The sequence below is a fragment of the Vibrio sp. ZF57 genome, assembly GCF_001691235.1.
Taxonomy (GTDB): Bacteria; Pseudomonadota; Gammaproteobacteria; order Enterobacterales; family Vibrionaceae; genus Vibrio; species Vibrio crassostreae_C.
Map to the genome: position 1 here is coordinate 57,672 of NZ_MAKD01000019.1, position 57,671 is coordinate 115,342.

41 protein-coding genes and 1 pseudogene (2 of these 42 cut by a window edge) are annotated in these 57,671 nt (G+C 45.2%); 20 read left to right on the forward strand and 22 right to left on the reverse strand.

The window, feature by feature from the left end; translation table 11 throughout:
• The 6 genes from A6D97_RS02545 to A6D97_RS02570 all read left to right on the forward strand — a co-directional run.
• Positions 1-1,704: the 3' portion of a PTS ascorbate-specific subunit IIBC gene (locus tag A6D97_RS02545; protein ID WP_065583764.1), read on the forward strand. The gene continues 135 nt to the left of window position 1, outside the view; only the last 1,704 of its 1,839 coding nucleotides appear in the window; its start codon lies off the left edge, out of view; it ends in the stop codon at positions 1,702-1,704.
• Between the two features lie 66 nt (positions 1,705-1,770).
• A complete protein-coding gene (locus tag A6D97_RS02550) occupies positions 1,771-2,238 on the forward strand; it encodes a PTS sugar transporter subunit IIA (protein ID WP_017069724.1) in 468 nt (155 codons plus the stop codon).
• Positions 2,239-2,248: 10 nt separating this feature from the next.
• On the forward strand, positions 2,249-2,947 hold the full coding sequence (locus tag A6D97_RS02555; protein ID WP_017064003.1) for an L-ribulose-5-phosphate 4-epimerase: 699 nt from the start codon (positions 2,249-2,251) through the stop codon (positions 2,945-2,947).
• An 87-nt stretch (positions 2,948-3,034) separates the two neighbouring features.
• Entirely contained in the window at positions 3,035-3,856 is an 822-nt protein-coding gene (locus A6D97_RS02560) for a pyridoxal phosphatase (protein WP_017064002.1), read from the forward strand.
• Between the two features lie 4 nt (positions 3,857-3,860).
• The gene (locus A6D97_RS02565; RefSeq protein WP_017064001.1) at positions 3,861-4,508 is read left to right on the forward strand and encodes a 3-keto-L-gulonate-6-phosphate decarboxylase UlaD; all 648 of its coding nucleotides are present in this window, start codon (positions 3,861-3,863) and stop codon (positions 4,506-4,508) included.
• An 8-nt stretch (positions 4,509-4,516) separates the two neighbouring features.
• Positions 4,517-5,398, forward strand: a complete 882-nt coding sequence (locus A6D97_RS02570) for an L-ribulose-5-phosphate 3-epimerase (RefSeq protein WP_065583765.1) — start codon at positions 4,517-4,519, stop codon at positions 5,396-5,398.
• Between the two features lie 163 nt (positions 5,399-5,561).
• On the opposite strand, the gene A6D97_RS02575 is transcribed toward A6D97_RS02570, so the two are convergent.
• Positions 5,562-5,771 (reverse strand): hypothetical protein, encoded by a 210-nt coding sequence (locus A6D97_RS02575; RefSeq protein ID WP_065583766.1) that lies wholly within the window; start codon positions 5,769-5,771, stop codon positions 5,562-5,564.
• Between the two features lie 386 nt (positions 5,772-6,157).
• On the opposite strand from A6D97_RS02575, the gene A6D97_RS02580 reads away from it, so the two are divergent.
• Entirely contained in the window at positions 6,158-7,609 is a 1,452-nt protein-coding gene (locus A6D97_RS02580) for a catalase (RefSeq protein WP_017066332.1), read from the forward strand.
• A gap of 217 nt (positions 7,610-7,826) precedes the next feature.
• The gene (locus A6D97_RS02585; protein WP_065583767.1) at positions 7,827-8,699 is read left to right on the forward strand and encodes a patatin family protein; all 873 of its coding nucleotides are present in this window, start codon (positions 7,827-7,829) and stop codon (positions 8,697-8,699) included.
• Positions 8,700-8,819: 120 nt separating this feature from the next.
• Here A6D97_RS02585 and A6D97_RS02590 read toward each other — a convergent pair whose 3' ends face one another.
• Both A6D97_RS02590 and A6D97_RS02595 read right to left on the reverse strand, forming a co-directional pair.
• Positions 8,820-9,812, reverse strand: a complete 993-nt coding sequence (locus tag A6D97_RS02590; protein ID WP_065583768.1) for a 2-hydroxyacid dehydrogenase — start codon at positions 9,810-9,812, stop codon at positions 8,820-8,822.
• A 612-nt stretch (positions 9,813-10,424) separates the two neighbouring features.
• A complete protein-coding gene (locus A6D97_RS02595; protein WP_065583769.1) occupies positions 10,425-11,225 on the reverse strand; it encodes a ferredoxin--NADP reductase in 801 nt (266 codons plus the stop codon).
• 332 nt (positions 11,226-11,557) lie between these two features.
• Between A6D97_RS02595 and A6D97_RS02600 the strand changes: the two genes are divergently transcribed.
• A complete protein-coding gene (locus A6D97_RS02600) occupies positions 11,558-12,502 on the forward strand; it encodes an acyltransferase (protein ID WP_017063993.1) in 945 nt (314 codons plus the stop codon).
• Between the two features lie 105 nt (positions 12,503-12,607).
• On the opposite strand, the gene A6D97_RS02605 is transcribed toward A6D97_RS02600, so the two are convergent.
• The 3 genes from A6D97_RS02605 to glgX form a co-directional block, all read right to left on the reverse strand.
• A complete protein-coding gene (locus A6D97_RS02605; RefSeq protein ID WP_065583770.1) occupies positions 12,608-13,336 on the reverse strand; it encodes a tRNA (adenine(22)-N(1))-methyltransferase TrmK in 729 nt (242 codons plus the stop codon).
• Positions 13,337-13,467: 131 nt separating this feature from the next.
• Entirely contained in the window at positions 13,468-15,210 is a 1,743-nt protein-coding gene (locus tag A6D97_RS02610) for a diguanylate cyclase (protein ID WP_065583771.1), read from the reverse strand.
• Positions 15,211-15,441: 231 nt separating this feature from the next.
• The gene (glgX, locus tag A6D97_RS02615; RefSeq protein WP_065583772.1) at positions 15,442-17,436 is read right to left on the reverse strand and encodes a glycogen debranching protein GlgX; all 1,995 of its coding nucleotides are present in this window, start codon (positions 17,434-17,436) and stop codon (positions 15,442-15,444) included.
• A gap of 434 nt (positions 17,437-17,870) precedes the next feature.
• On the opposite strand from glgX, the gene lamB reads away from it, so the two are divergent.
• Together lamB and A6D97_RS02625 are read left to right on the forward strand one after the other, a co-directional pair.
• Positions 17,871-19,094, forward strand: a complete 1,224-nt coding sequence (gene lamB / locus A6D97_RS02620; RefSeq protein WP_065583773.1) for a maltoporin LamB — start codon at positions 17,871-17,873, stop codon at positions 19,092-19,094.
• A 163-nt stretch (positions 19,095-19,257) separates the two neighbouring features.
• Positions 19,258-20,085 carry a MalM family protein gene (locus A6D97_RS02625; protein ID WP_065583774.1) on the forward strand — a complete coding sequence of 276 codons (828 nt, stop codon included), beginning with the start codon at positions 19,258-19,260 and terminating at the stop codon, positions 20,083-20,085.
• Between the two features lie 110 nt (positions 20,086-20,195).
• Here A6D97_RS02625 and A6D97_RS02630 read toward each other — a convergent pair whose 3' ends face one another.
• From A6D97_RS02630 to A6D97_RS02640, 3 genes and pseudogenes are all read right to left on the reverse strand, one after another.
• A complete protein-coding gene (locus tag A6D97_RS02630; protein WP_065583775.1) occupies positions 20,196-20,564 on the reverse strand; it encodes a hypothetical protein in 369 nt (122 codons plus the stop codon).
• Positions 20,565-20,999: 435 nt separating this feature from the next.
• Positions 21,000-24,704 (reverse strand): pullulanase-type alpha-1,6-glucosidase, encoded by a 3,705-nt coding sequence (pulA, locus tag A6D97_RS02635; RefSeq protein ID WP_065583776.1) that lies wholly within the window; start codon positions 24,702-24,704, stop codon positions 21,000-21,002.
• A 353-nt stretch (positions 24,705-25,057) separates the two neighbouring features.
• A pseudogene (locus A6D97_RS02640) lies at positions 25,058-26,830 on the reverse strand (alpha-amylase family glycosyl hydrolase).
• A gap of 156 nt (positions 26,831-26,986) precedes the next feature.
• Here A6D97_RS02640 and A6D97_RS02645 point away from each other — a divergent pair.
• A complete protein-coding gene (locus A6D97_RS02645; protein WP_017064222.1) occupies positions 26,987-27,376 on the forward strand; it encodes a DUF1294 domain-containing protein in 390 nt (129 codons plus the stop codon).
• Positions 27,377-27,431: 55 nt separating this feature from the next.
• Here A6D97_RS02645 and A6D97_RS02650 read toward each other — a convergent pair whose 3' ends face one another.
• Positions 27,432-28,016 carry a LysE family translocator gene (locus A6D97_RS02650; protein WP_017058847.1) on the reverse strand — a complete coding sequence of 195 codons (585 nt, stop codon included), beginning with the start codon at positions 28,014-28,016 and terminating at the stop codon, positions 27,432-27,434.
• 140 nt (positions 28,017-28,156) lie between these two features.
• Here A6D97_RS02650 and A6D97_RS02655 point away from each other — a divergent pair, with 140 nt between their 5' ends.
• Positions 28,157-28,597, forward strand: a complete 441-nt coding sequence (locus A6D97_RS02655; protein WP_065583777.1) for an Lrp/AsnC family transcriptional regulator — start codon at positions 28,157-28,159, stop codon at positions 28,595-28,597.
• Between the two features lie 26 nt (positions 28,598-28,623).
• Complete coding sequence (locus tag A6D97_RS02660; RefSeq protein ID WP_065583778.1) at positions 28,624-29,553, forward strand: LysR family transcriptional regulator; 930 nt, start codon at positions 28,624-28,626, stop codon at positions 29,551-29,553.
• A 142-nt stretch (positions 29,554-29,695) separates the two neighbouring features.
• Here the strand turns inward: A6D97_RS02660 and A6D97_RS02665 are convergent, their stop codons facing one another.
• From A6D97_RS02665 to dsrO, 5 genes are all read right to left on the reverse strand, one after another.
• Positions 29,696-30,757: a c-type cytochrome gene (locus A6D97_RS02665; RefSeq protein ID WP_065583779.1), complete on the reverse strand. Its 1,062-nt coding sequence runs from the start codon at positions 30,755-30,757 to the stop codon at positions 29,696-29,698.
• A gap of 9 nt (positions 30,758-30,766) precedes the next feature.
• Complete coding sequence (locus A6D97_RS02670) at positions 30,767-31,408, reverse strand: c-type cytochrome (RefSeq protein WP_048610546.1); 642 nt, start codon at positions 31,406-31,408, stop codon at positions 30,767-30,769.
• Positions 31,409-31,934: 526 nt separating this feature from the next.
• Positions 31,935-35,027, reverse strand: a complete 3,093-nt coding sequence (locus tag A6D97_RS02675) for a tetrathionate reductase subunit A (protein ID WP_065583780.1) — start codon at positions 35,025-35,027, stop codon at positions 31,935-31,937.
• Positions 35,028-35,041: 14 nt separating this feature from the next.
• Positions 35,042-36,190 carry an NrfD/PsrC family molybdoenzyme membrane anchor subunit gene (nrfD, locus tag A6D97_RS02680; RefSeq protein WP_065583781.1) on the reverse strand — a complete coding sequence of 383 codons (1,149 nt, stop codon included), beginning with the start codon at positions 36,188-36,190 and terminating at the stop codon, positions 35,042-35,044.
• A complete protein-coding gene (gene dsrO / locus A6D97_RS02685) occupies positions 36,187-37,023 on the reverse strand; it encodes a sulfate reduction electron transfer complex DsrMKJOP subunit DsrO (protein WP_017070609.1) in 837 nt (278 codons plus the stop codon). Before dsrO ends, nrfD begins: the two co-directional genes overlap by 4 nt.
• A gap of 257 nt (positions 37,024-37,280) precedes the next feature.
• Here dsrO and A6D97_RS02690 point away from each other — a divergent pair, with 257 nt between their 5' ends.
• From A6D97_RS02690 to A6D97_RS02700, 3 genes are all read left to right on the forward strand, one after another.
• Entirely contained in the window at positions 37,281-39,149 is a 1,869-nt protein-coding gene (locus tag A6D97_RS02690; protein WP_065583782.1) for a sensor histidine kinase, read from the forward strand.
• Positions 39,150-39,163: 14 nt separating this feature from the next.
• Positions 39,164-39,766: a response regulator gene (locus A6D97_RS02695; protein WP_065583783.1), complete on the forward strand. Its 603-nt coding sequence runs from the start codon at positions 39,164-39,166 to the stop codon at positions 39,764-39,766.
• A gap of 313 nt (positions 39,767-40,079) precedes the next feature.
• Positions 40,080-41,300, forward strand: a complete 1,221-nt coding sequence (locus A6D97_RS02700; protein ID WP_083190205.1) for a tetratricopeptide repeat protein — start codon at positions 40,080-40,082, stop codon at positions 41,298-41,300.
• A gap of 205 nt (positions 41,301-41,505) precedes the next feature.
• On the opposite strand, the gene sstT is transcribed toward A6D97_RS02700, so the two are convergent.
• From sstT to malT, 7 genes are all read right to left on the reverse strand, one after another.
• Positions 41,506-42,720 (reverse strand): serine/threonine transporter SstT, encoded by a 1,215-nt coding sequence (sstT, locus tag A6D97_RS02705; protein ID WP_004732110.1) that lies wholly within the window; start codon positions 42,718-42,720, stop codon positions 41,506-41,508.
• Positions 42,721-43,111: 391 nt separating this feature from the next.
• Positions 43,112-44,176 (reverse strand): ribosome small subunit-dependent GTPase A, encoded by a 1,065-nt coding sequence (rsgA, locus tag A6D97_RS02710; protein ID WP_065583785.1) that lies wholly within the window; start codon positions 44,174-44,176, stop codon positions 43,112-43,114.
• A gap of 469 nt (positions 44,177-44,645) precedes the next feature.
• The gene (locus tag A6D97_RS02715) at positions 44,646-45,104 is read right to left on the reverse strand and encodes a copper chaperone PCu(A)C (protein ID WP_065583786.1); all 459 of its coding nucleotides are present in this window, start codon (positions 45,102-45,104) and stop codon (positions 44,646-44,648) included.
• Positions 45,105-45,189: 85 nt separating this feature from the next.
• Positions 45,190-45,786 (reverse strand): SCO family protein, encoded by a 597-nt coding sequence (locus A6D97_RS02720; protein WP_065583787.1) that lies wholly within the window; start codon positions 45,784-45,786, stop codon positions 45,190-45,192.
• On the reverse strand, positions 45,783-46,223 hold the full coding sequence (locus A6D97_RS02725) for a hypothetical protein (RefSeq protein WP_017064235.1): 441 nt from the start codon (positions 46,221-46,223) through the stop codon (positions 45,783-45,785). The genes A6D97_RS02720 and A6D97_RS02725 overlap by 4 nt, the downstream gene beginning before the upstream one ends.
• A 203-nt stretch (positions 46,224-46,426) precedes the next feature.
• Positions 46,427-47,347 carry a DUF368 domain-containing protein gene (locus A6D97_RS02730; RefSeq protein ID WP_065583788.1) on the reverse strand — a complete coding sequence of 307 codons (921 nt, stop codon included), beginning with the start codon at positions 47,345-47,347 and terminating at the stop codon, positions 46,427-46,429.
• A gap of 559 nt (positions 47,348-47,906) precedes the next feature.
• The gene (malT, locus tag A6D97_RS02735) at positions 47,907-50,615 is read right to left on the reverse strand and encodes an HTH-type transcriptional regulator MalT (protein WP_017067440.1); all 2,709 of its coding nucleotides are present in this window, start codon (positions 50,613-50,615) and stop codon (positions 47,907-47,909) included.
• 567 nt (positions 50,616-51,182) lie between these two features.
• Between malT and A6D97_RS02740 the strand changes: the two genes are divergently transcribed.
• The 3 genes from A6D97_RS02740 to glgB all read left to right on the forward strand — a co-directional run.
• On the forward strand, positions 51,183-53,636 hold the full coding sequence (locus tag A6D97_RS02740; RefSeq protein ID WP_065583789.1) for a glycogen/starch/alpha-glucan phosphorylase: 2,454 nt from the start codon (positions 51,183-51,185) through the stop codon (positions 53,634-53,636).
• Positions 53,637-53,821: 185 nt separating this feature from the next.
• Complete coding sequence (gene malQ / locus A6D97_RS02745) at positions 53,822-56,002, forward strand: 4-alpha-glucanotransferase (RefSeq protein WP_017067441.1); 2,181 nt, start codon at positions 53,822-53,824, stop codon at positions 56,000-56,002.
• A 174-nt stretch (positions 56,003-56,176) separates the two neighbouring features.
• Positions 56,177-57,671, forward strand: partial view of a 1,4-alpha-glucan branching protein GlgB gene (gene glgB / locus A6D97_RS02750; RefSeq protein ID WP_065583790.1) — the 5' portion only. The gene runs 686 nt beyond the window's last position; the window shows 1,495 of its 2,181 coding nt (coding positions 1-1,495); it begins with the start codon at positions 56,177-56,179; the stop codon falls past the right edge of the window.

Here is a 57,671-nt window from a genome sequence, read left to right on the forward strand (position 1 = left end):
ATTAAAACCATCGTTGGTTTCATGATAGTGCAGGTAGGTGCAGGAACATTGGTAGCGGGTTTTAAACCGGTTATTGAAAAAATGAGTGAAATACATGGATTAACGGGATCGGTAATTGACCCGTACACCTCCATGATGTCCACCATGGAAACCATGGGCGACAACTACTCTTGGGTTGGGTATGCAGTATTACTGGCTCTTGGGCTAAACATTCTACTTGTTGCCTTCCGACGTATTACGGGTATCAGAACCATCATGCTGACTGGGCATATCATGTTCCAGCAAGCTGGCCTCATTGCTGTTTTCTACTTCGTGCTTGGTGCAGGTATGTGGGAAACCATTATTTATTCAGCAATATTGATGGCGTTGTACTGGGGTATCTCCTCAAACATCATGTTCAAGCCGACTCAAGAAGTCACTGGTGGTGCGGGTTTCTCGATTGGTCACCAACAACAGTTTGCTTCATGGGTAGCCACCAAGGTTGCACCGAAGCTTGGCGACAAGAACGACAGTGTTGACCACATCAAACTGCCTAAGTGGTTACACATTTTCCACGACAGTATCGCTGCAACAACGTTAGTAATGACTGGCTTCTTCGGCATTATTCTTCTTTCGTTCGGTCTTGATAACCTTCAGGACATGGCAGGTAAAACGCACTGGTTTATCTACATTTTTGAAACTGGTTTGAAATTCGCTGTTGCCATTCAAGTCATCGTTACTGGTGTTCGCATGTTCGTTGCGGAACTGTCCGAGGCATTTAACGGTATTTCTCAACGCCTTATTCCTAACGCTGTTTTAGCAATCGATTGTGCTGCTATTTACGCCTACTCTCCTAACGCAATGGTATTTGGTTTCATGTGGGGCGCAGTGGGTCAATTCACCGCTGTTCTTGCAATGCTAGCGTTTGACGCACCAATCATGATCATTCCTGGCTTTATCCCAATGTTCTTCTCGAACGCCACTATCGGTGTGTTTGCTAACCACTTTGGTGGCTGGAAAGCGGTGATGAAGATCTGTTTCGTGATGGGCATCATCGAAGTGGTTGGCTCTGCGTGGGCAATCCATATCTTCGCTCAATCAGGTACTGAGTTTAATGGCTGGATGGGCATGGCTGACTGGGCTCTGGTATTCCCACCAATCATGCAAGGTATCTCAAGCTCTAGCATGTTCTTCTTTGTGATTTTGGCTTTGGCTGGCATCTACATGTACTTCGCTTCTAAGCAACTACGAGCTGAAGAAGACGCAGAAGCTGCTGCTGAAACAATGACCGCAGTAACGCCTGAAGGTATTGAGGTTGAAGTCGCGGTTCCACAACAATCGACAGCAACCGCTGAAGCACCATCTGTTTCAACAACGGCAGCTTCTACAACATCAGAAACTCGAATCTCACCAGCCGCTGACCAGAAACCGGTTCGTGTCTTAGTGTGCTGTGGCTCAGGACAAGGTTCTTCAATGATGTGCTCTAAGAAAATCAAAGAGTATTTGGACAAGAAAGGCATCCCAAGCTCGGCCTTTAACAGCGCCATCACTGATTACAAATCACACCTTGGTTCATTCGACATCATCGTTACTTCGGTTGCTCTTGCAGCGAAGATCACGGGTCTGCCGGAAGGTAAGCAACAGTTAGCGGTTAAGAACATGATTATGGTGAAAACTTTCGGCGACGAACTTGTTTCCATCATCGAGAACAACTTCCATAAATAATTAAAAACGGCTCAGTGGTGTCGCACTGCTGAGCCAATAAAAACAATTATATAAGTGAGCAATAACATGAACTTAAAAGAATCTCTTATCAAGAATAACTCTATCCTACTGAACGCAAAAGCAGCTGACTGGAAAGCGGCGATTAAGCTAGGTACTGACGCATTGGTGAAAGCGGGCGTGGCTGAAGAGCGTTACTACGACGCGATTACTAAAGCGATTGGCGAAGAAGGCCCTTATATCTGTATTCACGATGCGTTCGCACTGCCTCATTGCCGCCCTGAAGACGGTGTTATTCGTACTGGGTTTGCGCTAACCGTGCTTGAAACGCCAATTACGTTTGAAGGTGTTGATGAGCCTGTAGATGTGCTGATAACACTAGCGGGTAAGGACTCAGAAGAGCACATCGAAGGCACCATGCAAGTGGCGAACTTGATTGAATTCGATGAAGACTTCTCAAAACTTCGCGCGTGCAAAAGCCCAGAAGAAGTGGCGCGTTTAATTGATGCTGCATTGCTTCAAGCGGAAGCGGCGTAAGGAGGCAACGATGTCTAAATATAGCCAATTGAAACAACGTGTTTTAGAAGCCAATTTGCAACTTCCGAAATACGGTTTGGTGACATTTACTTGGGGTAATGTCTCTGAGTTTGACCGTGTTAACGGAGTGATAGCGATTAAACCATCAGGTGTCGAATACAGTGATATGACGGCTGAAGACATGGTGGTCGTCGATCTCGAAGGCAAGGTTGTTGAAGGGAAACTCAATCCTTCAAGCGATACCGCAACGCACTTAGAGCTCTATAAAGCTTTCCCTGAAGTGAGTGGCATTGTTCACACGCATTCACGCAGTGCCACCATTTGGGCACAAGCGGGTATCGACATCCCAGCCTTAGGCACCACTCACGCTGATTATTTCTACGGTGACATCCCATGTACACGTCGATTGTCTCACTCTGAAATTTCTGAAGAGTACGAGAAAAATACTGGCTTGGTGATTATTGAAGAGTTCAAGCAACGTCGAATCGATCCAATGGCCGTTCCAAGTGTGATTGTTGCAGGACATGCGCCGTTCTCTTGGGGCAAAGATGCCAACGACGCCGTTCATAACGCGGTGGTATTAGAAGAAGTGTCGGCAATGGCGTTGGCAACGCGCACCTTGAATAGCGGCATCAAAATTCAGCCAGAACTATCCGACAAACACTACTTACGTAAGCACGGTGAAAATGCTTATTACGGCCAACAGTAAATCGGATTTCGTTTAAGTAAGTCGTTTCTATTCGAAGTAGCTTCAATATTGATTAGGCCCGACTTCAGGGAATAAGTAGAGGACTCTATGTATAAAGTGCTGGCGTTAGATCTCGATGGAACCGTGTTAAAGGATGATCACACGATTCATCCAGAAGTAAAAAAGGCGATTCAAGAAGCCAAACAAAGTTGTCACGTCATGATTGTTACTGGCCGACACCACACAGCAGCACGACCTTACTATTACGAATTGGGGCTAGATACTCCAATCATCTGCTGTAACGGCACTTATGTTTATGACTATCAAACTGAAACGGTATTGACTCAAAACGCCATAGAGAAAGATAAGGCACTTACTTTCATTAACATGGCTGACGAGTTTCAGCTCAAGATGGTGATGTATATAACTCATGCCATGACGTACTCACAGTACAACCCATTTGCCTACATGTTGGCATTGGAAAGCTGGGCTGAAACGGCACCAGAGCAACATCGCCCACAAATTTACCAAGTGGAATCATTCATAGAAACAGCTCAACAAGCTGAACACGTTTGGAAGTTTGTGGTAGAGGGGAGCCAAGATTCCGTCGACCGTTTAATGCAACACCCATGGATAGGAGAGAACTTCAACGGTGAGCGTTCTTGGTCAAACCGAATCGACTTTGCTGCAAAAGGTAACAGTAAGGGCCTACGCCTTGCTGAATACATCGCAGAACTCGGTTATCACGCCGATGACGTCATTGCCGTCGGTGATAACCACAACGACATATCCATGATTAAGTACGCCGGATTCGGTGTAGCGATGCTCAATGCTGATGACATCGTCAAATCACACGTTCAACGCGTGTGCTCAACAGATAACAACCATGATGGCTTAGCCCGTCTAATACGTGAACAAATTAAAGGATAACAACATGACTAAACCAATGATTCAGATCGCCCTAGACCAAACAAATCTTCCTGCCGCAATTGAAGTGGCAAACAACGTTGAAAGCTTTGTTGATGTGATTGAAGTGGGCACTATTTTGGCTTTTGCTGAAGGTATGACAGCGGTTTCTACCCTTCGTAAAAACCACCCAGACCATATCCTTGTGTGCGATATGAAAACCACCGATGGCGGCGCAATTTTGGCTCGAATGGCATTCGAAGCGGGTGCTGATTGGATAACCGTTTCTGCGGCTGCACACATCGCAACCATTGGTGCGTGTAAGAAAGTCGCTGACGAATTTAACGGTGAAATACAAATCGAAATTTACGGCAATTGGACAATGGACGATGCTCAATCTTGGGTCGACCTAGGTATCTCTCAAGCTATCTATCACCGTTCTCGTGACGCTGAATTAGCTGGTGTGGGCTGGACTGAAGAAGATCTTGTGAAGATGCGTGCATTGTCTGAAATGGGCATCGAGCTTTCTATCACAGGTGGCATCGTGCCTGAAGACCTTTACCTATTTGAAGGCATTAAAGCGAAAACCTTTATTGCAGGTCGCGCACTTGCGGGTGAAAAAGGTAAAGAAACAGCAGAAGCACTAAAAGCTCAGATCGACCGTTACTGGAATTAGGAGGCGTTATGTACCAAAACTTATTACGCCACCGAGTAGGGCTTTATGAGAAGGCCCTACCTAACGAACTCAGCTGGGAAGACAAACTGGCAACAACCAAAGAGCTCGGCTTTGATTTTCTTGAGATATCGGTAGATGAATCAGACGAGCGCCGTAGCCGTTTGGATTGGAATGACGATGAAGTGTATGTCTTACGTCGCCTGTGTGAAAAGCATGGTGTACCGCTGCAATCCATGTGTTTAAGCGCGCATCGCAAGTTCCCATTTGGATCTGCAGATCCGGTGATTCGTGAACAAGCGGCTATCCATATGGAAAAAGCGATCTCACTCGCTTACAAATTGGGTATTCGTACCATCCAATTGGCTGGGTATGACGTTTACTACGAGCCTGCGGATAAGGTGACTCACCAGAGGTTCATTGAAGGCATGAAGCTTTCTGCGCAGTTGGCGGAAAGGTCGGGCGTTATGCTCGCTGTGGAGATCATGGATACCGATTACTTGAACTCTTTGAGCAAGTTTGAAGTGCTGAGTCGTGAAGTCAATTCACCGTATTTCACGGCGTATCCAGATGTGGGTAATATCTCCGGTTGGAATTACGACATAGTGACGGAACTAAAGTTGAGCAAGCCTCATATCACTCAGATCCACCTCAAAGACACTTATAAAGTGACTGACGAATACAAAGGTCAATTTCGAGACTTAGTGATTGGTGATGGTGAAGTCGACTTTAATGCCATTTTTGAAACGTTGAAAGAGACTGAGTGCGTCGTACCACTCGTGATTGAGATGTGGGCTCAAGATGAGCGTTGGAAAGAGAATATTCTGACGGCACAAAAGCGTTTGAACGAGGTATGTGTGCAAACGGGTGTTCCGATGTTGTTTGACCACTAGCTCTACTTAGAATGATTAACCCGTTTCTCTTTGCGTTCTCAATGCTCCTAACGAAAAGAGAAAATGCAGCATATTGCCCCCCAATATGCTGCATTTTTATATCAACATGTCGCTCTAAACTGTTGAAGCTGAGGTTATGTCAATTTCGAAATAGTGGCTGTTCTTAAACAGCAATAGTCACATGATCACGGCCTACTTCAGCCATCTTAATTAGGTAGTCCGTATGGTATTTCTTCTTGATGACGATTTGGCTACCGATTTCAGCAACAATCTTCACGACCTCTAACGCATCAGAAGGATGCAATGAAGAATCTTTTGAAATTTCGATATTAACGCCCAAATTTGCCAGTTTCATAATGTCGCTAGAGTGCATGATAATATCCAATATATTTTATTATGGTGGACTATATCATCATCGATTAATTCAACGCCACTCTGCTAAGCCCAAAGTTTTGAACGATGCCCTCAAACTATGATTTCAATATGCAAGTAGTGAAATTTGATCGCAAACTGATACCATGGTCTTTCTTATGGGATTATGCCAACTTTGGCGGGGATGTTGTTGTTCAGTCTCGTGTGAAGAAATGAACAGTCAACTTGATAGGTTTTATCTATAACAAAGATAAATAGAAACGATTATGTTTATTTTTAATGCCGACCTATTCTTTATCCACACTAATTCAATGGTTTAAATGCTGGGTCTACTTAAATTTACGGTGTCACAACGATTGTGCACATTTACCCTCTAAGGAATCGATCATGAGTAAAAAACTAACTACAGCAGCAGGTTGTCCTGTCGCTCATAACCAGAATGTTCAAACGGCGGGCAAACGTGGTCCACAACTTCTTCAAGACGTTTGGTTTTTGGAGAAATTGGCCCATTTTGATCGTGAAGTGATTCCAGAGCGTCGTATGCACGCGAAAGGCTCAGGTGCTTACGGCACATTTACCGTTACACACGACATCACAAAATACACCAAGGCAAAATTGTTCTCTGAAATAGGTAAAAAAACCGACTTGTTTGCACGTTTCACAACAGTTGCGGGTGAGCGCGGTGCTGCCGATGCTGAACGTGATATTCGTGGCTTTGCATTGAAGTTTTATACTGAAGAAGGCAACTGGGATATGGTGGGCAACAACACGCCAGTATTCTTCCTTCGTGATCCTCTTAAGTTCCCTGACTTAAACCACGCGGTGAAACGTGACCCACGCACCAACATGCGTAGCGCGAAAAACAACTGGGATTTCTGGACTTCTTTGCCGGAAGCTCTGCACCAAATTACTATCGTAATGAGTGACCGTGGTATCCCTGCGACTTACCGTCACATGCACGGCTTTGGTAGCCACACGTTCAGCTTCATCAACGCTGATAACGAACGTTTCTGGGTGAAATTCCACTTCAAATCTCAGCAAGGTATTAAGAACCTTTCTGATGCAGAAGCGGCACAAGTGATCGGTGATGATCGCGAAAGCCACCAACGTGATTTGCTAGACAGCATCGATAACCAAGATTTCCCGAAATGGACGTTGAAAGTACAAGTGATGCCAGAAGCGGATGCAGCGAAGGTTCCATACAACCCGTTCGATTTGACTAAGATCTGGCCTCATGCAGATTACCCGTTGATCGAAGTGGGCGAATTTGAGCTAAATCGTAACCCGCAAAACTTCTTCGCAGAAGTAGAGCAGTCAGCATTCAACCCAGCGAACGTAGTTCCAGGTATCAGCTTCTCGCCAGACAAGATGCTGCAAGGTCGTCTGTTTGCTTACGGTGATGCACAACGTTACCGTTTGGGTGTAAACCATCAGCACATTCCAGTGAATGCGCCTCGTTGCCCAGTACACAGCTACCACCGTGATGGCGCGATGCGTGTCGATGGTAACTTCGGTGGCACATTAGGTTATGAGCCAAACAACGAAGGTCAATGGGCTGAGCAACCAGATTTCGCTGAACCAGCACTGAACCTAGATGGCGCAGCAGCACACTGGGATCACCGCGAAGATGAAGATTACTTCTCGCAACCCGGTGACTTGTTCCGCCTAATGACACCAGAGAAGCAAGCGATTCTTTTTGATAACACTGCTCGCAACCTAGGCGGCGTGCCAAAAGAGATTCAATTGCGTCACCTAAGACACTGTTACAAAGCTGACCCTGCATACGGTGAAGGCATTGGTAAACTGCTTGAAATCGATGTGAGCGAATTTAAGTCGTAATCAATCATCTTGATTCGTTAATTGAAAGGCCGTTGAGTGAACTACTCGATGGCCTTTTTTGATCTCGCTGAATATCAAGCAACCCTAAGTCATTGAAAAATCTAACAATCCACATTAATAGTTTTTACCTATCGAATTGATAAATCTATCCCATTATCTTTGTAAGAGTGATGGGATTATTCTACGACTATCAGTTTATAAAGTAGAAGAGTTTGAGATGAATAAGAGCGCATTAATCGTTGAAGGTGGAGCAATGAGAGGTATTTTTGCTGCTGGAGTTTTAGACGCCTTCATGCAAGACGATTTCCGTCCTTATGATTTTGCCATCGGCGTATCTGCAGGTGTGTCGAATCTGGTTGGCTACTTATCTCATGCACCAAAACGCAGTTATGATGTGATCACCACGATGGCGACGGATAAAACTTTCTTTAATCCTGCTCGCTTTGCCAAAGGCGGTAACTTGGTAGATGTTAAATGGTTATGGAACGAATCCAATCAACGTTATCCGCTCGATTGTGGTGAGTTGTTTTCAAGTATCCCACTCATTGCTGCTGTCACAAATGTCGATACGGGCAGTGCAGACTACTACCATATTAAGCCAGAAAACCTTTCTAATGTTGTTGAAGCAACAACGGCTTTACCTATCGCTTACCGTGAAACTCCGTGTTTCTCTGGTGGCTGTTATACCGATGGCGGTGTAGCCGATTCGATTCCGGTTCGTGAAGCATATCGCCGTGGCGCACGCGATATTACCGTGATTCTGTCTCACCCATTGAGCTACCGAATGAAGCCTCAAAAGCACCAATGGATGCTGAAGAAACTATTAAAGAAATTCCCGAATATTGCTGAGTCGATGGCGGTACGTGCTGAAAACTACAACCAGTCTCTGGAGTTCATTCGTAACCCACCCAAAGATGCGACTATTAAAGTGATAGCGCCACCTGAAGCCTTCGCGGTTAAGCGTTTAACTATGGATCAAAGTACTCTTAATACAGGTTACGAGATGGGCGTCAAAGCCGGTGAAGAGCACCTTGCTATTAGAAAAGGCGTTTATGGTTTAGACACTGAAGATTGTCATTTCTGCGTCTAGGAACGGTTTTAGAATACTGAATAAACGACGAAGCCACGCTGTTCACTTCAGAATAGCGTGGCTTTGTATCTGTAGACCTAGTTTGTTTTTAACTCAGCCTGCTGTTAACTCAATCTGTTATTAAACGAGTTCGTTGCCGCTGGTGTTGCCAGCAAAGAAAGCATCAACACTGGTGAGTGTTGTGTTCGCGATATTGAACAGAGCATCTTTGGTTAAGAAAGCTTGGTGACCTGTGAACAGCACGTTGTGACAAGCAGATAGACGGCGGAACACATCATCGACAATCACGTCATTTGATTTGTCTTGGAAGAACAGCTCTTTCTCGTTGTCATACACATCAAGACCAAGTGCGCCAATCTTACTCTGTTTAAGCGCTTCGATAGCAGCTGTGGAATCCAGTAGTTCACCACGGCTGGTGTTGACAATCATCACGCCGTCTTTCATCTTCTCAAACGCAGTCGCATCTAATAGGTGGTAGTTCTCTTTACTCATTGGGCAGTGTAGAGAAATCACATCAGACTCTTGGTAAAGTTCGTCGAGTTCAACGTATTTAGCGCCTAACTCAACAGCTAACGGGTTTGGATATGGGTCATAGCATAGGATATTCATGCCTAAACCCTTCAGAATTCGCATCGTCGCTAGGCCAATCTTACCCGAGCCAATCATACCGACCGTTTTACCGTGGAAGTTAAAGCCAACTAACCCCTCAAGAGAGAAGTTCGCATCACGAGTGCGTTGGTATGCCTTGTGTAGTTTACGGTTCAAACACATCATCATGCCAACCGTGTGTTCTGCTACCGATTCTGGTGAGTAAGCCGGAACGCGAACCACTTGCAGACCAAACTCTTTGGCTGCGTCTAGGTCGACCTTGTCAAAGCCCGCACAGCGCATCGCGATTAACTTGGTGCCGCCTTGAGCAAGAATCTCTAACACGTCTCGCGATAGGTCATCGTTTACAAACGCACAAACCACTTCGTTGTCGTGCGCCATTTTTGCTGTTGTTGTGGTGAGTCGAAAATCGTGAAAATGAAACTCAGCGTTGAGTTCGCCTTTTGCCAGTTCGAATGATTTTTCGTCGTATGATTTTGAGCTAAAAAAAGCAATGTTGAGCATGGCTTCCTCTCTTACCTAAAATATAAATAACCCACTAATTCATTCTCTGAAACGGGATTAAAACAAGGGCATGTTGACCTTTCGCGGTTAAGTTTTGTTCGAGATAAAATCGTTTTAATCGCGACGAGAGGTTTGCCGCCTAGTCATTCTAAGCAAAACCCTCTCAACAAAGAGTAAAACGATTTTAGCCGAACCCTTCGGGCAGTGTTTGTGGTTCCTTTCTACAGCGTTATCGAATTCTCATGTAGGCGAGCTACACGTCGAATTCTCTGCCTTGTATAAATAACCCACAAACGGCTGCAAAAATCAGCTCGATAGGTCAACATGCCCTACAACTCTGTTCAGTGTGCTAGAGTTTTTTTCTCTTGTCTATCACCATTAGTCATTGTAATTGCTATGGTTATTTGATCTTTTGTCTTCACTTATTGAACATTAAAAATCACATTACGAGGTTGCTTGCTTATAAGTTCATCAATATTGAATGAATCTTACTTTCGGGTGTGGAACGTTGAATTTTCCAGTGTGACGGAATACGTAAATGACTCATATAAAACCTCTTCTCTAACTGTTCTTTGAAAGTTGTGCTTCTGTCTAACGAGTGGCGGTTGTTATTTACCAGTAGTTCTCACTGCTGAATTGACCGGGTTTTCTGCGTAAGTGCTTTTCGAAACCTAAGCTAGTTAGCGCTTCGCTTGTGTCACGAACCATTTGCGGATTGCCGCAAAGGTAGAAAAAACTGCGGGTTTGATTGAAAGCGACAGACGCGGCTTGCTCGAGGTCGCCTCCAAGTAACAAATTTGGGATTCGTCCGCGCAAAGTTCCGGTAACTGATTCTCTAGAAATAATTGGCACATATTTAAGTCTCTCTTGAAAGTGATTAACGAGTTGAGTGATACGATCTCGATAAGTCAGGTCTTGCTCTGTTCTTACAGCATGCACTAGAACCAGATTCTTGAATGAAGAGGCTTTGTCTGAAGCCAACTCATTTTGCTGTATCTGCATGCTCTCAAGTATTGAGATAAATGGGCCTACCGCGGTTCCGGTTGAAAGCATCCATAGATCGTCGGCGATCTCTGGGATCTCATCTAATGTCATAAAGCCACTTGGGTCTTTCCCGACAAAGATGTCATCACCAGCTTGCAATTCGTGAAGTTGAGGCGAGAGCTGACCGTTCTGATCCTTAATAATCAAAAACTCTAGATGCTGATGTCCTTGCTCATGCTCTGGTGCATTCACCATAGAATAAGCGCGTCTCACAAACTCACCTTCGTTATTGAGCAAGCCAAGCTTAGTAAACTGACCTGCCTGATAAGAAGAGACAGGTGCACTAACCTGGAGTGAGAACAATTGATCTGTCCATTCTGTTTTGTTTAGGACTTTGCCTGTAACTAAACCATGAGGAATATCTGTCATATCATCCACCTTTAAGAAGAGAAGTTATCTCATTAAGGATACTCAACTATTTACACTTTAGAGTTGCATGTACCACGCCAATAATGAGAATGCTTATCAATACTGATTGAAGGTTAATTATTGGGTCGAATGTTGTCAAAAAGACAATATACTATTTGAGTCCAAATGACTCGTGCATGTGTTTTTGGTTTCGTTTTAATAGACTTTAGCTGGTTGAACATCGTTAACATAGGTTGAGTGGTTTGACCCCTAGGATATTCAATCAATTACTGAAGAGAATAATTTATAGATGCGTATAATGGCGGCTTTCGTTCTCAATATAACTGTGTTTTATGCTTGATAATCTTCGTATGGCCTTGAACGTATTGTTCGTGACCATTAATACTGCATTCACCGCATTGGCTGTGAGCCTGTTTGCCCTAATCAAACTTATTTTGCCAATTTCTGTCGTTCAAAAATCATGCACTCGCTTAGCTAACTTCACATTCTGGTGTTGGGCTTCTCTTAATTTATGGATGTTGAACGCCAATAACGATATCGAATGGCAAGTGGAAGGGGGGGAAGATATTTCGACCAAGCAGTGGTATTTGATGATGTCTAACCACCTAAGCTGGGCAGATATTGTGATTTTGTCTTCAATCCTAAAAGACAAAATGCCGATGACGAAGTACTTCTTGAAACATGAATTGTTGTACGTACCATTTGTTGGCTTGGCCTGCTGGGGCTTAGATATGCCATTCATGAGACGCCACTCTCGTGAGTTCCTATTACGCAACCCAGAACGCCGTAATGATGATTTTAATGCAATCAATAAAGCGTGTACTAAGTTCAAATTAGCACCGACAACATTGGTTAATTTTGTTGAAGGGACTCGTGCAAACCACGAGAAACTGGCGTCAGCAAAGACCCCTTATCGCCACTTATTGAAGCCGAAAACTGGGGGCGTGGCATTTGCTTTATCTGCAATGGGCCCAATTTTGGATGGCATCGTGGATGTGACCTTAGCTTACCCTGAAAACCAAACCTCTCCGTTTGAAGATATGCTGAAGGGCAAAATGACTAAGGTCGTTGTGCGTATTAAATTGCATCCAATGGATGAGAACGTGAACGGTAATTACTTTGAAGATAAGGCTTTTAAACGTCGCTTCCACAATTGGTTGAACAGCACGTGGAAAGAGAAAGACGTCTACCTTGATACGGTTTATGGGGTTGATAAGCCTTCTGAGGTAGAGACAGTTGACGAGCCTGATGTGGCTTATAAGAAACAAGAACAGTAAGCTAAAACTGAATCGATAGCATTAATAAAGCCGATAGCTCATTGAACTATCGGCTTTTTTATTAATTTGACTTTCTTGATATTCAAACCATTAAGTTAGTACTTACTATGGCTTAACCGCCTGGTAAGCATCAATAATATGCTTTACTCGGCTAGGTTTGCCTTGCTTCTCTTGTCCTTGATGGATACGTAAGTAGTGCTGCAATGTTTTGGCTTTGTATTGCTGTGATACCTTCACTTGTTCATCACAACTTGGTGTCCAGATCTTGTCACCGACGTTTGATATCTCGCTAACGGTTTGGCTCTTTTCTGAATCACCGCGACTATTACTCACCAATAAAATCTCGTAGTAACGACGGTTCTCTTCAATCAACACTTCATCAATAAGACCAAAATGGATCGCCTTTAAATGGCTTCTCAACTCGAATTGCTGATGCACCGGACAAAGCAAGAAATCGATCGCTTTGTCTGGGTGTTGACGATGAATATCATCGACGAGCTTTTGAGTAAGATCGCCACCGACGCCCGCAATAATCACCAGGTGTTTGCCAGTATGTTTCTCAAGCGGGATAGCGGCGACATCCATACAGTAGACTTGCCATTGGCTAGTCACTTTCTGTTCTGCTATTGCACCTTGCGGAAAGTAACGCGTAAGTTTGCTTTCCAAATCGCTCATAAGAGACGGGACAATATCGACAAAGTGAAGCTGAGGTGCTTTGTTATCCGACAACAGTTGAACACCCAAGAAGCCGTGATCACAACAACAGTCCCAAATATGTTGGTAGTCATTGCTGACAAGGGAATGGAGAGTTTGCAGTCGGTTACTTAGCTTCATAAGGCTCGTGTCGTTAGAAAAGGGATGTTGTCTTATCGAAGGCGCATTGTAATGACTTTCTAGAAAAACAAAAGCACCTAGGGTGTGAATCCTAGGTGCTTTGTAGTGGCTACAGAAATGTAAGTATAGGTTTACGATGCTTTGGCAACGGCTCTGATATGGCCTTCCACTCGGTTCTTACCAAGTTGTTGCGCGATAAGTTTCGCTTGTTCCGCCAGCGCTAAAGCTGAGTCTGTTTCACCCTCTATTTGCGAGTATCCCACGCTAACCCCTAGCGATAAGGTGATATCTGGAGTGACGATGGTTTTCTCCGCGATTGCGACTCTGCACTGGTCTAGCTGGAATTTGGCATCTTTCACATCATTGGCTTTGAATAATACTGCGAACTCCTTTCCTCCAACACGAGCCAAGCAAAGTCCCTTTGGCTTGGGGAAGTAACTGCGTATCGATTCTGCAGTCAGCTTGATCATCTTGTCGCCCACCGCTTCACCGTAGGCTCGGTTTACGTGGTCGAAGTTATCGATATCAAGCAGAGCGACATAGGTATCGGGCTCGCTCACGTAGTTTTCGATGGCGATGCTGAAACTGCTCTTATTGTCTAACTGCGTCATCAGATCTTTGCTGCTCAATTGATGTTGAAGCAGTAAGTTAGACAAAGAGACTTCAGTGTAATCACGGATCATTCGTAGAATACTCTGGCTGATCGGTAAGTTTACGTTTACGTACAACACTGCGATCAACTGCTGACGAGAGTGCAAAGGAATACAGTAATGACGTTGGTGTATTTTGAGTTTACACGCCAGTGGATCGGCGTACTTACCACTTCGGTAAGCCATAGTGTCCGGTGTAAATCGCTCTGCAAGGGCTTTGTCACAATGTACCGTGGATTTGTTTCCGTGATAGTCGATGGTACTGAATGCGTGGTTCTCAAGCTGATAGAGACAGAATTGAATGCCTTTTTGGTAGGTGAAACTATCCAGTATGGATTTTAACTCTCGCTTAAAGCTTACAAGGTCATCGACTTTATTCAGTTGCGACAAGGACACGTTCAAACGATAAGCCAGATAGTTGGCACCAATCCACAATAGCAGGAGTGAGCCCAGTACTAAGCCCGTCAACGTAAATTGATGTGAGCTGGTTAAGATGTCATGGCGGTCAGTGCCCGCAATGAACACCCAATTTAAGCTGTTGTCTGCGTCAAATACCGATATTTTGAAGTTATCTTGATAGTAATATTCGTGCTTACCAACGGTTTCACCTTGTGAGAGTTGGTGGCTGATCCCTGCATGGAAGCTGATGGATTTAGAACCGATACGCTGTGGATCCGGGTGGAATACCAGTCGCTCTGTTGCTCTGTCTACAACAAATACATAGCCATTATTAAGCGTTTTTAAATCTCTTAAACCCTGCGTGGTGTGCAACAAGTCAAATTCAATCCATATTTCCTCGTTCAATCTTTCTACCGTGTGTTTTACCGCAAATACCCAACGCCCATCAGGCTTTTGATAAACGGAAGAAATGTAGAAATCCTCAACGACGTTGTCTATTGAATGCCATTGTATTACGGCGATTTGTTCGCTCGAAAGTGGAAGACCTCGAGTGGAAATATAATTTTGAGATTGCGGTTTGTATCGAACGATATCTGAGAAATTGGGTGTTCTTTTTAGGATATTATCACTGATTTCGCGAAATTTTTTGTCATCAAAGCTGGATGCCTTAGGTAAGCCTAAACTGGTCTCAAGAAAGTAAAGCTTGCCGAAAACGGCTTCGATATTTGAGCGAATAGTGGAACTAGCGATACGAATATTTGATGATGATTGGTTAGTTGCTGTAGTTTCAACTTTCTCTAGTTGAGCGATAGCTAAATAAAGCATTCCTCCGGTTAGTAAGAGTATGTATGGTTTGAAAAGCCGAATAAGTGTTTTAGGTAAAGCCATGATATCCAAGACGTTATAGATTCATTTTTATAGTACGGCAATACTAAACAGTTTCATCCATCACATCAATGCAAATGATTCCATATAAAAGAATGATTTATGTGATATTCAGCTAATAAAAAAACCAGCTATAAATATAACTGGCTTTTATGGTTTTTTGGCGTTTTATTAAGCTAGCTTAGCTTTTACTTCAATCAAATCAGTGTTATCTGGCGAGTAGTGCAAAATTGCCATCGAAGTCGGCGATAGCAGCATTTCACCTTCTGCATGACCTGGTTTTACATTTCGTAAGTTGGTATCACAAATGGTGACCCAGTTTTGGTCGCGATCAGTCGGTAACGAGAATCGAGCGGGTGCGTTGGTTTGGTTTATCAAATAAATCAATTCGTCACCGTCTTTGCCAATACCTAAGTGCAGCGCAACAGAGCTTAAACGATTCCAATCATCATGCTCCATGAGTGTGCCATCGACACGGCTCCAGAAGATGCGGTTCGAGTTGCGTTTTTCTCCGCTGAACGCCTTAATAAAAGGCACCATATATTGTTGACGTGCAGAGATCATTTCAGCTAACCAAGTCTTGAAATAAGTTTTTCGCTCAGAATCTTCCCAGTTAATCCAGCTAGTTACACTATCTTGACAGTAAGCGTTGTTGTTGCCTTTTTGAGTGTGAGATAACACATCAGCTGTCAGAATATGTGGAATGCCAAAGGCAAACAACAGACTCGCCATGAAGTTACGTTTCTGTTTTTCGCGTGTGGCAACAACCAATAGGTTTTCGGTTTCCCCTTCAACACCGTAGTTATCAGAGCGGTTATCACCGTGTCCATCTCGGTTGTTCTCGCCGTTATCTTCATTGTGCTTGTGTTTGTAAGAGACAAGATCTTGCATTGTGAAGCCGTCGTGATACGTGATGTAGTTTACGGTTAGTCTGTATGGCCAGTGTGCTGCGCTGTAGATATCGCGAGATCCCATTAAGCGCGTCGCAAACTCTTTTAGATAGCCTTGATCACCGCGCCAGAAGCTACGTGTGATATCACGCAGTTTGTCGTTACATTCATTCCAGCCTAGTGGAAAGTTACCTACTTGATAACCGTTAGGGCCAATATCCCACGGTTCTGCAATCAACTTAGTTTCTTTAAGTACAGGGTCTTGAGCTACGGCTTTAAAGAAAGCAGCCTCAGGGTTGTAGTTGTCACCTTCGCGCCCCAGTGTCGCTGCCAAGTCAAAACGGAAGCCGTCGACTTGGAATTCGCTTACCCAGTAACGAAGCGTATCCATGACTAGGTTGAGTGCTGGCTGGTGGGTAAGGTCGACGGTGTTTCCACAGCCAGTGAAGTTCGCGTAATGGCAACCATGTTTAATGTAGTAGCGGCTATCGAGTGCTTTTAGGTTGAAGGTGGTTCCGCCTTCCCCACCTTCTGCTGTGTGGTTGTACACCACGTCTAGAATGACTTCGATGCCATTGCGGTGCAGCTCACGAATTGCAGTTTTGAGTTCATTAACAGCGTCTTTTTCTGCGTAGCGAGGGTCTGGCACCATGAACAAATATGGGTTGTAACCCCAATAGTTCACTTTATCCATGTCCAAGAGATGAGGCTCATGCATACATGCGGCAATGGGCAAAAGCTGTAGAGAATTGATATTTTGCTGTTTGTAGAACGCAAGCATTTCAGGGCTCACTAACCCTAAGTAGCGTCCTTTAGTATTGGCAGCCACTTCTGGGTGCAGTTGAGATAGACCTTTTACATGCGTTTCAAAAAGAACGGTATCTTCGCGGCTAATGCGTGGCTTTTCTACATCTTGCCAATCGAAGGTGTCATCAACAACGACACATTTCGCCATAGCAAAGCTTTTTTCATTGGTATATGGCGTGACGTAATCGAGCGGTTCGCTTATTGCTTTGGCATACGGGTCTGAAAGCAGGATAGGGCCATTGTCCGTTTCGGCAATGAAGCCGTATTTTTGCCCCGCTTTAATACCATCAATAAAGACATATCTGATATCAGCGTATTCATTTTCCAATTTATAAGTGGTGAATTCGTCGTTCTCGTCAAAAAGAGCGAGTGAAAGAGATTTACAGTCAGGAGAATAAATAGAGAAGTTGCAGCCAGTGTTACCTAGCGTTGCGCCTAGCGGATAAGGGCGAGCGAGCGTTCTAGTCATTGCTTGATTTCTTGTTCGTTTATCGACATCAGTGAACTATAAGTAAAAAGCTTTGTCACAATAAGGTCAAGCAACTTCACAGATTAATTACGGTAAAAAAAATAATTCATCGATGAAGTTCAAATTATATATTTGAGCTAGATCTCACTTATGTTGAATAATTAGATCTGTGTGCTGTCTACTCCTCCTATATTAAGTGATCTACCTCTTTAAAACACCATTCTGTATATTTTCTACTCCCCTCTAGTCCCCCTTAATTAACTTAGGGGCGGAGGAAGTCAAACTTGTCATCCCCTCTTAATATTGACCCCGTTGAAACGAATCAGGGGAAACCCTAAACCTCTCTATCTTACGACTACCATTACTGCCTTTGGTTGCCGCAAGAGAGCAAAAATATAAAAACCTAAAATAAATCGTCCTTAATGGAGTTAAGAATGAAAAAAGTAAGTTTGATTGCTGCTGCAGTGGCAACTACATTAGCTGCTGGCTCTGCGTTCGCTGTAGATTTTAATGGCTACATGCGTGCTGGTACTGGTATTAGCGGAAATGATGGTGGTGACGTTTCATTCATGAAGAATGGTATTGGCCGTCTAGGTAATGAAAACGACAACTATTCTGAGTTTGGTCTGGCTGAAGAACTAAAAACTGGTGAGCAAACTTGGCGTTTAGAGTCAATGATTGCTTCTGGTGCTGATGGCGCAAATGGTTGGGAAGACGGTGACTTTAACGTTGCTCAGTTTGCTGTTAAAGCAACTGGCGTCTTATCTTTTGATGAAGAAGCGACACTTTGGGCTGGTAAAACATACTACCAACGTAAAGATATTCACATCACTGACTTCTACTTTCTAAATACATCAGGTACTGGTGGTGGTATTGAAAATATTTCAGTTGGTAATCAAAAACTTTCTCTAGCAATTATTCAAGATGGCGAAGATGAGAACGGTGCTGGTTACATGGCTGATGCTCGCCTAGCGAATATCGGTCTGTGGGAAGATGCTAGCTTAGAGCTTGGAGTTGTATACAACTTCGGTACTGAAAACAAGAATGGCAAATACGATGGCGATGACGGCCTACTTGCTACAGGTATCATCCACCAAGGTATGAGCAATGGCTTTAACCAAACGGTCGTTCAAGTAGGTACGGCTGGTTACGGTGTTCAAATGGCTAATTTGTGGGGCTCTGGTGCTTATTATGACCGCTCTGGAGACCAGGATGATGGTTTCGGTTACCGAATCCTTAACTGGGGTGTAATGAACCTTGGCGAGTCTTGGGAAATGGGTCACCAACTTGCCTACTTAGCTGGTTCTGATATCGGTGCTTCAAAGCAAGACATCAACCAATATTCTGTAGTTGTTCGTCCAATGTACAAGTGGAACAACACTATGCGTACTATTTTTGAAGCTGGCTACAATGCGGGTGAGCAGATTAATCAAGCTGGCACTGGTGTAGAAGATTTTGGTGGCGCTAAATTTACTGTTGCTCAAGCATGGGCAATGGGTGACAGCTTCTGGGCTCGTCCTGAAATCCGCGTATACGGTAGCTACCTGATGGATCTAGAAAACGATTCATTCGGTGAAGTTAAAGAAAATGGTGTTGTAAAGGCTAAAGGTGCTGACAACGATTTCGTTGTTGGTATCCAAGTTGAAGCTTGGTGGTAAGCCACTTAGCTTAAAATCCTAAACTGTCCTAATTCATAGCCGGCTTACGTCGGCTATTTTTTTAAGGAATGTACGATTAGTAAAAAGGTTTCCTAGGTTAATTATTTTCGTTATGGTAATTAACTAAGTAAATTTCTTAAAAAAATAAAAATAAGGAAGAACTATGTATTTTCGCGCTCTGATGTTGAGTGGTTGTGTTGCATTGGCTGGTTGCCAATCTGCGCAAGTAGTAGAGCAAGTGCAAGTTGCACAAGCTGAACAAGTTAACTCTATTGCTGGTCTTCAATTTGCTCCTATGAAGCTACCAAGTTCGGCAATTTTTGATGTGACACCAAATAGCCAAGTATTAAATTACCAAGGAATAAACAGCCCTGTAGTCGCGGTTGAACTGCCTGCAGATCGCGGTGAGTACTCGATTAATATCACCAGCATTATCGGCGACACAGCGTTTGTTCCAAATGCGGTCATCTATGACGAAAACGGTCGTGAGCTAGAGCGTTATGGTAAAGAGAGCTTCGAATACGCAAAACCAAGACTACACTTAGGAAACCGCCTCGTTGCTGAGAACGATTTTTACCCACCGACAACAGCAAAATCAGTTTATTTAGTTATCTATACAGATCAAGCTGATCTTGGTGGTTTTACTGATGTGATCCATCCTGCTCGCTTGGACGCGGAAGGCCGTGGTAATTATTTACCTGAAGTAAAAGATATCCCGATTCCAAATGCTAACGTTGGTAAGATAGAAGTTACAATCGATAAAGCGAGCTTCTTCTCAATTGGTTCATCAAACAGTGAATCTAATGCTAAACCTGCTGTTGCTAAAATCGATACTATTCAACCTGAAACGCAAACCTACTATCACAATGCGATTCAAACAGCTGTAACTGAAGACAATATTCCTAAAGCTCTTAGCTTATTAGATGAAGCAAAAGCCCTTGGTATTGAAGGTGCACAAGAAGCCTTTGTGCGAGCCGTCAACGCCAAGTAATATAGATAAAGGGTTCCTTTAAAAGTGCAATGCTTGTAAGTTAAGCATCGGTTAGCATCTTCTAAGGAACCCTATCGAATACCGCTTTAATGTATATGCTTTTTATTGGTTCATCGCGGCTTTCCGGGGAAAGCCGCTTTTATCTTCAAGAATTTGCAATGTTCAGCAACTTTCTCGCCTAAAGGGACTTCTGTATTTTCGCATTTTGATACGTGACCAGTAGTCGTTTCCCCTGCTTTATCCGTTTCCATATATTGATCAACATTACCGTTGCTTTCAAGTGTTTGCAGTGCCTGTTTGTGCGCGGCATTTTCAGCTTGTATTTGTTGCGTTGTTGCAGTGCTAGGAGTATGTGCCAGGGCGCGAGCAGCGTCGGTAGATTCTACAAGATCAGTGGTATTAGCCAAAGCCATCCCGCCCATCAATGCTGTGGTCACGATGCCCATTTGGATGGTTTTGATGATATGTTTACGGTTCATGGAAGTTTTCCTAATCAAAATTTAACGACACCGCAAACAACTGCGGTGTTTTGCTGTTGATAGAATATTACATCGAGAATTGAATGTATTTTAATCGTAATTGTAGGGCGTAACCCTTCAAAAAAGGCTGCCAGGATTAATTCTGTTCACTTAAGGGAGAGCGGCATTCCTACTATGATATATCGTTAAGATCTGGTTTTAACGGTTCTAAGGAATATCCTTTCCCTTTAGTTCTAAGTTTTCAGCCATGTAATCGAATGTAGGGGCTATAAAGTATGGTTGGAAATGCCCCGAATTTTAATGGGCGATGCAGTTGTTTATTATTTGCTTAAATCTGCTGGGTTCAATAGTTGTAAAAAAGGGAGACTGACGTCTCCCAAAGGCTAGCTTTCGCTGGTTTTATTATCTTTTTATTAGAATTCCAAGCTTTAAGACTTAGTTCTTGGTTACTGAAACAACTGGGCCATCTACGTCGTCATCCAGCTCGTGAATCGCATTCAGAGTGAATGTATAGCTACCAGCTTCTGTTACGCTTAGTTGGCAGTTACCATCAGTACCTAGGTCGATTGATCCATCAGCAAGTTCAACGGAATCACAACCAAAGTTAGGTGATACCCAATCAGCATCAGCAAACTTGAAGCCATAGTTACCCGCTTCCAAGTTGCCTGTCACAGAATAAACACCATTAGCGACAAAGCTCATTGCCCAATCATCCGTTGCGCCCCATCCATTCATGTCACCTTTAACGTAGACGGTTGTTTGGCCGTATGGCGGAATGCTCGATACATCCTTGCCTGAGTTATCAACCGGCAAACCAGCACCTTGTGCATCGCCTTGAGCTTGTACAAATACAGCGGTGGTTAGTGCAGGGACTGTGAAGGTTTCAGCGGCGAAGCTTGCACCTTTTACAATGTCATCTTCAGAGCTCTGTTGAACGGTGTGAAGTGTAAAGCCCGTTGCTCCCGTGATCTTGAACGATTGAGATTTACTCGTTGAGTTTATAACAACCACAATCGCATCAGCGGTAGTATCTAGGTCTTTGCCCGTGGAGATTCCGTCATCAATTGACATCACGATCAGGCCTTCGATTTGATCTTTGCCCACATTGCGGAAGTCGACACGCTTCATGACTTCTTCTGCTGTGTCTAAGCGGAACAGTTCACTTGAGCTGCGGATTTTTAACAGCTCTAGGAATTGCTGCTTGGTTAGGTCAATGTCCTCTTTTGCAGGCTTGGCTGTGCTGTCGGCAATGATGGTTTTGATGAGTTCCCAGTTGGCACCATCTTTGTCTTCACGAGGTAAGCCAACATTCCAGTTATTGCCAGTACCATCAAACATCACACGGTTGTACCAATCGCCAGAGTCGTAAGAATCGCGCTGCATAGACTTAGAACGAAGTAGTTCAGAACCCATATGGATGAATGGTATGCCTTGGCCTAACATCACGGTAGAAAGCGATACCGACTGCATGCGAGCACGCTCTGCAGAACTAGTACCTGCAGCGATCTTGTAAGCGTTGTTGTCCCAAAGCGTTTGGTTATCGTGTTTTGAAACGTAAGAGATGTTCTCTGAAGGCATTTTGGTGTAACCAGCGGGCGCACCGTTGTAGTCAACGTTTTTGCCCAGTTTGGTATCGCCTTTGTAATCAATCAACACATATTCTGCGAGGTTACCTGCCATCCCTAAACGAACAAGGTCTTGGTTGTGTAAACGACCATTGATCGAATCTTGATCAACTTTGGTTTCTTCGTTGGCAATCGCTGCGTTACCAAAGCCTTGGTTAAAGCGAAGTGGGTGACTACCTTCTGAGTCGACACCACCATCAAATGGGCTACCGCCACGTACGGCGTCACGCAGACGGTCCGAGAAGGTACCGATCTCAGTGCCTGCCATGTTGATTTGGTTCGCTTGATCGAAGCGTGCATTATCGGCTACCTCGCCGAAATCCCAACCCTCACCGTAGAACAGAGTATTCGGGTCGATTTTGCGCACTTCTTCCAATGCTTCTACCATCACGTCTTTTGGCTGGTGGCCCATTAAGTCAAAACGGAAACCATCCACTTTATAGTCGTCAGCCCATACCTTAAGAGAGTCGACCATCAATTTACCCATCATTAGGTTTTCAGTCGCAGTGTTGTCACAACAGGTTGAGTTCTCGACGCCACCAGTGTTTACATTAAGACGGTGGTAGTACCCAGGGACAATCTTATCCAGTACCGACTTATCGTTCACGCCAGATGCGTTGGTGTGGTTGTATACCACGTCCATGATCAGCTTAAGATCCATGTCGTGCGTGGCTTTCACCATTTGACGGAACTCTAGGATACGCTTAGAACCATTTGGATCTGTCGCATAACTTCCCTCTGGAACCGTGTAGTGGAATGGGTCGTAGCCCCAGTTGAAGCTGTCCAGCATGCGTAGGTCATTCATCAACGCTTGTGCATCGCCTGTTGAAGGATCATAACCATCGAGTACATCTTTGATGACTTTATTTTCGTCTTCGTTTCCACACAAGGAGGCAGCAGGTTTTACATCACACAGTTTGCCAACGGTGTCGGTGATATCGACACGGCTCGCTTCATTTTCATCAACGGTAGCGATATCGAATGCCGGTAAGATATGTAGCGTAGTTAAGCCTGCATCTTGCAGAGCTTGTAGGTGCTTGACCGACTCACGATCTGCTTCTGTGAGAGCGAGGTATTTTCCGTTTAGGTTCGCTGTGCCTGCCTTATCGCTGAAGCTAAAATCACGAAGGTGTGATTCGTAAAGTACGTGGTTTGTGTCTTGAACCGTTTTTTCTGTGTCGCGCTTATAGTTACTCCAGCCTTCTGGTTTCAGTGTTGAATCATTAAGGTCAATGACTTGAGAGTATGCAGAGTTCTTCGATAAGCTGAGTGAGTAAGGGTCGGTTACTAGGCGAGTTTCAATGTTGCCTGTGGTTGGGTGGTAAACCTTCACTTGGTAGCGATAGTAACTGTTGACAGCGTTAGGTACCGCGTCAGTCGCCCAGATACCCGTCTCAGTGCTTTCTGTCATTGGAAAAACTTGTGAGCTTTTCAGGTCTTCGCTGTAAAGAACTAGCTCTACATCTTGCGCTGTTGGTGCCCAAAGCTTGAAGGTAGCCGCACTGCCTTCAACAATCGCGCCTAGTTCTTCAGCCATTGCATTGCCAGCATCTTCGCTAGCAAATACCGCATCAAGCACACCAGGTTTTTGAACCTCAGTTGAAGAGATAACATCGCCATTGGCATTGTAGGCAACAAAAATTATCTGAGATTTTAAGATAGTGCGAAGTGTGCTGTCGTCAACATCGATAGCCAGGGCTGGTAAGCTTGCAAGGTGGCGGAAACGCTCTTTCAATTCAGAGGACAGCTCCCCGTCTTTGCTTAGTTCAATTGCAGTTCCGCCGACAATTTCTTTGTCGGCGTTCATCGTGATACTGTTATCTAATGCATAGAAGAGTTTTACAGAATCGGCATTACTAGCTGCTTCCCAAGCGATGGTGGTTGCATCTAACCAATGTGCTTTTTGGCCATCAATATTGACTGGTCTTTCTGAGATTGGGTCGTAGTACAACTCGCTGCTGCCATGGAAACCAAATACGCCTTGTGAATCGCCAAGCTTAGTTAACTCGACTTTTGAGTTCGCACTGCCAAATGCTTTCTCATCACCATTGTGCAAGATGAAGTTCATGCATTTGTGTGGGTCAGAGGCATCTGGGTCAACTTTCAACACATAATAGGCACCGTAAGTATCGCTGATACCATCATATTCGTAAGGGCTGTTCCAGTCGGTTCCGGTTTCACTTAATCCCATGCCGACTAAATCTGTGCTGGTACAGCCTTCACCATTCCAAAGGTGCAGCCCCCAACCGTCGTAAGTTGAGCCAGATGAGCTGGCAGCGGCAACATCGCGTTTGTAGTAAATAACGACTTCGTTTTCAGCTGCAGGGTATAAACCACTGTTGCCAGGGGCTGTACCGTTGTCGCTATCATTATCACTACCACAACCCGCGATCAAAGTAGCGGTGAAGAGCGGTAACATTGCTTTGGCCAATGTAGAGCGTTTGAAGCTCTTCTTTTTGGTATTGTTGAAGGTATTTCGTAGAGAGATAATTTTATTAATATTTATGTTGTTCACGTTTTGATATCCATATTTCACTTTTTATGAAGATGAATATCCTAGCTTTAACCAAGGTCAACTATTTGTGATGGCAATGTATAAAGTTATTTTAAATTCGTAAATATAGGAAACCTAGTGTCAATATCACGCTTTGTATTTGGTTATTGTTAAATTAATTGGATCAATGACTCATTTGCATAATATCAATAATGTAAGGCGTAGAGGCTAGGCGTAGTTAATAAGGATGAGAGCTCATCCTTATTATTGTGAGTAATATATCGAATTGAGAGAGTGTTAATTTAATGTGGAAATTAAGTTATTTATCAATTAGCTAAAAGCGAGCTGTTCGGTAATTTATATTGATAGGTATATCATCCATTTAAGGATAACACCCAAGCCAAAGACGCCAGCGGTTTCAATTCAATATTAAAACTGCCAACACTGTTCTCAATGTCGAGCACTTGTTGCGCTATGCCTTCAATATATTCATTGAGTATGTAACGACCATCAACTAATTTGAGTTTTTGGATTACATCACTTGGAATCTTTAAGTGAATATTTTCAGTGGTATGTTGGCTGAAATTAGCTGCAACAATGGTTAGCTCTTGGTGGTCAGAGCGCAGAAATGCGTAGACTGAATCACTTAAGTTACAGCACTGGTGTAAGTCTTGGTAATCACCTGTTATCGATGAGTGCTCTAGCGAAAAGTTCATTACCTTTTGATAGAAGTGACGCAGCTGCTTTTCGTTTTCGTCTAATAGCCCGCCATCGAATGCGCCGTGGTTCATCCACTTTTGGTGTTGTGGGACTCCGATGTAGTCAAATATGGAAGTTCGTGAGGGCTGTCCAAAGCCTGCATTCTCCGCACCGGGTTCGCCGACTTCTTGCCCAAAGTAGATCATGGTTGGAGAGCTGCTCAATAGAGCGCTAACTAGCATCGCAGGCTTTGCGATATGTGGATTGCCTACAAACTCTGGTGAGGCGATTCGTTGCTCGTCATGGTTATCCAAAAAATGCAGCATATGATGTTCAATGTCGTGCATTTGATGTTGGATTTCAGGGATGATTGCCGTTGAAGCCTTGCCTTGCATGATGGCTTTGAGGCCGTCGTACAGATCTACCTTGTCATAGAGGTAGTCCATCTTGCCTAAGTGAATGTATTAACGGTACAAGTCCGGCTGATACACCTCTGCCATCAGAAAGGCATCGTGGTTTTTCATCTTTATTGATGAGTTGAGGTAGCTCCAAAACTCAACTGGCACCATTTCAGCCATGTCGTAGCGAAACCCATCAACACCTTTATTCAACCAAAACAAGACGATATCTCGGAATTTAGCCCAAGAGTTAGGCACATAAACAGATTCCCAGAAACGGAAATGATCCATGTAATTGCGTTGAGCATAGTCACTCGGTAGTTCAGGGAAGTCTTTTGAACCGTCTGGTCGCATGCCATAATTGATTTTCACCGTTTCATACCAATCATCGAAACTAGGCTTGGCTAAACGTGAGCCGTTACCTGTCCATTTGGCGGGCGTCTCTATAAACGGGGAGTTTAGGTTGGGATGCTGTTCACCACCTAGCGGCGTAAAGGCGGGCTCTATGTCTGGCAATTCAAAGGTGCTGTTGGGAATGTAGTAGAAGTTATTGTCTTTGTGGTATTCCAGCGTTGTGTCATCTTGAGCGCCGAAGTCACTGACACCTTCTGGGTTGTTTAAGCCTTTATAATGACGCGCAACGTGATTCGGTACGATATCGATAATCACTTTTAAACCATTGTCGTGACTTCTTTTGATTAGTGCCTCGAACTCCTCTAGTCGGCATTCAGGGTTGTCTGCGAGATCTGGGTTTACGGAATAGTAGTCTTTGACGGCATATGGTGATCCCGCACGGCCTTTTACCACGCTAGGGTGATCGTCTGAAATACCAAGGTGCTTGTAGTCATTGATGAGCGCATGATGTGGTACTCCGGTATACCAAATATGAGTCATACCGAGTTTGCGGATTTCAGACAGCGCTTTGTCGGTAAAATCACTGAACTTACCGACGCCATTTTGCTCGATTGTGCCCCATGGAACATGTTGGGTGTTTTTATTGCCAAATAAACGCGTAAAAACTTGGTAGATGGCGTACTTTTGGTTGTACATATTTATAATTCCTTTAACTTCCATCATGTTATGTAGGGATGAAAGGGCTTGTTTATTCTTTGCAGGCTAACCGAATTACAATATGCCTTACTCATCCTTATCAAAATCTACAGGGCGTAATTGCTACAGTATGTGAGCTGTTGCTCAAAAGGAGTCATGTTGTCTTCATCTATTCAAATCGTTATCACTTATTTGGTTCTGGTGGCGGTGTCTGTGTTGTTTGCGGAAAGTTCTAAAGCGCTGTTGGTGTGGTATTTGGTTATCGGTTTCGTGACGTTTTTTGTGTACGCGAAGGACAAGCGAGCAGCGATCAATGGCAATTGGCGTGTGCCAGAGAAAACTCTGCATATTTTTTCTGTTGCTGGTGGCTGGCTAGGGGCGTTGATTGCTCAAGATAAGCTGCGTCATAAAACGCAGAAGCAGCCGTTCAGAGCCATATATTGGGTGACAGTGGCAGTGAATGTTGCGGCGTTTGTGTGGACGTTAACGCCGAGCGGGCAGACGATGTTTGGTCGTTGGCTTAGTGAACTTGTGGGTTATTTATAAAGAGAATAACGGTTAGCACAGGAGTACCAACCGTTAAAATACAGAAGTTATTCGACTAGAGCATCGGAATGGTCGATGCTAGAAGCAAGCCTGCCATACCGTAGTTGAAGCTTTTGATACGGACTGGTGTTGTTAACCAGTGTTGCAGTTGTTTACCTGCCGCTGTCCAGAATGTCACGGATGGTAAGTTGGCGAGCGTGAAGATACCTGCGATGATCGCAAGCTCCCACCATGAACTGCCGCTGCTATAGACTGAAATTGCCGTCAGCGCCATCGACCAACCTTTCGGGTTCACCCACTGAAAACTTGCCGCGCCGATGAAGGTCATTGGCTTATAAGCCTCGGTGCTTTTGGCTTTGCCGCTCAATGCTATCTTAATTGCAAGGTACACGAGGTAAGCAAGGCTTAGGTATTTCAAGATTTGGTGAGTAACCGGATAAGCGTTGAAAATGCCCATTAAACCGAAGCCAACTAGCAGCAACATGGCTGCAAACCCTAGAGCAATGCCAAGCATGTGCGGAATAGTACGGGCAAAGCCAACATTTGCTCCTGATGTCATGAGCATGATGTTATTTGGACCTGGTGTGAAGGTCGAGACGAACGCAAACAAGGCAAGTGCGCTAAGTTGTTCTAAAGGCATTATGGTTCTCCAGCAAAAAATGAACGAAGTGACTGACCGGTCATGACTTTCACGTGTTGAGAAACATAGTAGGTGGAAAGTGAGGCAATTATGTGCTTTTATTTCCTCTATTATCACTTAATGCACAATAATAAGTACTTATGGATAGATTTGACGAAAGGATATTGCAAGAGCTTAAATTGGACGGCAGAATCTCCAACATTGAGCTTTCAGAACGGATTGGCTTGTCGGCTTCTGCGACCTTAAGGCGCGTCCAGGATCTTGAGCGTAAAGGTATCATTCAAGGTTACCGTGCGGTTCTGGATAATGGGCTGATGGGGGTAGGTTTTATTGCTTATGTTTCGATTGGTTTATCAAGCCACAGCAAAGCGGCTCAGCTGGAGTTTGAACAGCACGTCAGTATGGAAAAAGAGGTGGTGGAGTGTCACAATATTACCGGTGCCAACGAGTACTTGCTAAGGGTAGAAACCAAAGACCTACCGGGCTATAAGAAGTTTCATGCCGATGTGCTTGGGGAATGTGCTCAGGTGAAATCTATTACGACTATGGTTGTGATGGACACCCCTAAAGACGAACGCTAGTCGAGTTTTATTTCAGGAGAGGCGCAGTGCCAAATACCAATCAGTTGTTATTGTTCTTAGATGTGGTTCAACAAGGGTCGTTTACCAAAGCGGCAACCTTACATGATATGGACAACTCATCACTCTCTAAACAGATCAAAAAGCTCGAGCAAGATTTAGGTGTTCAGCTGCTGAACCGCTCTACACGCTCGTTTTCGTTGACGTCGGCAGGGGAAGATATTCTCGCACAAACCTATGTACTGAAAGACACCATCAATCAGATTCAAGGCATTGCAGATTCATACCAGTCAGAGCCAAAAGGCGTGCTACGAATTACTTCACCGATCTATTTTGGGCAGCAATATCTGCAACCTATCATCACTCAGTTCATGAGAAAGTACCCAGATGTTCAGATCGTACTTTCACTAGACGATAAGATCGCCAATATCATTGCAGGGCAGTTTGATATCGCGTTTCGCTTCAGTAAGCTTGTTGAATCGAATTTGATTGCGAAGAAGATTGCCGACAGTAATTTCATGTTGGTCGCGTCAAACGATTTTGTGAAGCAGCACGGTGAACCGAAAACGCCACAAGATCTACTCGCTCTACCTGCGGTGATTTATACCAATGGTGATATGACGGTCGACCATCTGCGCATTAGTGAAGAGCCGGGAGGTAATACCTTCCAGAGCCTAACGATTCGTGGCAACTATAAGGTGAGTGATGTTCGTACTATGGTGTCTTGTGTGAAAGATGGTCTAGGTTATGGCTTGCTTGATCAATCAAACCTGTATGCCTCAATGAAAGAACTTGGCTTGGTCACTTTACTGCCGGATTATCCGATCTCTACGATTGATACCGCAATCTACGCTGTGTATCCGCACCGTAAACAGACCAAACTGGTCAAAGAGTTCATTACCACGGTTCAAGACTATATCGGCTCTCCAACCATTTGGGAGAAGATGCAGCAAGGTTAGCTGGATCTCTAATCGTTCAAACATAAAAAAGGAGCCAGAACGTCGAACGCTCTGGCTCCTTTTTATTCTTCCAGCTATAACTGATTTACAATGTAAAGCTTAGCTATAGCTGACGTGAACGGCTCTTGTGCACTAATGCCTATCAATGCTCATGAATCACTTCTTTACCACTTGGGTAGGCTTTGGAACCCAGCACATCACCGTCGACTTCTTTACCATAATAACCTTGGTGGTTGTGGTAACGCTTAGCATTACCTGCAACATCACCCTTGTATCGTGGGTCTTGTGGGCGTTCATGACTGTTCACAAATGCGGCTACATCCCATGCATCCTGAATTGAAAGTTGCTGGCTCTTCCCTAGCGGCATGTTTTCATAGATGAAATAGGCAGCGGTGTTCACCCGGTGCATACCCGCGCCCCAGTTATACGCGTTTTCGCCCCACAATGGTGGAAAGTATGAACGTCCGTCAGCCCCTTTAATACCTTCACCATTTTGACCATGACAGGTTTGGCAGTTGGTTTGGTAAACCTTTTCACCACGCGCTATCGATGGCTCTTGTTCAGGATTATCAATCTTAGGATAGCCACGCCCTGCCAACTTACTGCGGCCATCGATTGGGTATTTGCTTAACAGCTCTTCAGGGAGAGGGAAGCTTTCCGCTTTACCACCGACTTGTAAGTCGGCATCGCTAATCTCAGGAACGGGTGTATCTTGCATGCCGTTCTTGTCTAAGATGCCGCCCATCGCCAGCCAGTATGAATACGCCGTCAGTGCGACCATCTCTTTTGAACCCTCAGCCGGTGGCAGACCATTCATTGAGTAGGTGAAGCAACCTTGGATACGTTCTGCGTAGCTGTTTACCTTGTCATTCTTAGAACGGTACGCAGGGTAGGCCATGTACGCACCCCAAAGAGGGGCAGCGTTAGGCTTCATGCCCGCTTGCATGTGGCAGTTGACACAGTTTTGTTCATTGCCGACGAACGTACCACGCATCTGTTGTGAATCGACAAACAGGGAATAGCCCAGTTTTACTTTGTCACCAAATTCCCCATCAGGAATATCTACCAAGTCGCGTGGCACCAGATATTTATTATCTTGTGGTTTTTCAACGGCGGGCAGTTCGGTTTGGCGATCGGGCAACTCACCTTCGGCATAAGCGATTCCAGAGGCAAGGGTTGCGGTAATTAGAAGTAATGTTTTCATGCGAGCCCTTTAGTATCGGAAAGATGCGAAATAGTAAGAGAGGTTTTTGATCTCATCGTCGGTCAACTTGCCGGCGATATTGCCCATCATGTTTAAATCATCACCCTTACGAGTGCCGTTTTTCCAAGCGTTGAGCTGAGTCTGAATGTAGTCGGCATGCTGACTCGCTAGGCGAGGAAATTTGTCTACGCCCATACCACTTGGTCCATGACAGGTAGCACAAGCAGGAATGTTTCGATCCCAATCACCTTGGAATACAAGTTTACGATACGGGTTATCGATATCGGCTTGTGAGCCGCGTTGTTCTAAATCGGTGAAGTCGTATGAAGGTAATGAAGCGAAGTATTCTGCAACTTCACGACGAATCGCAGGATCAGACACACCATCAGCCATGCCTTTCATGATCGCGCTTTGACGCTCACCACTTGAGAATAAGACTAGTTGATGTTCTAGGTAGTCAGCATTGAGCCCTGCAAGCATAGGTGCGATGTTGGGCATGCCTTTCCCGTCGGCTTGGTGGCAACCGCTACAGGTTTCTGCGGCTTCTGGCATTGGATTGGGTGCTGCTTGTGCAAAACCGGATAAAGAAAGGCTTCCCAGAGCAGCGATGCAAAGCGTTAGAGTTTGAGTTTTTATGTTCAGCTTAATCATGAGGCGTCGCTATTGGTTGTAATGCACGCATTTTCGACATAATTGGTTGCTCGCGCTATTGTGGATTTCCACATTAATTCACTTGGAACTTGAGGTGAGTCTCACATTAATAACCTCAATCACCATAGTGGTATTGATGTGGATTTCGATAGGCGAATCCAACTGCCGTTAACGAAGTGCAAGGGAACTGCCATGTTCGCCTCGGTATAACTGCTTGTTAAGGCTCTTTTATGGCACCGATTGTATAAGCATAGCTGCTTTATGGATGCGGGCTAAAAAAGTTGTGGTGAAATGAAGATTACCTAATGGTTTTGGGTTGATTACTCTATCTAGAGCGGATGCTTTATGTAGATTGGGTACTTTATGTAGATTGGACGTTTATCCAAATAGGGTGCTTTTCTAGATCAAGAGGACGAAAAAACAGGGTAACCTCGAATGACGAAGTTGCCCTGTTGTGTTCTCATCTGCAAATCAGATAAAGAAGTGTTTTGACTCAGTGATTAAGTTATAGCTTGCTGAGTTTAAGCTAGACCTTGTAGATCTTAGCCGGAAGCGCTTGTCTTGCTGCTGCGCCCACAACCCAATCCAACATGACGCCTTTTCCTTCTCTCGTCGGGTCAATTAAGCCAATATCATTGATGTTAACGCCATCGTTCGACTTCATCTTCACAGGTTGTTGTGTGTCACCGATCCAGTGCGCACGCTCACCGAGTTCTTTATGACCAAAGCCGTGTTCAAAGCCTAATGTTCCCGGTTTGATGCCATCAATCACCATCGCCAACGCATGTGTGGTTGAGCTCGGTGTTTCAATCGCAAACACGTCACCGGTTTTGATACCCGCTGAAGAGGCGTCTTGCGGGTGAATGTACACCGGGTTCACACCCTTGATTGATTCTAAGCGTGGTGACAAGTTAGACACCGCACTGTGAATATTGGACTTAAAGTTGGTTAGGGTGAACGGCCACTCTTTTGCTGGGAACTGCTCTGCCAAAGGTGTGCCGTCTGCAAGCTTTTGTGGATACCATGTCGGGCACCCCATGTACTGCTCGCCACTGATGGTGTTGCGAGAGGTACCAAGCTTTTCATTCCAAATAGCCAGTGGTTTGGTCCATTTGTACTTCATGGTTTCATTGGTGTAGGCATTGGTTGCGTCTTCAAAACGACCGCCACGCGCAAAAATGTACGCTACTTTGAGCATCTCTTCAGGCTTGAGCGTTTTGTTCATCACAGGCACTAGGCGCTCAAGACCAGACCAAACAATATCTTCCGCATCCACATTCGGCACGCCACCTTTTACGAACGCTAAGTTAGCAGCCGAGCGCAGGTAGAAGTCTTCAGCGCTATGAATACCGTGCCAGTTACCTTGATTGTCTTTGATTACGTTGTCGCCGAAGCCACCTAGGCCAAGCGTTTTCGCTAGATCAATAAAGAAGTTCTCTAGGTTGATGGCACGTCCGTCTTGAGTGCGGGAAGTTTTAGGCTCAACAATCGGCCAACGAGCGGTGATCGCTTTGGTCGCGACACCATGCCAAGGTGTTGCCATGCCCCAGCTCTCGTAGGTCACTGTGTCTGGCACTAGGTAATCCGATAAGGCAGTCGTTTCATTGATAAAGGCATCGATAGACACGATCAAGCCAAGCTGTTTGGGATCTTTAAGCTTCTCGCCTAGCAGGTTGTCTAAGCCTGGGACACCATATAGTGGGTTCGCCATGTGGTTGATCCACGCTTTTGCACGGTAAGGGTAACCGTCAATCGCAGCTGATAAGTGCTCAGTTAAAAGCGGAGCTGATATTGGGTACCACGGCGCGCGGGTCGGGTAAGGTGACTCGCCTGCGGCAACGCGACGTTTGTATTCGCTGGTGTTTTGATACGGGAACTTGCTGCGGGACAAGAATACACCTTGAGGCTTAGTCTTACCCTTGAACTTGGTAAAGTCGTAACGTGGACCTGCAACCGAAGTTGGGTAGCCGCCCGCTTTCGCCATCGCGCCACCTTTCGCGTTGATGTTACCGATCAGCGCGTTTAGCATCAGAATAGAGAACGAGTTGTAGAAGCCGTTGGTGTGCATGTTGCCACCGTGAGTATCCACGACTGCTTTCGTCCCGTAGCTGGTGAAGCGTTTTGCCAACGCAATAATTTGGTCCTGCGGGATCTCACACTGCTCACTGTAGTATGCAAGGTCATATTTGAAGGCTTCTTCCTTCAATCTTTGCAGAGAAGACTTAACACGAACAGTCTGACCATTGATTTCTACGTCTTGATCGACGAACAGAGCCGCTTCATTCACCTGAATATGTGACGCCAATAGTGACGTTGTCACATCTAGTGCGATAAATCCGTCATCGTCAGACATCGGTTCGCCTGTTTCTAGCAAACCCATATCCGATGCGCGAAGCATGCGCCCGTTTTGTGGGTGTGCTTCGTCACTGATCACAAGGTGTGAAGCATTACACCAATGCGTGGTGCCTGCTTTTTGCATCGCTTGTGCGCTTGGGCGAGACAAGAAGTCGTGATTGTATCGTTGGTTCTCGATGATCCATTGGATCATACCCAGCACTAATGCTGAATCGGTGCCCGGTTTGATCGGTAGCCAGTTGTTTCGATCGCCCGCAGCAAGGCTTGAAGATCCTGCAGGAAGGCTCGGAGTCACTATGGTGTAGCTCAGTTTTCCGTTGGTACGAGCTTCAGCCAGCTGTCTTGCTTGGCGCTTAAACGGGTTACCCGCTTGAGCTGGAGACATACCGATGAAAAGAATGAACTCTGCGTTGTTGAAGTCGGGCTTTAAGTGCGAGAACTTGTCTAGATCGTTCATGATCGCGCCTGAACCTGCGCGGAACGCGTAGCCACAGTAAGATCCATGGTGACCAAAGTTACGAGTGCCGTAGCTGTTAAATGCAAAGCGCTTCAAGATGTCGTCACGGCCTTCATTACCGGCATTAGTCACAAGCAGTTGGTTGGCTTTTGGTCCGTATTCAGGGTTGTTCGGATCGAGTGGTGTTTCGATGTCGCGAATCGATCGTAAGCCTTCAACTTCGCCTTCACCGAACAAGTCACCACCTTCGGTGATCTCAGAGATAAGCTGTTCGTAGCTGATCGGTTCCCACTTGCCTTCACCACGTTTACCAACACGTTTTAATGGTTGTGTAATTCGGTATGGGCTGTTTTGAATCTCTAACATGCCATTACCACGGGCGCAGGCTGTCGAGCGATTATTGATGCCTGACTCACCAGACAAGCCAATGTAGGCGTCTTTTACCGGTGTTTTGAACGGGATTTGCTGATCACTTGATAGCGGGTGATACGGGTTGCCAGAGATACGTAAGATCTCGTCATTGCGATTATCGATACGTACACGCAAGCCACACAGTGTCCAACAACCAAAACACATTGAGGGTGCAACGCGTTGGTTTGGATTCGGCGAAATCTTACCTTGCTCATCGACACTGTATTCCGTCTCTAACGAATTACCGTGATGGATGTGATTGGTTTTCTTACCTGCGGTGCCATCGATAGCACCGTGAACCATGTGCTTTGTGGTTGTCGCATAACCTGCAGCAAAAGCTCCAACACCACCGGCAGCAAGGCCTGTTTTCAAAAATTGACGACGTTTGTTATCCATGATGATTCCTCAGACTACAAGCTATGTGAGCGGTTAAGTGGTGATGATGTGTTTTGGTTTGGCTTAGATGCTGTCTTTGTCGCAGAGCCAGTTGATCTTGACGATCCAGCAGACACGATTTCAGAGGCGAACAACGCAAGTGCTAGCCACAGGCCGCACATGCCAACGATGCCAAGTAACTCAGCACTACCCATTGGTAATTCATAAGGGAATGGACCCACATCAAAACGAGGAATGGTTTGAACTTCCATCATGGTGACCCAACGTACCGCCCATGCTGAAACTATGGTCGCAAGCGCAACACAGACAATTCCTAACTTGCTTTGCGATAGGCGTTGTAGTGGCAGCACTAAGATCATGCACAGCAAAATGCTGGTGGTCATGATGCCTAAATTGATGCCCCAAGCATCGTTCTCATACAGGCTGAAGTGACCATGATTAGATGCCCAAATCGACGTAAGAATGATGGCAAGGCCACCGGTTAGGGTAATCGTTCTTTGTACCAGAGCGAGGTCTGTTGGTTTTAAGCTTGGCTTGGTGGATGGCAGTAGAGCCCAAATCAATAGGGTTAAACCCGTTGCAGCAAAGAACGCTGTCGTAAACCAAAGCAGCGGAGAAGCCGGTTGATGCCAAAGCGGTCGGCTCGCCAAAATCGCAATTTCTGCGCCTGTGTAAAGCGCGATGCTTAGGCCCGAAATAGCCGTCACAGCAGCGAGCGCAATCATCAGCTTTGACGATATTTGCCATTGACCTAGCGTCAGCCAAGCCAAACGTTTTAGAAGTGGGTTTTCACTCTCTTTGAGCTGTGCGATGTCATCACGCAGGTAAACCCAAGCCGTCGCGACAGCCAGACCAGAGAACAGAGGTAGAAACAGAGAGCCCAATGACATCCATGACCAAGGTGTGATGTGAGCATAGAAGTGCCACGCACGTCCCGGTTGGTGTAAGTCTCCAGTGAGGGCTAATGGCCCAACAATCGCGCCGATTGCCATCACAAGCACAAGGGCTGCACGAAATTGATGACTGGTTGAATTTTTAAATATCAGGGCAATCAAAAACAGAATCGCAGCCGCGTAAGCCGAACCTATGTAGAAGAAATATTGAACCGCCCACGGTAGCCAAGCGATCTCTTGAGCGGGGACTAACACCTCAGTGATATTCATGCTGTCTCTCCTTGTTTGCCTTGTGTCGCGATTGCCAATTCTTGTTTGCTAGAGGATGAGTTATCGATGGCGGCTGGATCATAAATCGCAGGTTGGCCTTCAATGTGGCTAACGAATCGCTCGTTCATGCCGATATAGAAAACATGGGGGTTGGTATTCTGCTCTGGCTTAAGCACCTTGATGTCGTCTCGATTTTCATTGAGTAGGCGGTTTATCTCACTGTTTGGATCTTTGAGGTCACCAATGACACGCGCGCCACCAACACAAGTTTCTACACAAGCGGGCAGTAAGCCGTCTTCAAGGCGGTGTGCACAGAAGGTACATTTGTCTGCGGTAAGGGTGTCGTTATTAATGAAACGAGCATCGTAAGGACAAGCTTGAACACAGTAAGCACAGGCTACGCAGCGTTCGTTGTCGACCATCACTATCCCATCTTCACGCTGGAAGGTCGCTTGAACAGGACAAACCTTGATGCAGGGGGCGTTGTCACAGTGATTACATAGGCGAGGTAACATGAATGATTTCACGTCTTGTTGAGCCGTCGAACCATCATCAAGGGAGACTTCATACTGTTTTACGGTGGTTCTGAACTGGCCAATTGGCGCTTGGTTTTCAACGCTACAGCCAACAGTGCACGCCTGACAGCCAACGCACTTACGTAAATCAATCGCCATGGCGTAGCGTTTGCCTATTTTGCCTTTGCGGTCAGGTTGGTTGTTATTGCGAATGGCTGTGCTTGCGACTGCGGTGTTGATTCCGGCAATGGGAATGAGCGCAGCACCAGCGGAAACCTTGCCGAATTGGCTGAGAAACCGTCTTTTCAATGAGTCCATAGAGGTACCTATAAATGGGTATTCGATCTGTTAGGCTCATTGTCAGATTTTGGGCGTACGCGGGGTATTGTGGATTTCCACATACCCAGATCAAAGTTGATCTAGAACAAATGTGGTTTTACCAATCTAGCTGTTATGCTTTGTTTTAGAGGCTTATTTAAGGCGCTCAAGCATGAGCTAAGCGCGAAACACGCCGCTGACATAAAATGAATTGAGAATAAATTGAATAAACAGTCCGTTTGGAGAAAGAGATTTCAGTGACAGTCAGAAACCTAATGACAATCGTTGGCCTTTGTTGGTTGAGCCTAACCGCAGGCGCGTGTTTAGCGGCTCAATCGGAGCAAGAGATTGCAACGACAAGCACTGTTGAGTCTGAGCAAATCATAGAAGTTGGCGTGTTGGCGACTCGAGGTAAGCTTTCCGCACAGCAGCGTTGGCAGCCGACAATGGATTGGTTGTCGGAGCGCATTCCCGGAAAACACTTTGTTCTCAAGCCTTTCAACTTGGAAGAGATGGCCGAAGCGGTAAAAGATGTGACTGTTGATTTTGTTATCACCAACCCCGGTCAGGCGGTTCGATTAGGACGCCAGTATGCGCTTTCTTGGATGGCAACCATGACCAGTCATAACTTTGAAGCTCAAGGCACCAGTAATACACGCAGTATTGGTTCCGCCTTGGTGGTGAGAAGAATGTCGCCTTATATCTCTCTCGAACAACTTAGCGGTAAGCCGATTGCGGCAGTCTCTGAAAATGCTTTTGGTGGTTACCTCACTATGCGTTACCAAGTGATGCAACAAGGGCTCAACCCCAATCACTTTTTCTCTAATACTCAGTTCTTAGGTTTCCCTATTGATGCCAGCTTGTATCAGCTGCGTGAAGGGCACATTGAAGCTGCGGTGGTGCCTGCGTGTTTGGTTGAGAGCATGATCAGCGAAGGTTTGCTGGTGGCGGGTCAATATCGTGTTATCGAGAATCAAGCACCAGAAGGGTTCCGATGTCAGGTGTCTACACCTTTGTACCCTAACTGGTCGTTTGCCAAAACAGAGAGAGCGTCTTCGGCACTGGCGAAACAAATGAGTCAGGTGTTATTTGCGATGCCAAAAAGCAGTGCGCCAGCCGTTGCAGCGAATGCATCGGGCTGGACGTCACCCACAAGCTTGCTGTCGATCGATAAGCTATACCAACAACTCGACATGCATCCACTGCAACAACCTTGGTGGAAAGAAGCGTTAATCTGGCTCAAGTACAATCAACAGTGGGCATGGGCGTTCTTTATTCTTGTCGTGTCGCTGAATGCTTACCACTTCTGGTTGGAATACAAATTCAGTCGCAGCAAAAAGCAACTAGAAGCGACGCTGTACAAGCTGAAAAGTAAGAGTGAACAGCTAGAGCACTCACAGCGTATCGCGGTAGTTGGTGAACTGGGAAGTAGCTTGGCACACGAGATTAATCAGCCTTTGGCAGCTATTCGGAATTATAGCGAAGGTGGTTTACTGCGGATTTCGAAGAACAAACCGCTGACTGACATAGAGCCTGTATTTGAGAAGATACAGTCTCAAGTGGACCGTGCTGATGCGATTATCCAGCGCCTAAGAAACATGATCAAAAAACGCTCATCAGATAAATCTCAAACTGATATAGAGGTGCTTCTTACAGATACCATCGAGCTACTGCAATTTCGATTACAGAAACACAAGATAACCATTGAACGTTATGTTGTGGGTAAACCTATCAAGCTACATGTTGACCCTATCGGATTGCAGCAGGTAGTTGTAAATTTGATCAACAATGCGACTGATGCGTGTAATGCTCAGATGCATCGCGAACAAAGCGCTACGTCTGATATTGGTAACAAAAGCAACGAACCATCGACAATTAAAGTGATTACCGAGTATCAACCGGATAAAATGATACTGTCGATTATCGATAATGGCACCGGTTTAGATTTCACTGAGCAACTAGTCACTCAAGCCTTTGTGAGCAGCAAAGAAAACGGCTTGGGTTTAGGGCTGGCGATTTGCCAAGATGTGATTGAAGACCACAGTGGCCAAATGGCCATCAAATCATTAACTCCTCACGGCTGTCACGTCGCAGTGACGTTACCTTTTTCTCTTTCAAATGATTGATAAGGAATCTTGTTATGTCTGAACTTCATCAAACGTTGCCGGTCTATGTGGTTGATGACGATGAGTCGATGCGTGACTCGTTGGTGTTTCTATTAGAAGAGCATGATTTCACTGTGTCAGCTTTTGAAGATGGTCCCAGTTTTTTAGACTCAGTGGACTTGAGTGCGCCGGGGTGTGTGGTGTTAGACAGTCGAATGCCAGAGATGAGAGGGCAGCAAGTTCATGAGTTGATGGTGAAAGCGCAGAGCCCACTGTCGGTGATTTACCTGACGGGTCACGGTGATGTGCCAATGGCGGTTGAAGCCTTACAAGCCGGCGCGGTGAACTTCTTTCAAAAGCCAGTTAAAGGCAGTGAGTTAGCTGAGGCAATCAAACAAGGTTTGGATGCTTCTGAAAAGCATTTACACATGAATGTTTATCGCCAAGCGTATACGTCGTTAACTGAGCGTGAGATAGACATCCTCAAACAAATTATCGACGGTAAGCGTAACCAGAAAATAGCCGATGAATTATGTATCGCGATGAGAACGGTAGAAGTACACCGAGCGAGTTTAATGAAGAAATTCTCAGCGAAGACAGTTGCTGAGCTGGCTTACATATACGGCCAACTGAACTAACTACAGCGACACGAAATTGTTGATAGGTATTCATCAATTTCGTTGTCTTTGTTTAAGGCTATTTTATTGAAAGATGGTCTTCATTATCGAACTCTATTGAAGCAAGATCACACCATTTATGGAGTGCATAACGATAGGTCTTAGTAGACTTTTGATCGCTATGTATTCCTGAGATACTGAACTGAGTTCATTTTAGGGCGGAACGTTTTAATAACGGCGCTTTTCCCTGTAATTAGAAACATACCATTCACTATGGGTTGATCACTTTCCCGATATCGGGGCTAGTATCAGCCGAGTTAGGTTAAAATATTTTATGAGTACAATGGGAATCGCAATTGGTGCGACGGCTCTTTCGTTAATACTTGTCGCCGTGTGGCTGATCTCTTTATCGCTAAGAAAGCAGCGCTTGGAACAAGAACGTAAGGCTCGTGCTGTCGCTTACCGAAAAGCGATTGAAAAAGCGCGCATACAAGAGCAAAAAGAGCGTCACTTCAAAGCCGAAACCGGCCATGTACCGTCGATTCTGTATTTGGCAAAAGAAGCGGAACGTAACAATATTAAGGAAGCTCTGTATTGGTACGACAAAGCGGCGCAACTCGATAATATCAATGGCATGTACGGCATTGTGCGCCTAAGTATGAAGCGTAAAGAAGACCTGATTTTAAGAGAGAAAGCCAACTTTTGGCAGTTAGCAATCTCTGCTTTAGACAATGACGTATCGGCGAAATTCGAGGTGGGCAAAGCGCTCGTCTTTGGTCGTGGAACCGATAAGAACATCCCTAAGGGTTATACCTATATTGAAGAGTCTGCGGCTGGTGGTAATACCGAAGCGATGCTGTTTATCGGTGACTGGTGTCTAGATAAAGAGAATCCAGATTACTCGGCTGAAAGCTCTGTCGAGTGGTACCAAAAGGCCGCTGAAAAAAACAACCTAGACGGCAAGATCAAACTGGGTATGAGCTATTTGAACGGTGTTGGTGTTGAACCGAATCACGGCGAAGCGGTGTACTGGTTTGAAACTGCCGCAGAAAAGAACAGTGCAGAAGCCATGTTTAGAGCTGGCGAAGCTTGGATTGACCATGGTGAACACGGCAACGCGATTGCTTATATCTGGCTATTTTTGTCTGCTCATTTTGGCTACTCAGAAGCGAAGCATTTGCGGGATAAAGTTGGTGGTGAACTGGGTGTCGATGCCGTCGTGGGCTTACAAGCTCTGACTAAGCCGATCATGACTAAGTTGACTCAAGAAGCGATCACTAAGCATTCAATCATTAAAGCGCTCAATAAGCTCTACAAGCGCAATATACCGATCCCTAAGAAAGTGAAAGAAGCGTCTGATGAAGAAGGTGAGGCATTAAAAGTAGATGCGAGCCATCTAGATACTCAAACGGCGAGTGCTCAAGATACGAATGTTGATTACAGCCAACAACCTAATTCCGAGCAAGCATCAACAGAGAGACAAGCGACCCCAAATAGTGACCCTCTAGACTTCAGTCAGGCAGCCGTGGATCCAAGCTGGAAAAGCAACCACTAAAACGTGTTGGTTAGCTTTGATGAGTTAGACAAAAATGACTGAAGCTATAAATCTATAAATCTATATAGCTTCTAACCGTAATCTAGAAAACCAAGACAACAAAAAAGGGAAGCGAATGCTTCCCTTTTTATTTGTGTGCTATTTGCTTTTAGAGCTTAGAGCTTAGAGCTTAGAGCTTAGAGCTAAAGCCTAATACCAAGAGCTGTTAAGCTTTGTTTTGCTCAGCTTTACATACAGCCGCAGTGAACACTACGTCAGTTGAGCTGTTAAGTGCTGTTTCAGCCGAATCTTGAATCACACCAATGATGAAACCAACCGCTACAACCTGCATCGCTACATCGTTTGAGATACCGAATAGGCCACAAGCTAGAGGAATCAGTAGCAGTGAACCACCGGCAACGCCTGATGCGCCACATGCTGAAATTGCAGCAACAAGGCTTAGTAGAATCGCAGTGAAGATATCAATCTCAATACCCATTGTGTGTACAGCTGCAAGCGTTAACACAGTGATGGTGATTGCAGCACCCGCCATGTTGATGGTTGCGCCTAGAGGGATTGATACAGAGTAAGTATCTTCATCTAGCTCTAGCTTCTTACAAAGGTTCATGTTCACTGGGATGTTTGCAGCGCTTGAACGAGTGAAGAATGCCGTTACACCAGACTCACGAATACATTGCAGTACAAGTGGGTATGGGTTCTGTTTTGTCTTTACAAAGACAAGCAGTGGGTTAACGACAAGAGCAATGATCAGCATTGAGCTTAGTAGAACCGCTAGTAGTTGACCGTAGCTTGCTAGTGCATCGAAGCCCGTTGTTGCGAATGTAGTCGAAACAAGGCCGAAGATACCGAATGGCGCAAGACGAATAATGAAGCGAACAATGTGTGAAACACTGTGGCTAAGGTCTTCGAAAACCGCTTTGGTTGTTGCAGATGCGTGGTGCAGTGCAAGACCAAGACCGATAGCCCAAGCAAGAATGCCGATGTAGTTAGCGTTCATTAGTGCGCTAACTGGGTTATCTACAAGCTTGAATAGAAGCGTATGAAGAACTTCTGCAATACCTTGAGGAGGGTTAGCACCTTCAGCGCCAGCAACCAGTGTCAAAGTGGTTGGGAACATGAAGCTCAGTACTACAGCAGTTAGTGCTGCAGAGAACGTACCAATCAGGTAAAGCACAATGATTGGACGCATATGAGTATGCTGACCTTTCTTTTGGTTTGCGATAGAAGCTGCAACAAGAATGAATACTAAAATTGGGGCAACAGCTTTCAGAGCACCAACAAACAGACTACCTAATAGGCCTGCATCTTGAGCTGCTGAAGGAGAAACCATGGCGAGAACGACACCGAAAACAATACCAGCAAGGATCTGTAGAACGAGATTTCCACGAGCGATGCGGGCGAGCATGTTGTGATTTTGCATAAAATACCTGCAATTGTTAATTTATTATAGTGATGTATTTTTTTATAAAGTTGTACCAAATCCAACTATACACTAGTGGAATGGGCGGTCATATTAGCGGGATCTAAGAGGGTGTCTAGGAATAGTTTACTTTTAGGGTGATTGTTTGCGCTACGTGGTGTTTTTAGAGCTAAATGTTAATCAAATGTGTTTTGATTGAGCTATAAATCTACAAAATGACATTTAATAGACTCAATATACTGTAAATTTGGAAATGTAAACGACTATTGGTAAGAACATTATGTGCATAAATAGTCACACTAAGACCAAATTGAAACAAAAAGCCCCACGTGTTTAACACTAAGGGGCTAAGCTTGTCTCAAATACAACTTATAGTCGTTAACTTAAAGGTTTAGTCAGAAGCTTTTTTAAGATTTCGACTTTCTGATTGAACGGTTTTGTACATCTTCGAAAGCTGCTTACTGTTAGCACGTTGCTCTGCCAATGAGGCACCATTTCTGGCTTGCTCTCGCAATAGCTTTTGATAGTTATTAAATCGTCTTTCAGACAACTCTCCACTCTCAATGGCTTTGCGTATTTTGCATCCAGGCTCTGATTCATGATGGCAATCAGAGAAACGACAGTGCATAGCTAACTCTTCGACATCAGAAAAGGTTTCGCTTACCCCTTCGGCGCAGTCTGCAAGTTGCAACTCTCGCATTCCTGGCGTATCAAGCAGTAAGCCGCCCGATGTCAGTAAATGCAGTGAGCGTGACGTCGTTGTGTGTCGACCTTTGCTGTCGTCTTCACGAATGCCACCAGTTGCCTGCGATGCTTCACCTAGCAATGAGTTAACCAAAGTCGACTTACCCACACCAGAAGAGCCCATTAGCGCGACGGTCTTGCCGATTTTACACCAAGGTGAAAGTACTTGGGTTGAGTCTTGATCTAGGCTGTTGACCGCTTCGATCATCAGCATCGGGTCTAAGCTTTGTACCTGTTGTACTTTGTCTTGGTAGTCGTCACACAAGTCTTTCTTGGTCAGTACGATAACCGCTTTAACCTGTGCTTCATTGGCGAGTGCTAGGTAGCGTTCGATACGGCTTAGATTAAAGTCATTGTTTAACGAAACCACGATAAACACGGTGTCGATATTGGCTGAAATGTACTGCTCCGCCACACGACGACCTGCTGCTTTACGGCTGAAGAGAGACTGACGCTCAAGTAAGCGGTCGAATTGTAAATCAACGTTTAATATCACCCAGTCGCCAACCGTCATTGCGGGTTGGTTTTGATGAACGGGTAGAACGATTTCGCCTTGTTCTGACGCAAGCGTATAACCGCTGCGATGGTGCGCGGTAATGCGAGCAATGACGGAATGGTCATAGTCTTCGAGTGTCAGTTGTTGTTGGAATACAGGTTGCCATCCAAGTTGTTGAAGTGACATTGGATGAGAAAATGCGTTTTGTGAATTCATGTCTATTTACCCAGACGTGCGAGCTTTCTTTTCTTATGAGAGCATTAACGTCTTGTAAGATCTCAGGTTGTTGATGAGATCGAAAAGCGTTAGTCATATCAAAAAGCGTCGAGACGTCAAAAATGTTTTGTGCTTGGGTCGAATTCAAATAGATAGGACCCCGGATTTAGTCATGCGTTGTTGGGCATGCAGGTATTGATCACTTATGATCAACAGTAAACCGGGTAAAAGTGTGCGGTCGTCAATGGATGACGATAAGTTGGTAGATCGGTGTTTAAGTTTGATTAACCAAACAAATTAACGCGTTACTTTTACTGCCAGTTTTAGTGTGTTCATTACAATCATCTTCTATTCTCCTTGGTTTATTGATGTGTTCAGGCTTTGAATAAAAAGCGCGCTCAGTTTAACAAAAAGCCACGATGGCGAGAAGTCATCGTGGCTTAATTTATTTCATTGATTATGAATCCGATTAGTGATGATCGTGATTCATCTTTTTCATGCCGCTCATTACTTTCTTAACCGGCGCGTCAAAGGTTTGCGTTTCACCGTTAGCGAAAGTCAGAGTCATTTCGATCTGCTCACCTTCTTTTAGACCATCTTTTAGGTCGAACAACATGATGTGTAGGCTACCTGGCTTTAGTACCGCTTCACCATTTGCAGGGATTGTGATTTGTTGAACTTGGCGCATCTTCATTACGTCGCCGTCAACGATAACATCATGAAGTTCTACCTTTCCTGCTGCTGGCGTTGTCGCAGAAACAATAGCGCGATCTTTATCGCTGTGGTTCATCAGAGTCGTGAATACCGCGCTGTTCACTGCTGAAGGCGGTGTTGCACGAGCGTACGCGTCATGAACCATAATGTCGCTATTAGCGTGAGCAAGGGGAGTGAGCAATAAGCCTGCTAGAGCAAGTGCTTTTAACTTCATGTTGTTGTCCTTAATTTTTATGTTTTGGTCTGGGACCTGACTTTTTTGTTCGAACTTTATTGGTTAAGTTCTTTATTTTTACGTTTTACTGCGTCAATTGGTTGATGGCCTCAACAATCGGCGCTGGCGTTAACGTATGCGGCACTTTGGTAATCAAGGTACCGTCGGGCTTTAAAAAATAAAAATATGAGCTGTGGTCAAGGGTGTATTCCAACTCTGAACCTTCCAGCTTGGTCTTTCTGAAAATAACACCGTAGTTGTGTGCAAGCGTGGTTGTCACATCCAAAGGACCACTTAATCCTTCCATCATTGGGTGGAAGTATTGTGCGTATTCGTATGAGGCCTCTGCTGCATCACGCTCAGGGTCGAGAGAGACAAACATCGGGCGAATCTTGGCTTTTGCTTCATCAGAGACTTGGTTAAGTGCTCCGGCCAACATAGCCAAAGAAGTAGGGCATACATCTGGGCAACGTGTGAAACCGAAGTAAACGATGCGAATTCTGTCATCGGTTTGGTCAAAGATTTCCGTTGGTTGGTTGTCTTTGCCGAAAAGAGTCGTTGCGGAGAACTCTTGTTTTGCAGCGTGTTGTTCTTGAACTTCGTTTTGCCCATCAAGATAGCTTTTGACACCAAAGCCAAGTACAAAAGCGACAACCAATGCTAACGACCAATTTCTACTCATCTTGCCATCCTTATTGCAGGTTTTACGGTTTCAACACCATCGGTGAGCTCACCAAGCCAAGTCATGTGATCCATGGTACACACGGGTAAAATGACATCACCTTCATAGATGTTGTTACCAGTATTTTTTAATTGGAAACGTGCTGAGCCCATTTCCATCTCTAAACCGGTCAGCGATAGCATCAAGGTTTCAGAGGCCGCGCCTTCCCACACCACTTTGATTTTTGTTGGGACTAGAGGTTGAGCTGTTTCATGCTCAAGGGTCATAGCAACGCTGTCTTGCTCACACCATGTTGTTGAAAGCATGCAGTAGTCATCTAAGTTGACGTCAGGAGAGTGGCTCTCTACTACCGATTTAAATTGCTCGACTGCCTGTGGTCCATAAAAGCCAGCGACCAGCGCAATACCGAGCGCAGCAACCTTTAATGCTGGGTGCATGTCGTGTTCTCATTTGATTTTATAAGAACGGCGATGGTATCACACCACTCAATACGTGCTTGTATCAAAAAGCAATTTTGTGCGTATGGTAGAACTAAAAAAGCGAAGCCTTTGGCTTCGCTTTTGTCTGTTGAATAGATATGTGAGCTTAGTATTTCTAAGTTCTATCCATTCTGAACATGTTCCAGAAATACGTTGAATGATTAGTCAGCGTTACGCTCTGCGAACTTCTCCAGGCCTAAAACCAATGCAATCGCAGCAAACATCATCACAATCGCCATGACCAACTGAGAAGGCTGAGAGGTTACCGCTTCAAAATCAAACGGTGATAGGTTTTCTTGAATCAGAGGAACTTGTTCACCTTTTGAGTTTGTGCGCCAGCTGATGGTCTCTTTCCAAGGCCAGATCTTAGGCAGCGTACCGATCATCAAACCGATTAAGAATACCAATGTGAAGTCGCGGAATGAACGCAATAGCCAAGACAGTACATGTGAGAAAGTCAGCAGTCCGATCACACAGCCCGCAAGGAATAGCGCAAGTACATCGACTTGAAATGATTTAACGGCGCCAAGCACGGGGCCATACATGCCAATCAGGAGCAGAATAAAGCTGCCTGAAATACCGGGTAAAATCATCGCGCAGATAGCAATCGCACCCGCAATCAATACGTTGATGCTGGTTGGTTCCATTTGCAGCGGTTTAAGCACGGTAATGCTATAAGCGAAAGCAACGCCAAGCAGCAAAAACACGAAGCGAATCATATCGCGTTTCTCTACTTGCTTAAGAATATGGAAAACCGAGACCAAGATCAGGCCGAAGAAGAAAGACCACAGTGGAACAGGGTGGGTGACTAATAACCAAGAAATCAATTTTGCGAATGTCGCAATGCTCGTGAATACGCCCGCGAACAGTGAAATTAGGAAGAAACCATTGATGTGATTAAACGCGGCTTTGAAGCCTTCGCGTTTCCATAAGCCAAGTACGCTAGGGTTAATTCTGCGAATGCTTTCTAGCAGCGTATCGTAGATACCAGTGATGAATGCGATGGTTCCGCCCGACACGCCAGGAACAACGTCTGCTGCGCCCATAGCCATGCCTTTGAAAAAAGTACTTAAGTAGTTCATTGCTTCATAGAGTTGAGGATGATTTTGTGCAGTATACAAACTTTAGTGTAAAAAAAGTATGAATATGCTTTTGGGGAAGGGCTTTTATTACTCTATTAATTGTTAGGCAATAAGTTGAATTGAATATTTGCCTAACATTTAGATAACAACCACTTAGTGATTTGTCATTAACAGCAGCGATGAAACAGATCTCTTATCGATATTGCATCTTGGTTGCATTATGCAAATGCACTTTGCAATTCGCATGACAAATTCATGGTTTTTATGCGATGCAGGGCTTATAAAACGTCGAATAAAAGTTGGCACGCTAACTGCATTATATACATTGACCCTTCTTAAGCCGAGGGTCACCTAGCCAACTGACGTTGTTAGTGAACTTATGATTTGTTCACAAATATATAGAGCCAATCGCGATTATTGCGGTTGGCTATTTTTTTGCCTGTCGTTTGGTAAGTTGCTATTTTCCCATGTCCCAAGCAAAAAAAAGCTAGCCACCATTGGCGACTAGCTTAAACTTTTCTCGAATCTCGAATCTCGAATCTCGAATCTCGAATCCGCTTTAGTATCCCATCAACTGCAGCAAGTTTTCCGCTGTGCTGATTGCTTCTTTACGGTTAGCAATGTTGAGCTTTTGGTAAAGGTTACGGATGTGAGTCTTGATTGTGGTACCCGCTACATCGAGTTCTTGAGCGATCTGCTCATTACTGAATCCTGAATAGATCAGACCAAGCACTTGCCATTCACGCTGAGTGAGTGGGCTAGTACGCACCAGCTCAGGAATATTCGGGTGATTAACCAAGTTCTCAACAAAGTCTTCATCGAAATGCACCGAACGACTGCGTTGCGTAGTTGAGATATCCTTCATGATTTGTTGTGCGCGGTGACGTTCTAAATCACCTAAGCCTGGCTTGTTGCTCAACTTATCTAGGATATGCCCGATGGTCCCACCGTCTACTAAGAAGTTACCGACCATACCGGTTTGGTTAGTCATATGAAGCGCTTCTTCAAGCAGTACTCGTGCGCTGTCTTCATCGTTAATTTGTGTACGTAACACGGCTTCAACGATCAAGTTGCGGTTGGTGTCGGTAATCAGGTGCGAACGCTGGGCTTCACTCTTAAGGAAGGTCAGCGCTTCTTCCGCGTCTTCATATTGCTCAAGGATGATGTGAGCACGAACGATGTTTCGCCACTGAAGTTGGCAGAAGTGGTTACTTGCCGATTCAGGTCGAACCGCCACACTCAGCCAATCACGTATCGCCTCTTTATCGCCTTTTACTTGCCAGAAAAGAATCAAAGACAAAGAAGCATTTGCCGTCCAATCTACGTGGTAAGTCGATTGACGCAATAGGTGCTGAATCTGGTCGATAAATTTCGACGCTTTATCAATCTCGCCGCGGCTCAATGAAATACGAGCCAACATAGAATAGCTGTGCAGGTGTTTACTCGGAGAGTGGTGACCAAGGATATCTAAGCCTTTGTAGCAACACTCTTCCGCTTCATCTAGTCGGTTCCAACACCAGAAGATCTGAGCGCGAACACGCAGCAAGAACTCATGCAACGGCACATATTGAAGCTGATGTTCTTCAATCAATTTGAATGCACTGTCTTGTAGTTCAAATGCAGCTTGAACATAACCTTGAGCAATCAAGATTTCGCTTTGTTGCAGAATCGCCCACAGAGCCTGATGGTAAACCTGATATTGGCGAGCCAGCTTCTCGGTTTGTTGCATCATTGGTAGAGCACGGCTCAGATTACCCATTACGTGATTCACTTCGCCCACAACCGAGGTTGCAACAATGCGGCTACGATAAACTGTGGTGTTCAGTTGGCTCAATGAAAGCTCAGCCAATTCCAATGCTTTCTCAGGCTCATTGCTGTTGATGGCAACTTGGGCGCGCAAGGCGTTGTATTGGCCTTGCTGCTGAGTATCGAGCTCAATGTTTCGAGCTTGATATTGAGTCTCAGCCTCTTCCAACAAAGTACCCACTTGGTCATAACGGTGCTGACTTTGTGCAAGCCAAGCGCGCAACATCGAAAGCTTTGGCTCACTGTATAGTTGATCTGTGGTTAGCTGTTTGATCGCCATTTCTAATGACGAAAGCTCACCTTGGTTGAACATCGGCCAACCGTGCTCAGTCAGGATTTGAATGATCAGTTCTGGATCTTCAGCGCGCTGTGCGTGACGTAGTGCTTGGTGTGGTGTGTTTTGCTTGATCCACGCTTTTGCAGCACTTCGATGCAGTTCAGCTTCTTGCTGAGGAATTCGAGCTTGGCGCTCATGTGCGAGGAATTCACCAAACAAGTTATGGAAGCGATACCAGTTCTTTTCACCTTCAAGCGGGTAGATGAACAAACCAAAACGGTTGAGTGATTCGATCATACCTAACGCATCTTCACGCTGTGTAAGTGCACACACAAGCTCATCGTTGAAGTGATCAAGCACAGAACATTGCATCAAGAACTGTCGGGTTTCTTTGTCTAGCAGGTCGAATACTTCTTCAACCAAGTAGTCCCAAAGATGGGCGTGATTAAAGTGAGAGAACGACTCTGCGGACTGTGCAAGAGTGCGTTTTTGGTGTTGTGCTTGTAGCGCGATAAGTTGCAGTGCAGAAGGCCAACCTTCTACATAACTACAAATGCTATCTGCCGTCGTGTCATCAATGCCGTCGGCTACGCGTTGGTTGAAAAAGCGTGTGGTTTCTTCGGTATCAAACGCCAACGAGTCATTACCTAATTCGATCATTAAGTCACGAACGCGCAGGTTTGCTGTACCAAGTGGTGGCGTACCACGACTGGTGACAACCAACGTTAGGTTATCGGGCATGTGTTTGAGGAAGAAGCGCATGGCTTCGTGGATGTCGTCATTGTTGACCAAGTGATAGTCATCCAACACCAGAAAACACTCGTGATGGAATTCCGACATCTCGGCAAATACTTCACTTAATAAAGAATGCAGCGATGAAAACTGTCGTTTTTCTGCCAGCTTTTGGGCATTCGGACAGGCATTTTGAGTCGCTTTATTAAGTGATTGAAGTAGGTAGTTGATAAAGCGGAAGGCATCGTTGTCGCTATCATCAATGCTGTACCAACCCACATTGGGTTTATCTACCAACCATTGTGCAGCCATGGTGGTTTTGCCGTAGCCCGCTGGAGAGCGGAACAACACAAGCTTATAGCAATCTGCATTGTGAAGCAGATCGAGAACCCTAGGTCGTAGGATTGCATTATGTAAGCGGCCGGGACGAGTCAGTTTCGAAGGGATCCACATATCGAAGTTTTACACCTATTCCGTGGCTATGTTCTGGAATATCCCAATCTATCGTTGAGTGCACTCCAATGACATGAGCCTAATTACTTAAGTCTTTACTCATATTACGTGAAGCCAAACGTTACCGACTACGATCCTCCTCAGAAACCTTGCACTCCTGCATGTTTTTGGGTGTCTACGCCCTTTATTTGAGACTTTGCTCACGTTGCGGGTTGGTTTGTGAATGTGACTTCGTTCATCCCTACACGGGAATCTATGCAAAAGATGAGAGTTGGAAATTATTTTCGTGATCTGAATATCAGATTTGACAATGACTTTAATCTGGTTAAATAAAAGTCACATCAATTGAAGTTAAGTTATCGAACGGGAGCTTGTGATCTTAGTCACTCCAAGTTTTTGTTCTCAGTCAGAACATGAGAGTCAGATCACTAACCCTAAGTCGGTACGCCCCCTACGCCCTCCCATCTACTCCTAGTCAGTTGCATTAGCGGGAGGATGTTTAGTTTATGGTGACCATGCACGATATGTCACAGATGAATTAGAACTATTAAAAGCGAGATTTCTGAAATGAAACCAACTCAGCAAAAAACTTTCGATAAAGTGTCATTCCAAGAGAGTGTTAAGAAACATTTATCTGCAACCTACGCAACAACCGTTGAAACAGCAGACAGCCGTTCATGGTATCTAGCAATGGGTCGTGCTCTTGCAGAGCTAACGACTTTTGACCTGCTAGAAACTGAAAATGATGAAAAAATTAAGAACGCTAAGAGCGTTAACTACCTATCACTAGAGTTTTTGATTGGTCGTCTAACAGGTAACAACCTGATCAGCATGGGTCTTTACGAACAGATCACTCATGCAATGGAAGAGCTAGGTCAAAACCTAACTGACCTTCTAGAAGAAGAACGCGACCCATCACTAGGTAATGGTGGTCTTGGTCGTCTAGCCGCTTGTTTCATGGATTCTTGTGCCGCTCAAGAATATCCAACAGTGGGCTACGGTCTTCACTACGAATACGGTCTATTCAAACAGTCTTTCCAAGACGGTCGTCAACAAGAAGCTCCTGACGCATGGCGTGGTGTTGAAGGTTACCCATGGGAAGTGGCTCGTCCAGAACTAGCACAACACATTGGTTTTTACGGTCATGTAGAAGTTGAATACATCGACGGCAAAGAAGTTCGTACTTGGGTTCCGGGTATGGAAGTGAAAGCAATGCCTTGGGATCTACCTATCGTAGGTTACGAGTCAAACACGGTTTACCCATTGCGCCTTTGGGAATGTCAGGCAATCGCACCATTCTCACTAGCAAGCTTTAACAACGGTGACTACTTTGAAGCACAACACTCGCTAATCGATGCAGGTAACATCACTAAAGTACTTTACCCGAACGACAACCACGAGAAAGGTAAGACACTGCGTCTAATGCAGCAGTACTTCCACTCAGCAGCGTCTGTTCGCGATATTCTACGTCGTCACGAAGCAGCAGGTTTCTCTCTAGAAGATCTGCCTAAGCAAGAAACGATTCAACTGAACGATACGCACCCAACGATCGCTATCCCTGAATTGATGCGCATCCTGATCGATGAAAAAGGTTTAACTTGGGACCAAGCTTGGGAAATCAGTGCTCATACGTTCGCATACACGAACCACACACTACTTCCAGAAGCACTAGAGACTTGGTCTGAATCACTGATCAAACGTCTTCTTCCACGTCACATGGAAATCATTTTTGAAATCAACCACCGCTTCATGCAAGAAGTTCGCAAGATGTGGCCTGGTGACGGTGAGAAGCAAGCGAAGCTTTCTATCATCCAAGAAGGTTTCCACCGCATGGTTCGTATGGCAAACCTATGTGTGATTGGCTCTTACAAAGTAAACGGTGTAGCTGCGCTTCACTCTCAACTGGTTAAGAAAGACTTGTTCCCAGAGTTCAACGAAATCTTCCCAGGCAAACTGACTAACGTAACGAACGGCATCACGCCACGTCGTTGGTTGAAGTTCTGTAACCCAGGCCTATCTACGCTAATTACTGGCAAGATCGGCACTGAGTGGCCAGCAAAACTTGAGCAGCTAGAAGGCATCGCTAAGTTTGCAACAGACGCGAAATTCCAAAAAGAATTCATGGCTGTTAAGAAAGAAAACAAACAGCGCCTTGCTGATTGGGTTCAAGAGAACATGGGTATCGAGCTAGATACTAACGCTATCTTTGACGTTCAAATCAAACGTCTTCACGAATACAAGCGTCAGCACCTAGATTTGCTACACATTCTATCTCTGTACCACCGTATTCTTAACGAACCTGGTTTCGAGTGTGAGCCACGCGTATGTTTCTTCGCAGCGAAAGCAGCACCGGGTTACCACCTAGCGAAAGAGATCATCTTCGCGGTTAACAAGATTGCAGAGAAGATCAACAATGACCCTCGCATCGGTAACAAACTGAAAGTGGTATTCATTCCTGACTACCGTGTAAGCATGGCTGAAATCATCATCCCTGCAGCAGACGTTTCTCAGCAAATCTCACTAGCGGGTAAAGAAGCATCTGGTACGGGCAACATGAAGATGGCTCTAAACGGCGCGCTAACTATCGGTACGATGGATGGTGCAAACGTTGAGATTCGTGAAGAAGTGGGTGATGAAAACATCTACATCTTCGGCCTAGACGTTGATGGTGTTCAAGCTCTGAAAGCTCAAGGCTACAACCCATACGACTACTACAATGCAGACCCACTACTGAAAGCATCTCTAGACCTACTGACTGGCGATGAGTTCACTCCAGGTCAACCAGGCCTTCTACGTGCAACGTTTGATAGCCTGCTAGACGGTGGTGACCCTTACCTATGTCTTGCTGACTTCGCATCTTACGTGAAAGCGCACGAAGACATGGGCACGCAATACAAAGACCAAGCAGGTTGGGCTAAGAAAGCAATTCTTAACACAGCATTGGTTGGTAAGTTCACATCAGACCGCTCTATCCGCGACTACGTGAACAACATCTGGAAACTTGAAGCGGTTAACCGTTAATACTTCCAAAGTAGCCAAGGCAGTTTCTGCCTTGGCTCAATTAGCTTGTGAGCAAACGAAAGGCTTAAAGGTTTCGTTTATAAACAAGCTGCTTACAAACCGATTGTCACAAGCTAATTGATTAGTAAAAATTAAATTAACAACCCTACAAAATAGAAAGCGTCAGAACGTTTTCGGAGAGAGCGATGAAAGAACAGACCGTATTAAAACAAGTCGCAGAAATGGCAAACATTGCCGACAGTTACGTTAGTGCGTGGGGCGATGAAGCACAAGTATCAGACGAGACGATCACGTCTCTATTGGCTTCGTTGGGCTACGATACAAGCAGCGATGATGCACTGCTTAAGTCAGCAGAAAGAAAACACAAAAAAGATGTACTAGACCCAGTTCTTGTCTTGCGTGACGGTGAGCCAGTAGAAGTGGCGCTTAATCTAGGTGTAAGTGCTCGTGAAAGTGAGTTCAGCTGGCGCTTAGAAACCGAGCAAGGAGAGGTACTTGAAGGCTATCTTCAATCTCAAGTCATTCGTGACGAGCGTGCCGAGGGTGGCCCTTTAGTGTTTGCATTGCCAAGTGATTTGGCATGGGGTTATCACAAGCTCATTGTGAGCCGTAAGCGCCGTAAGAAGCCTTACGAGATGACACTGATTATTACGCCAAAAGCGTGTTTCAAGCAGTCACCAATCGAGCAAGGCAAAAAGCTTTGGGGACCCAGTGTTCAACTTTATACCCTAAGAACTCAGCATAACTGGGGTATTGGTGATTTCGGAGACCTAAAACAGCTTGTTGCGGATATCGCTTCTCGTGGTGGTGACTTCGTTGGTCTAAACCCAATTCACTCATTGTTCCCTGCGAACCCTGAAGGTGCGAGCCCATATAGCCCATCTTCTCGTCGCTGGTTGAACATCTTATACATTGATGTGAGTTCAGTTCCTGAATTTGCACTAAGTGCAGAAGCACAACAAACAGTCGGCAGCGCAGAGTTCCAACAGCGTCTACAAAAAGCGCGTGAAGCACACTGGGTAAACTACACCGAAGTGTCTGAGCTTAAGATGAGCATCTTGCCTCTGCTATTCGCAGAATTTAAGACTCGTCATCTAGACAAAAACAGCGACCGTGCACAAGCGTTCTTAGCCTTCGTAGAAGAGGGTGGCGATAGCCTGATGCATCAAGCGGCGTTTGATGCTCTACATGGTGAACTGCATGCAGAAGATTCTGGCATGTGGGGATGGCCGGTATTCCCTGAGAAGTACCGTACATTCGACAGCCCAGCGACACAGAAATACATCAAAGAGAACTTAGAAAACGTTCATCTGTACATGTACCTGCAATGGCTAGCAGATTGCCAGATCAACGATGCACAGTCTCTTGCAGAAGAGAAGGGCATGGCTGTTGGCCTGTACCGTGACTTAGCGGTAGGTGTTGCAGATTCAGGCAGCGAGACTTGGGCTGACGAAGGCAACCTAGTGATGGATGCGAGCATTGGTGCTCCACCTGATATTCTTGGTCCTTTGGGTCAGAACTGGGGTCTACCTCCGTTAAACCCAGAAGTGCTTCAAGAAACAAGCTACGACGCTTACATCAAGCTACTTCGTGCGAACATGAAGCACTGTGGTGCACTGCGTATCGACCACGTTTTAGGTCTACTGCGCTTGTGGTGGATTCCAAAGGGTGAGAACGCAACTAAGGGCGCGTACATCTACTACCCAGTACAAGATATGCTGTCTATTCTGGCGCTTGAATCTCACCGTTACCAATGTAGCGTTATCGGTGAAGATTTAGGAACGGTACCGGATGAGATTGTCGACATCCTTGCAGATGCTGGCGTGCACTCTTACAAAGTGTTCTTCTTCGAAACATCAGAAGATGACGGTGGTTTCATCTCACCAAAACACTACGCATCACAATCGATGGCGGCACTGTGTACTCACGATATGCCAACGCTTCGTGGCTTCTGGCACTGTGATGACCTGAAAATGGGCCAAGAGATTGGCTTATACCCAGATGCAGAACAATTAGAAACCTTGTTCGATGACCGCCTAGAGTGCAAGCAAGGTATCTTAGATTCAGTAGCATGGCATGGTTTCCTACCAGAAGGTGTGGGCCGCGATGCGAGCCAAGTACCGATGGACTCTTACCTTGCTGAGGCACTTCAACTGCACGTAGCGGCTGGTGGTTCAACACTACTGAGCGTTCAGCTAGAAGATTGGCTAGAGATGGACAAGCCAGTAAACATTCCTGGCACGGTTGATGAATACCCTAACTGGCGTCGTAAACTATCAATGAACTTGGACGAAATATTTGCTCACGAAGGCGTTAATCGTATCGCTTCTAAGCTGACTGACGTTCGAGAAAAAGCCGGTAAGTAATGACGTGAGTGACTTGAAATTAGGTGGTTTTTTGCTTACGCCGTACGAAACTACAACCTCGGTCACTCAATAATGAATGCTCATCTGGTATAATAAACCGTCGTTATATTGCCCGCACTAATAGCGGGCATTTTTGTATTATGTTTTTTGGATGTTTGGTTAGGGAGAAACGTTTTGGAACTAAGTTCGATTTCAAAGCAAAAACAAATATATACCCAACTATCACAGGCTTGTTTCACAGACCCATTCGCGTTTTTAGGGCCATACCTACCTTCTGAGCAAGGTGCATTACGTGTGTGGATTCCTGGGGCAGATAAAGTCGAGTTGATTGTTGGAAAGGAACCTCGTATTGAGTTAGCGCGAGAGGGTGAAAGTGGTTTCATTCTTAAGCAAGAGAGAGACTTACGTTTTACTCACTATAAGCTTGCGGTTGATTGGGCTGGCGTAGAACAGATCATCGATGATCCTTACCAGTACCACGATCTGTACGCGAGTTATGAAGATCTTCATACACCGAAAGATATGTATCATCACATGGGGGCTCAGTTTATTACGCTAGAGCGTGATGGACAGACGATTTCAGGTACGCGTTTCTTGGTGTACGCACCGCATGCAACTGCGGTAAGCTTGGTGGGTAACTTCAACGCTTGGGATGGTCGCCGCCACCCAATGCAACGCCTAGATTACGGTATGTGGGGCTTATTCATTCCTGAACTGGAAGAAGGCGCTCAATACAAGTTTGAATTAAAAGGACCAAATGGCGAAGGCTTACCACACAAATCTGACCCATGGGGTTTCTACTCTGAGCAATACCCATCGTTCTCATCTGTAACTTACGATCACGCTCGTTACCAGTGGCAAGATACTCAATGGCAAAATCGCCCGGTAACGCAAAAGCGCAAAGAAGCGCTTTCGTTCTATGAATTGCATGCAGGTTCTTGGAAGCGTAACGCTGAAGGTGAATTCTTAAATTATCGCGAGCTTGCGGCAGAGCTGATCCCATATCTAACGGATCTTGGCTACACGCACGTTGAACTAATGCCAGTTTCAGAACATCCATTCTACGGTTCTTGGGGCTATCAGCCTGTAGGTCTATTTGCACCGACTAGCCGTTTTGGCTCTCCAGATGATTTCAAATACTTCGTCGATCAATGTCACCAAGCGGGTCTTGGCGTTGTTCTGGACTGGGTTCCTGCTCACTTCCCAAGTGATGATCACGGCCTAGCAAACTTCGATGGTACGCCATTATTCCATGATCCAGATCCACGTCGTGGTTGGCATCAAGATTGGAACTCGTACATTTACGATTTAGGCAAAGAGCATGTTCGTCGTTTCTTAGTTTCTAATGCACTGTACTGGTTCGAGCAATTCCACATTGATGGCATCCGTGTTGATGCGGTTGCTTCGATGTTGTACCTCGACTATTCGCGTAGCCATGACCAATGGATCCCGAATGCGGATGGCGGCAACGAAAACTACGACGCTATCGCAACCCTTAAGTGGATGAACGAAGAAGTGTATAAACACTTTCCGAATGCGATGACGATTGCTGAAGAATCAACGGCTTTCCCTGGTGTTTCAGCACCGACTTTTATGGGCGGCTTAGGCTTTGGCTTTAAGTGGAACATGGGTTGGATGCACGACAGCTTGTCTTACATTCAAGAAGACC

Coding starts and splice junctions, on each gene's coding strand:
- A6D97_RS02550 (WP_017069724.1), top strand. CDS start 1,771: ATGAACTTAAAAGAATCTCTTATCAAGAATAACTCTATCCTACTGAAC.
- A6D97_RS02555 (WP_017064003.1), top strand. CDS start 2,249: ATGTCTAAATATAGCCAATTGAAACAACGTGTTTTAGAAGCCAATTTG.
- A6D97_RS02560 (WP_017064002.1), top strand. CDS start 3,035: ATGTATAAAGTGCTGGCGTTAGATCTCGATGGAACCGTGTTAAAGGAT.
- A6D97_RS02565 (WP_017064001.1), top strand. CDS start 3,861: ATGACTAAACCAATGATTCAGATCGCCCTAGACCAAACAAATCTTCCT.
- A6D97_RS02570 (WP_065583765.1), top strand. CDS start 4,517: ATGTACCAAAACTTATTACGCCACCGAGTAGGGCTTTATGAGAAGGCC.
- A6D97_RS02575 (WP_065583766.1), bottom strand. CDS start 5,771: ATGCACTCTAGCGACATTATGAAACTGGCAAATTTGGGCGTTAATATC.
- A6D97_RS02580 (WP_017066332.1), top strand. CDS start 6,158: ATGAGTAAAAAACTAACTACAGCAGCAGGTTGTCCTGTCGCTCATAAC.
- A6D97_RS02585 (WP_065583767.1), top strand. CDS start 7,827: ATGAATAAGAGCGCATTAATCGTTGAAGGTGGAGCAATGAGAGGTATT.
- A6D97_RS02590 (WP_065583768.1), bottom strand. CDS start 9,812: ATGCTCAACATTGCTTTTTTTAGCTCAAAATCATACGACGAAAAATCA.
- A6D97_RS02595 (WP_065583769.1), bottom strand. CDS start 11,225: ATGACAGATATTCCTCATGGTTTAGTTACAGGCAAAGTCCTAAACAAA.
- A6D97_RS02600 (WP_017063993.1), top strand. CDS start 11,558: ATGCTTGATAATCTTCGTATGGCCTTGAACGTATTGTTCGTGACCATT.
- A6D97_RS02605 (WP_065583770.1), bottom strand. CDS start 13,336: ATGAAGCTAAGTAACCGACTGCAAACTCTCCATTCCCTTGTCAGCAAT.
- A6D97_RS02610 (WP_065583771.1), bottom strand. CDS start 15,210: ATGCTTTATTTAGCTATCGCTCAACTAGAGAAAGTTGAAACTACAGCA.
- glgX (WP_065583772.1), bottom strand. CDS start 17,436: ATGACTAGAACGCTCGCTCGCCCTTATCCGCTAGGCGCAACGCTAGGT.
- lamB (WP_065583773.1), top strand. CDS start 17,871: ATGAAAAAAGTAAGTTTGATTGCTGCTGCAGTGGCAACTACATTAGCT.
- A6D97_RS02625 (WP_065583774.1), top strand. CDS start 19,258: ATGTATTTTCGCGCTCTGATGTTGAGTGGTTGTGTTGCATTGGCTGGT.
- A6D97_RS02630 (WP_065583775.1), bottom strand. CDS start 20,564: ATGAACCGTAAACATATCATCAAAACCATCCAAATGGGCATCGTGACC.
- A6D97_RS02645 (WP_017064222.1), top strand. CDS start 26,987: ATGTTGTCTTCATCTATTCAAATCGTTATCACTTATTTGGTTCTGGTG.
- A6D97_RS02650 (WP_017058847.1), bottom strand. CDS start 28,016: ATGCCTTTAGAACAACTTAGCGCACTTGCCTTGTTTGCGTTCGTCTCG.
- A6D97_RS02655 (WP_065583777.1), top strand. CDS start 28,157: ATGGATAGATTTGACGAAAGGATATTGCAAGAGCTTAAATTGGACGGC.
- A6D97_RS02665 (WP_065583779.1), bottom strand. CDS start 30,757: ATGAAAACATTACTTCTAATTACCGCAACCCTTGCCTCTGGAATCGCT.
- A6D97_RS02670 (WP_048610546.1), bottom strand. CDS start 31,408: ATGATTAAGCTGAACATAAAAACTCAAACTCTAACGCTTTGCATCGCT.
- A6D97_RS02675 (WP_065583780.1), bottom strand. CDS start 35,027: ATGGATAACAAACGTCGTCAATTTTTGAAAACAGGCCTTGCTGCCGGT.
- nrfD (WP_065583781.1), bottom strand. CDS start 36,190: ATGAATATCACTGAGGTGTTAGTCCCCGCTCAAGAGATCGCTTGGCTA.
- dsrO (WP_017070609.1), bottom strand. CDS start 37,023: ATGGACTCATTGAAAAGACGGTTTCTCAGCCAATTCGGCAAGGTTTCC.
- A6D97_RS02695 (WP_065583783.1), top strand. CDS start 39,164: ATGTCTGAACTTCATCAAACGTTGCCGGTCTATGTGGTTGATGACGAT.
- A6D97_RS02700 (WP_083190205.1), top strand. CDS start 40,080: ATGAGTACAATGGGAATCGCAATTGGTGCGACGGCTCTTTCGTTAATA.
- sstT (WP_004732110.1), bottom strand. CDS start 42,720: ATGCAAAATCACAACATGCTCGCCCGCATCGCTCGTGGAAATCTCGTT.
- rsgA (WP_065583785.1), bottom strand. CDS start 44,176: ATGAATTCACAAAACGCATTTTCTCATCCAATGTCACTTCAACAACTT.
- A6D97_RS02715 (WP_065583786.1), bottom strand. CDS start 45,104: ATGAAGTTAAAAGCACTTGCTCTAGCAGGCTTATTGCTCACTCCCCTT.
- A6D97_RS02720 (WP_065583787.1), bottom strand. CDS start 45,786: ATGAGTAGAAATTGGTCGTTAGCATTGGTTGTCGCTTTTGTACTTGGC.
- A6D97_RS02725 (WP_017064235.1), bottom strand. CDS start 46,223: ATGCACCCAGCATTAAAGGTTGCTGCGCTCGGTATTGCGCTGGTCGCT.
- A6D97_RS02730 (WP_065583788.1), bottom strand. CDS start 47,347: ATGAACTACTTAAGTACTTTTTTCAAAGGCATGGCTATGGGCGCAGCA.
- malT (WP_017067440.1), bottom strand. CDS start 50,615: ATGTGGATCCCTTCGAAACTGACTCGTCCCGGCCGCTTACATAATGCA.
- A6D97_RS02740 (WP_065583789.1), top strand. CDS start 51,183: ATGAAACCAACTCAGCAAAAAACTTTCGATAAAGTGTCATTCCAAGAG.
- malQ (WP_017067441.1), top strand. CDS start 53,822: ATGAAAGAACAGACCGTATTAAAACAAGTCGCAGAAATGGCAAACATT.